Genomic DNA, 47,523 nt, shown 5'->3' with positions numbered 1-47,523 from the left:
TGGGGTGTGGGGTGTGGGGTGTGGGGAATCGAAAAGCATCATCGTCGATTCTGGTGAGTCAGAATTGGAGTATCCAATCGTTTACCTTCATCTTCAGGAGTTCGAATCCCTCTTTCCCATCCACCTCCAATAGTGGAATTTCAGCCCCACCGATCGTGACCGCGACTCTGCTTAACCCGCGCTTCACGTTAAAATTAAACAGAGACGAACTGACCTTGAAGCTCCGCTGGAGTCACGTTTGTGACCGCCCCCAAGAAGTCACCACCGCTGACAGAGATTAAAGTGACGCGAGCCAGACCATCTCCATCGGGATCGAGATCCGTCATAGAGATAATACCTTCGTCGATTAAACTTTGGACTTCTGGGGGAATCGTCACCGGTTGCGTTCCGAAGTCCGTGATAATGAGATCGGCTTCTGTAAGTCCGTCCGTTAGCCCGATTCGATCGACTCCCGGTTGGAAATCGAGCAGCAGATCTGCATCTCCACCCAGGGCAGCAATCTCTGCAAATGAGGAAGTATTATCCGCCCTGAGTACGAAGGTATCGCTGCCAGCGCCACCGAGTTGAGCGTCGAGGCCAAAATCTCCATACATCAGGTCGTTCCCATTACCGCCGATGAGTACGTCGCTGTCTTGTCCCCCTCGTAGGGTATCATCTCCATCACCACCCTTGACGATGTCGTTGCCGATATTCCCAGCGACGAAATCATTTCCAATGCCACCATCGATGCTATCGTTATCCCGTCCTCCGAGGATAACGTCATCGCCTTCCGCCCCCAATAGGGTATCCGCACCCCGATTACCAAAGATCGTTTCTCCATCAGAGGAACCAAGTACCGCATCATCTCCATCGAGGGCCCGCAGTCCCAATGGAAAGGGACCCATCAGTCCTGGAGTGAGTTGTACGTTATCTCCGGTGGCGGGGTCGTTTTCTAAATCTAAATAGAGTCCGGGAATTGATTGCGGTGTGGGACTCGATAGAACTTCCATAGTATTTAGGGTGTACGTTGTCTTGAGACGAGTTTAGCTTAGAAATCAGACGAGCGGCTTTCCCTCGAAAGTCCGAGAAAATACGGGTATTTTAAGGCTCGATCGAAGTCTTTCATCTTGCTTGCGTTACCAACAATCGTGCAAAAAAATGTCCGAACCCATCTCAATACCGCTATCACTGCGTACCCTTAGCTCTAAGTATCCAATTTTCCCGTTGGCGATCGACCTTTTGGGCCCTTTTCGACATACCAGCGATACCAGGCACTCGAACTGCGAATCGCCAACCACAGCAGCAACATGGCAATGAACCCCCCCTGTTCCGGTGCGTCAAGGGCGAGTAAAACCAAGATAATACACAGGAAATCCTGAGCAAAAATCGCCCAAATCGGAAAACCTCGCAACCGAAAAAACCAACCCACTTGCACCAACTGCAAAACTAACGCCAGCAAACCACCGATCATACCCAGTAACCCTGCCAGCCAATCGACAATACCGGTGGCGCGTGCCACCGCAACCCCGACGAGGGTTCCAGCAACGGGACTAAAAACGAGCTGCACCAGTTGCACGATGCGCTGTCCGAGTAATTTTTTGGAGGCAAACACTTCAAACAGAGACCAGCTCACGAGAACCCCCACCACCACCTGGGGCTGAATTTGAGACAGCAAAGGGACGTCGAACCAGAGATTACCTCGCAACAGACCAATTAATAACAAAGGCAAGCCAATTCTCAGTCCAGCCGCCGCGGATGCAGAGAGTACGGCTAGGATTTCAACCATAAGATTTTATTTGAACGGTCGGGTTCCACAGTTGGATTCGGATTGACATTCGATGGAGTTGGTAGCGCTCCCGTCAGAAACAATACAAAGAGTCGGGCGAGTGGAAACCGAACGGTTGGAACCTTACTCCTTAGTTTAAACGGTTTAAACCGTCGACTCCGATTCTCCTCCACGGATTTGCCGGCGACGGTGGGCCGATCGCAGCACTCTCACGCGATAGGGATCGGCATCCTTGCGCCAACAGACGCGATGACCGCGCAGTTCGGCACAGTTCTGGCTCAAACATTCCTGCCAGCCGCGATAATGGGCGATCGCGCCGGGACGATCGAGCAGGCCCCAGTTTTCTTCTTGTTGGGAGAGTTTGGCAAACTTGTCGTAGACAGGGTAGTCCGGGGTGACGAGCTTTTCCTTGCGGTGAAGAACCGGGGGATTCTCGCAAGTTTCCCCATCGAAGTAGCGGACTTGCAAATCCCGCAAATCGATTTCCATCGCTGTGTGGAGGGTGGGATGGGGATCGGTATCGAAATCCGGGTAGTACAGATAGGAAATTTTCGGCGTTTGGGTATGAATTTTAATCAGGTTTGCCCATTCCATGCGTCCGATGGTACGACTGGCGCAGCCTTCGTAAATCCGCAACAGGGGATCGAGGTGCGGCAGGGTCCAAACGTGGATCGTTAAAGATTTGGCAGACAGTAAACCGATCGCACTGTCCTGGCAGAGTCGGGCAATTTCGGTCAGATCGCCTACGCTAAAGAGCATTTCTTCAGCCAGGGCTAAAGCTTGTTTGAGACTGCCGAAGAGGGCTTTGATATCCTGCTGGACGGGGGGCGTAAATTGCTTAAGTTGGGGGCGGCGACCGAAGTGGGTGAGGGCGAGGTAGATGAGTAAATCCTGGCGGCGTTTTTCGGCGATCGCTTCCCAGGCTTCTGGTTCGGTAGCTTGCAGCACCAGGTTGAAGGCCCGGCGAAAGGAACCCAATTCGGTAAGAATTTCGGGATGTTGGCTCAGTTCCCCCTTCACCGGCAATCGTCCCCGTTCCCCCACAAACTCCATTAAGGGGGCGAGCAGTTCTCGGGAGTCTTCAAAGGTGCGGCTGGGTTGGCGGATTTGGGGGGCGCGGGTGCGCGATCGAAATCTGGCGGCACGGAAGGTTTCGGCCATCGACTCGTCGCGAAAGACGAAGTAAATCCCCAATGCCACAGGAATGGCATCGACTTCGAGAATGCCATCGATATAGGTTTTGAGTTCCTCTTGTTCGTAGTATTTCTGGAACGTGCGGCGACGGGTAATGACCCCATCTCCAAAGACGACCTGTCCGCGATGGCGATCGCCGATCGCCACTTGCGCCGAAACCACCAGGACTCGTCGGGTCAACTCCCACGCCGCTATCAAAGCGTCTCGCCGTTCCGCCGTATCTTCGATGACGTTAATCACGTAGCCGAGATTGACGATATCCGCGGCTTGTTTGGGAACGTCCGGGGCGTAGTAGGGGTCCCAACCGGCACTTTTATACCCTTGTTTGGCAATGCGGCGTGCGTCTCCCCCATAGCCGCACCCGTAATCGAAAAAGGTGGTTTGCGGTGCGAACAAATCCGCTTCCAGAGTCAAGCGCATGGGGCGGGAAAGTTCTTTACGATCGAGGGCCGCCCGGTGGCGTTCGATTTTGGGAATGGCAACGGTGCCCGACTCGTCGCGACGGCGCACCACTTGATGGTCTTGAATTTCCACCCCGGCATCGTACAAACATCGCTCCCAGTTCGATCGAGTGCCGATATTTTTGGGATTGTCTAGGAGTCCGAAGAGTTCCTCTTGGTGGGTAAGTTGGGCGAAGGTTTCGTAGTGGGGATAGTCGGGGGTGACGAAGGTTTCTTTGCGGTGGAGGATGGGGGGATTTTCGGAGGTTTGGTAGTCGCGATAGCTGACTTGTCCGGTGAGGAACTCCACTTGGATGCTGGCGTGGAGTTCGGGGTGGGGAGCGAGGTCGAATTCTGGGTAGAAGAGGTAGGAGACTTTGGAGAGTTCGTACCCGAATTTGACTAGGGTGGGGTTGTCGAGGTAACCGAGGCGATGGCGGCAGAGGGCTTCGTAGAGACGCAGGAGGGGCGGCAGGGCGGCGATGGCACTGTGGTGAACGTAAAGGGCCCCTGGGAGTTTTTTGCCGATCGCACTTCCCTCGCAATACTCGGCGATAGAGAGGGGGGCGAGAGCATTTCGCAGAGTAGCCCAAGTGATGCCATCGGGTGTGTCGGGATCGATGGCCAGTCCGGCATCTGTTGCTAAGGCGATCGCTTCATCGAGAGCGCGATCGGTGGTGGCTTCGATTGGACTGGAAATGGCGATCGTCATTAGATCTTAGACCCCTCAATACATCCTCCAAGATCGGTTTACCATAAAACTTCGATCGTCTTGGGGAACGTCTTTTTTTCTTAATGAAGGGTATGGGGAAGGGGGAATGGGGAATGGGGAATGGTTAAGCTTGTGTGCCGCTTGTCTTGGGTGTAGGGTGTGGGGTTCTTCTACCCATGACTCGAATCTACATCACCTCGCTGGACTTTCAAGCATCCTTGACCCGTATTGAGGTTAAAACCCTTAATGCGATCGAGTTTCAACTGAACTGAGGGCAAGATGGAATTGAAGTCACTATCGAGGTTACATCATGGGTGGAAATCCTTGGCATTACTTTACTCCTTATCGCGTCGATCTTAACTCTGCCCTACAAGCTCTGCGAGAGCAAGAATTTCGGGCAGGTCGTTATGGTTATAGCTACTGGGCAAATCGATGGATTCCCGATTTATTAACAGGAAATGTTGCCGAGACTTTTGCTCTCCTCGAAGACACGATCGAACAGCCTAAACCCGCCAATGAGCTGATTGAGGAATATGGCAGTATAGAAGCTGCGATCGAAGTGGTATTAGAGCAGTTTGGGGAAGGTGGTACGCATTCAATTTTGGATATTATGCGCCTGTCAGAGGAACCAGAAATGGATGCCATCTGCACGATTTCCGAGTCGGAGTTGCAACAGATATTTGGAACGACTCAACCCACGCGAGACAGGGTTGAAGCAATTCTCGTGAAGGAAGAAGAACCGGAATCTTGGCAGATGTTTTGGGATGATATCGGTCGAGGAGAAGGACGCTACATCATTATCTACCAAGGAGGACAACCCTCCGAACTCTTCTTTGCCGGATATTCGTTCGACTAAAGTCTCTTGTGCCCCTCATCTTCCCGAATGTCGCCCAGGCGAATTCCGCGCCTCAAAAATATGGGATATTGAGACAAACTCGATCGAAAATCTGAAACCATGCCAACCCATTCAACTTTGTCTCTACCTCCCATGGGATGCGGAACTTGGGCGTGGGGAAATCGCCTGCTGTGGGGATATGACGAAAGTATGGATGCCGAGTTGCAAGAGGTTTTCAAACTCTGCGTCAGTAACGGCGTGACGTTGTTCGATACCGGGGATTCTTACGGAACCGGGAAACTCAACGGACAAAGCGAGAAGCTGTTGGGACGATTTACCCAGGAATATGCGGGGTTGAATTGCGATCGCATTTGTTTGGCAACGAAACTGGCAGCCTATCCCTGGCGATTGACGCGGGGGGCGATGGTTTCGGCGTGTAAGGCATCGGCAAAACGGCTAGGGCGCGTCGATTTAGCGCAGATGCACTGGTCTACGGCGAACTATTTTCCCTGGCAAGAACGGGCGCTTTTGGATGGGTTAGCAGACCTCTACGAAGCGGGTATTGTTAAAGGAGTGGGATTGTCGAATTACGGAACGAAACGCTTGAAATGGGTTGCTCGAAGATTTCGCGATCGTGGCGTTCCGATTTCTACGTTACAGGTTCAATATTCTCTTCTTTCAACGTATCCGATCGCCGATTTAGGGATTAAAGAGATGTGCGATGAGTTGGGGATTCAACTAATTGCCTACAGTCCTCTAGGATTGGGATTATTGACTGGAAAATATTCCCCAGATAATTTACCTCAAGGTCTTCGCGGGGTTCTGTTTCGGCAACTGATACCGGGGATTCAACCCCTTTTAGAAGTTCTTCGAGAAATCGCTGCATCGCGTGAGAAAACCCCATCTCAAATTGCGATTAACTGGTGCATTTGTAAAGGAACAATTCCAATTCCGGGGGCAAAGACGGTGATGCAAGCAAAAGAAAATATTGGGGCGTTAGGTTGGCAGTTGGATGCTGGAGAAATTGAAGCGTTAGATCGGACGGCGGCGCGGTTAGATAAAGTAATGGTTCAAAATATTTTTCAAACGAAGTAGTTTTTTAAGGTAAGCATTCAGCTTTTAGCGATCGGCGATCGGCTTTCGATAAAAAAGCCGCAAGCATTCGTTGAATCTAGATTTTCTCGACGGAACAAATGAAATTCATCATATTAACCGGTGAGTCCGTTGCCATTTCAGCTTTTGGAGGCAGCATTTAGCTGACAGCTGACGGCTGAATGCAAACCATTTATTATTACTCTTGGGTAATAAACGCATTTTCGAGGAACCAATTCAATCCGGGAATTTCGATCGCAAACAGAAAAGCGACGATCGCCATCAAAAACATGGCATAGTAAGTAAACCCTTTCTCGCGATAAATTGCCTCGGGTTTTTGTGCGGGAGAATCGGGTTTAATGCCCAGATATAAATACCAGGAAAAGAGAATTGCAAATCCCGGCAAACTCAGCAGAAGTTCTATTCTATATTTTACCAGAAAAACCCCTAATAAAAAAGCCGAACAGTTGGCATAAAAAAACGAAAGAACTAGCAAGCTTGTTTCTGTATAAAATTTAAACGATCGCCGGTAGAGTCCTGCGGTATCTGGGTCGCCGATAAACCGATATTCGGCATAGCGCTTGAGACTCATTAAAAACGCTCCCCCCGCCCAATATCCGAGCAGTAAACTCGATGGGGGAATGAGAGTATGGGTGACGATAAACCAGCCTAAAACAAGACGAATGGGATTGTTTATCGATTCTGATATGACATCTAAATAAACTCGATCTTTAGTTCTAAAAGGTTTGACGTTATATAAAAAACCCATCACCGCAAAAAACATTTCCGTCACCAGAAACGGTAGGGAAACCCATCTTGCCAGAGTGAATCCAATTCCCAACAGCAGGAGATACTCCACATACACCCAGCGTCCGGTGACTTTGCCTAAAACCGAAGCGCGATTCTTTTTGATTGGGTGATATTTATCGAATTGTGCGTCAATCCATTCGTTAATCGCGTAATTCGCAGATGCGATCGCACAGGTACTCAAGATTCCCAGGATAAACTGCAGCCAAAACTCGGAAATCGACGTTTGCGTAAAAATAGCCGCCAGTGCCGTACCGGGCAGCAAAAAAACATTTTTAAACCAATGGTCGGGTCGGGCAATTTCGAGATAAGGATGGAGATTTTGGTGGAGATTGCGGTAAAGACTCACTCAGTTTTTCCTTTCAGCTGGTAGATACCTAATAAAGAATCTCCTAAATTCAGCGGAATGACAATTTTTTGCATCCAAGCTGGGGTTGAAATGGGCAACCGAACGGGTAGATACTTTGCCAGACGCTCTAACAAATACTCCGCTGGAAAGTACCAGGTAGGACGAGTCATTTTGACGCACTCGAATCCTGCATTTGCCATAATGCGATCGAGGGTTTTGCGGTTAAAATACCCGATGTGCGCCACCCGAAAATGCCACCACTTCCAACCCAACATCCGCGCCACCCAGGAACTGACATCCGGCGTTGCCACCGCTACGATACCATCGGTTGACAGGATTTTCGCCACCTCAGCGACGACTTCTGCGGGATTGGGAACGTGTTCGATGACATCGATGAGGGTGACAATGTCGTAAGTTTGACGCGGCGTGGCATCGGGAAAGCTACCGGCATAGACGGGAAGCTGATAGTTTTGCGCCTGTTGCTGCAACCAACTCGAAGGTTCGATGCCTTCCGCGTCGTATCCCATTTTCAACGCTGCTTCGACGAGGATGCCGCTACCGGCCCCAATATCGAGAAGTGTGCCATTCGATCGATATTGATGCAAGATTTCGACGAGTTTTTTCGCCTGTAGCATTCGTTCGGCGCGGGTTTCTTCATATCCCACATCTTCGAGTTGTTCGTAGAAACTCAAGACGTTATCGAGACTCGAACATTGAAGAAAGCCGCAATTTTGGCAGCGTTGAATTTCCCCGGTTTGTCCGTAGTGGCTGTCGGTGATGGCGAAAGCTTCGCTGGTGAGATTTTCGGTAATATTTGCCGCTTTCACAACCTGAAGATTGGGGGAGGCACAAACCCAACATGAAGATTCGCCAGAACGAAGAACGGAATTCATTAGATATCTCGAGGAAAAGGGTTAACTGGAGTTTAGACGAAACGGTGCGATCGTCATCGGCATCGACCTCATCTCGGAGCCGATGAGTACTCTTGGGAATGGCAGATGTAAATAAGGAGGATGGAGTGTCACCGGCTGGTTGACTGAGAAAAATTTTGTGGGCTGAAATTTGTGCCCGGAGGGAAGTCGGGTGGGAACTCAACTGAACCCTCACCACACCAATTCTCAAGTTGAGCGCTCGCTCAACTTGAGAAGAGCTACAGGGCAAGTGTTTTTGTCGAGTGTTCTGGCTCCCCGTCCTATGTTCTTTCTCAAAACAATCACTACTCTCCCCAATGGGTGAATGTATTGTATTGAGGCATCTTCGGGCTTTTGAGTTGGGTCAGTTAACCAGCCCAAACACCCAAAACAAAAAACGAGCGCAACTCCGAACAAGCGCGCTTGCAGTTTGGGCTGGCGGTTCTCATTATCCCGTGCGTTCTGCCTTACCCAATATTGAGTGAATTATAGCGGTTTGCGCCAAACATTGACCCCATACAGAATTGGCCGGAAAAATGTGAAAAGCTTGCCGGGATTGCAACCTGGGGTCTACCTTTGAGAAAACCACTGTAGTTAAACCTGGTACGTGGCGAATTGAAAATCGAATACGTGCTAATCCCATGAGTGCTATGGGAAGTTAGTCGAGAACTAACCAGCCGCGACGAATGGCGTGCAACATTCGATCGACTGCGGCTTTTTCTTCTTCTCCAAGTCGGTCTCGCAAAAAAGCAGACTTCAACTCAGAACGATGATCTTGGGTAATCCGACCGGAACACCAGATTTGGAAAAAGACATCGGACGTTGTTCGCTCGAAACGATTGTACAAGTTCATAAGATCGACAGCCTGTAACTTGAACGTCAGCTAGCAGACATCTGAAAATCCTTTGGGTCGATCCCCCATTAGATTTTCTCTATTCGAGGGGGGTCGATCTCAATTGGATAAAGATGCCCAACGATCTTAACTATGAATGATTTTGAGCCAGAGGGAAGTGATACAGTGCCACGATCGTGGGCGATCTTAATCTTCTCACGATGCGATCGCGATCGCATCGACACGATCGAGTGGACCGTTTTGCATGGGGGCATTTCACGTTAATACCTACTATCAAATGGTCCACCCATCCCCACTAGATTTTATATTTGACCGAATCGTTTTTGGCCAAAAATGCTAAAACTCTCGAAAGCGTTAGTCGCTATCGGGAAAAGTGCGTCGAAACTCCTCAATTAAATCGTCCATTTCTTCGAGAGCTTGGTTGACATCAATTCTCAGAGTGCCCAAATCCGATCGTTCTAGGAGGCGCACCAGAAATTCTCGCTTACTTTCGATCGCGGCAATTTGCGATCGAATTGCTGTTTTATCCATTGATTCTTATTTTGTGGCTACATTCTGCTGAAATTGTACCAGTTTCGTCGATCTGGCTTTGGGTATCCCTGGAGTCCCAAATCGGGGACAATCGGTAATGTATCGCTTTAAGTCTCCTGAGTACTCGTGGTGCTCGAAAAGCGCGCTCGTGCTTTTTTGGGTCCGATCGCGTGTTTGAGGAAGACCGCATGAGAAGGCTCGATCGTTTCGCGCCCCCAACCCGTTTTTAAATCGCCATTTTTTGAACTGTATGTTACGTCAAATCTCTCTGGGAAAGTTAGGCATCCGTCTTGGCATTGTGATTACCATCATTGGCTTTGGAGCCTATTTTGCGGACTACGCGACCCTTAATCTTGCCGGATTTTTTTACGGCATTCCCCTGATTCTCATCGGCTTAGCACTCAAATCTGGGGAACTCAAACCCGTCCCCTTCGTACAATCCACCCCAGCGGAGGTACTGACCCTGCGAGAGTCCCAAGCAACGGCCACCCAAAACCAAATTCGCGAGGATATCACTCGTTATCGCTACGGTCAGGACGCCCATTTAGAAGAAGCACTCTCCTATTTGGGACTCGGACAGACAGAGCAGGAAAGACCTGTGGTTGAGGGAATACGAGAGGAGTCCGTAGACGGAGCCTATGCTTTAATTCTGGAATTTGATTCCCCGCTCGTCACCTTCGAGACTTGGCAGGAAAAAACCAATAAGATGGAAAAGTTTTTCGGTCCTAACGTGCAGGTGAAAGTGCGCCAACCTGATGAAGGGATCGTGGAAGTGGCGATTTTGTCGTCAAGTGACTCCCCGGAAAAGACTCAGGCGTGAGATCGAATTTGTTTAAATAACCTGAGTTCGGGATCGAACCCGATCGGGTGAGGGTGGGGTGCCGGGTGTGGGGTTTTGGAAAACGAGGTTTTGCGATCGCCTCACGCCGAGGCTGATGCTCCTCGAGCTTGTATCATCCCTTTCTACCCCATTGTGGGAAGCCACATCGCCTCACAAACCCTTACAAACCGCCGCTGACGGGGGGAATTAACACCACCTCATCTCCATCCTGGAGTACCGCATCCGGTGCGACAAATTGCAGGTTAACCCCAAATCGAGTCACGTCTCGCCATTGTTCGAGTTGCGGGTGTTCTTGCAAACATCGATCGAGAATGGCACTTGCCGTCGTCCCTGCCGGACATTCCCAAACCACCTCCGCCTCGCCGTAAGCTTCCTGATACGCAGCGAATAGTTTAACGGTAATTTGCATAGTGTTGCTCATCGGGTCATGGGGTGTGGGTGTGGGGTGTGGGTGTGGGGTATGGGGTGTGAGGTTTGGGGTTTTGGGAAAATCTATCTTCCTTGTTTCCCCTTGACCGCGTGCTCCCTCTCCCCTTACCCCTAAAGCCTCCAAAGCCTCCAGGAGGCAACCGTGCCAATCCTGTTACTAACCCCTCGCTCGTTCGTCTCGATCGAATGGGAAAATTATCTCATAGGGAAATATCGATCGACCACCGCTCTCGACTGTCACAACCACTAGTGGACAGTTGAACAACTAGAACGGTGTACCCTCCTGAGTGCAACTGTTACCAACCATAATGAAGATATCGAGAACACCGACATCGACTCCGCAAACTGACATCATGAAATCTTCTCTCAAACTCAAACTCACTGCCCTCGCCACCACTCTGGTTGCTTCCTTCGGCGCAATGGCTCCCGCCGCAGCTAGCCTGTTCGACCAGACAGAAGTTCGCCAAGACGACTTTATCGCGATCGCCTCGCCGGTGGGCCAAACGGGCAACCACCAACTGCTGATTGTAGAACAAGTCTCCGACAGCCGCGACTGCTGGAGCGAAAGTGGCTCTAGCCCGACCCTCGTCGAACCTCTGCTGCTGAACTTCAACTTTTCGGGGATTTGCGGACGCAGCACCGATAGTAACGGCTATTCCATTCGTGCCGGCGGTGAAGATTTAGGCTTGCAGTATCGCCTCAAAATCGTCAAAGAAGATGGTGATATGCTGCTGATGGGTGTTCCCGATCGCCGCAGCAATCCGTCTATCGAAATCGGCAGAGCTTACGGACAAAGCTCGAGCTTCACCAAAATCGTCCTCAATTCCGGATGGCGGTTTGCCAAGCGGAGCTACCAAGGTCGCACCCTCGGTCACGTTTACCTCACCAACGACTTGACCTTGGCCCAAATCGCCGGCATCGATCCCATTGCCGATCCCGTCGATCCCGTCGATCCCGATCCCACCTTCACCTTCCCCGATATTCGCGGTGATATCTATGCCAGCGACATCGAAGAAGCAGTCCGAACTGGATTTATCGCCGGATTCTCTGAAGATAATACCTTCCGTCCCCGCACGGCTCTGACTCGGGAACAACTGGTCTCGATGGTGCTAGAAGGTCTTAAAACCGTTCCTGGCGCAAGTCTCAACATCCCGACCAGCACCTCGGCTCGTCCCTATTCCGACGTAAATGCCTCTCGTTGGAGTGCGGCGAAGATTCAGTGGGCGCGGGATAATAATATCGTCAGCGGTTATCCCGACGGTACCTTCCGTCCCGCTCAAACGGTGACTCGCGCCGAAATGATGGCGGTGTTGCGTCGCGCTTCGGAATACGGCAAGTCGATTCAAGGGTTGACCCCGGAACTCGACCAAAAGCAAGTTCCGCAAAACTTCGCCGATACCACCGGTCACTGGGCAGATGCGCTCGTCGGTCAAATGTCGGCTTACTGCGGCGTTGCCTCTTCTCTCAACGAAACGGGCGATCGGTTCGCACCGGATACCCCCGCACTGCGCAACTACGCGGCGGCGGCGACTCTGCGGGCGCTCAACTGCGTGAAAGCTGAGTAATCGACGGTCATTCGAGCATCTTTGATGTTTCGATCGAACTTTGGGGTAGGAATGTCTTGCATTCCTACCTCTTTGAATGTCTTTTCGAGTTAACGGAGATCTTCTGGCGGGACATCCAATGCTGGGTTCCGATCGAAGAATCCTCGGGGAATCAACTTAAATCCCGAAGTCATCACTGGCATCACCGGCCAATCTTCGGGACGGACAATATGGGTATTCCCCAGGGTGTACCACAAGACGAGATCCTCATTGGCGATCGCATCGTTGTCGGACACATATTCAGGCAAACCTTGACCCGGCTCGCTTTGGTTGGGATAGTCACCCGCCGCATAAATTTCCTCTGGGTCGTACTGAGTCACCCAAACATGGTGATTGAGAAAACCAGCTCGTTGGCGAATTGGGGATTCGCTAGAAGCGTAAGGAACGGTATTTCCCTGTGGAACTAGAACGTAACCGATGGAACCCCCGAGGTCGTTTTGCTTATCGGAACTGACGAAATTCCACTTTCGGCTTTGGCTCAAATCGATATTCCGCATGGCTTGTGCTTCTGTTGTCAATGGGGTGGCTTCCATCACAAAGGCATTGCCATCGGGATTGTCCGACCCGACTGGTAGAGCGTTTACATTCATTTCTACAGCCGAATTAGCGCTACCATCGACATCGAGATCTAATCGAAAATTAAAGAAATGCTGGTGATTCGGTCCGAGAATATTCGGGGCAACCAGTTTGCTGAACCGATCGCTCTGGCTAAGGGCACCGGCATCGGTTGTCGTCGTACCCTTCGGTAGCACAATGCCGGTTTGGAGTAGTTCCACCTCGATGCTGCCATCTTGATGGAAAATCCAATCCATCCCATAATCGTAGTTTCCGATGGTCATGGTCATACCCATCACCAGTTCCCGACTCCTTCTGAGTTCGATCTCGTCCGCAATGTAATCGTAGTGCTGCCAAAGCACTCCCCCATCTCGCTCGTAAATCGCTGCTGCTCCTGGCGCCACAAAAGACTCTCCGAAATCATCTGCAAACACGGCATCGAGCAACACCGCATTTTCCGGTACGTCCTGACCGAGTTCCATCCAATTGGCCAGTCGTCCTAAACCGTATTCCCCAACATCAAAGGCATTGCGGAACACCCATTGGGTATCGGTGTCGGCATAGGGAACCACCATTTCCGATAATCCCCCGCGATACAAAATCGGTCGAAGTTCTTCTCCATCTTGATAGTTGACCTGATGCAGCACCAAACCTTCTCGGGGATGAATGGTATAGCGGAAATTCCAGTTTTGCCAGGTAATCTCATTGCCGGCAATATCAAAGCTGGTTCCTTCCGGTTGCAGAATTCTCAGAGGTTTCGGTGTTTCTCGCGTTTGTTCGACCGCATCGGCAGTGAAGTCAAAATTTTCCTGGGAAAATGGGACGATTCCAGTATCGATAAATGTATCGACGGTCTCGGAATTCAGATTGACGGTTACCAGAAGTCCTTCAATCGGTCGATACCAATTTTGGTCTCCCCCTTGATAGTAGGTAAGAGCGCGAAGCAACCGAGCATCGCTTTCACTTTCTTCTGAGGTGAGGTTTCCAGGGGCCCAGCCATCTACAACAACGCTGTCAAAGTCGGTAATGCCGCGATCGAGCATCGCTTGCTGCCATCGTTCATCTGCTCGAACCACCTCATCGAGAATATCAAATTCTGGTTCGGTAATCAGAGGTTGAGCGCCGGGAATTTCTTCCCAAGAGGTAACCATCCGTGTATTTAAGTCAACGATCGCCTCATAGGTTTGATTCTGCGCTCGGTCTAAAACAACGACAAAGGCTTCCCGTTGAAAATCGCTACCCTCCGTGAATGCAAGTACCTCGCTTTTTGGCGGTTCGAGTAAGTAAACATTGGGGAATAATGCCAAGTCAGTTAGGTTTTGTTGTTCGACGATCGCCGCAACTGCGGTCTCAATTTCTGTGGCCGTTAGGGGGTCTAGGGGATGCAAGATTGTTTCGTCTGAAGTTGACTCTTCGTTACTAACGGCACTGCGACCTTCAGTTTGTCCGAACTCGAGGTAATGTTGGTAGGCGGTAATGAAGTCCGGCACGACTGCCGCAACATCGGAGTGATTCGCAAGATAAAAGTTGGTATCGAACTCGGGGAGCGGGTCGCGATTTTCAACTTGACCGAATGCCAAAAAATGATCGATGGGCGTAGTTACCCCTTCGAGAAAAGCGACTTCTATATCGACATTAGATTGCAAGTAAAACTCTGTATCGAACCGCTCGCTAGGGTCGCGACCTTCTGTTCGACCAAACTGTTGAAAATGTTCGAATCCGTTCGTAAAAGTTCCAGCATTGACAGCTTGAGACACGTCAACATTAAGATCGAGATAATAGCTTTCGTCGAATAAATCAGTCAGTTCTAACAAATTTTCATTCTCCTAGACTGGAAAATTAATGCAAATTAGATATGTCAAGGAAGAATATTTAATAACCTTTTAGAGGTATTAACGATCGAGATGGAAGTTGTAAGCGTAACCTTACAAAGTTTTATGCTCTAATCAACTATTATCACAAAACGATACAAAATGTATCCATTTATATTTTTTTGTGAAATTCTCTTGTTCATTAGGTTCGCAGTCCGGGAGCGGCGCATTTTATTCCAATTTTGAAATTTGTCAAGTTTCAATACAGATGTCAGACTTCAAACCCACCGATCGAAGTGCGATCGTATCCAGTTCGGTTGAATACTTATAATTCACCGTGAAGCGAGCAAGGGAAGCAGGGGAAGCAGGCAATCGCTGAGGGAGAGAATTTGAGAAGAGATTAAGCGTTTGCGCTCAGTTCTAACGAATTATTCGAACTTGATATCGCTCGATCGGCAGCTAGTACAGCGCGGCAGAAATAACTGACCAGCTTTCAAGCGGTGAAAGCTATGTACAGTCAGCATTTTTAATTTTTAGTTTTGCGTGCATCGCGAGCGGTATCGGTTTGAGTCCCGTTCAACTTTTCAAGACGCATTTTTAATGACCCGTAGCGGCACTAGTGCAACACATGAATTCCGAGGGGTTGTAAATTGCTCAAATTCTTGCTCGTCAAGATTTTCAGAATTAAGCGATCTATTAAAACTAGTGGGGTGGAGTACTCGAGAGTATTAGCCAATTCTGCTTTCTGTTCGTAAACTTTTATTAAAAAAATAGTTCGTTTTCCAAAAATATCGTTTATCGAAGAGAAGTCTATCTTGGACAAAATCGATCGCTACTTATTTGGCTTAAATGCGATCGCGGTATTGATGGTCTGCCAGTGTTAAGACAGAAGTACGACCCACTTATCACAGACTCTCTCGACAAAGTTAAAGATGATAAAACGACTCAAGAGACTGAACCTAGGCATTTTTCAAAATAAATGGTTAAATGCCTCTTATTTTCTAATATTTGGGCTGTGGAATATTATTTTTCTGAGCCTCGTTTATATCGGGATTTTACCCTATATTGCCACCGATTTAATTGAAGCGGTGATGGCTGGGGATATCGAACCGGAATTCCTTGTGACAATGGTGGTATTAGTTCTGGTTCCCACCCTCTGTACCATCGGTGGGTTAATCCGCCTGCGCAAGCAACCGATCGAGCTTATGCGCCTTTTTTACGGCGTTGAAGCCCCATTAGTTTGCTTGTTATTGTTGCGGTTGTTTGTTTTTCGAGAACTGACGCTCTGCAGTACGTTAGTATTAGGAACCGCCATTACTTGCGCCCTCGCATTTTGTATCGAACTCTTCGGCGGATATGCCTCTCGCCACCGGCTTCTAGCTTGGATGCAAATGGGAGTTCACACCCTGATGTTTGGTGCGGGAATTTGGGTAGGAGCAACTCTGTTATTCTACGCCGTTCCCGTTGCTGGATATCTGATTGAAGAGTTCTTTACATTTAACTGGATTCGTAACTTCTTCTGGAACTATGGCAATGTAGGCGATTACATTCGCAATGTGCTGGGTTTTCTCCTATTTGTCGTAAGTGCTAGCCTCTTTGTCGCCATGCCATCAGCACTGGCGAGCTTTTACATTTACTCCGGGCAAAAAATTACCAGAGCGTTTGCTTCCCAGTATGGAAAAAATCGAGCATTTCAAGTGGCTATCGGAGTTTTAGTTACCTGGAGCGTTCTCTTTTTCGCCTGGATGCAGCAGCCGCAAATTGAGGTTTTTAAAAAGCTGGCATTTCCTCCTCAAACTGATGCCGAACGGCAAGAACTTTTAGCAGATTCAGATGCGATTCGCGCCGGACTCGTCAATGCTTATTTAGGACCCTATCGCTACCTTTCGACCTACGAACGGCACGATATCATCCACTATCTGTATCAAGACGCTTTCAATTTACCGGACTCGATTACCTGGTCTCTGCAAAATGCCTACAATCTATTGATGTCAGCATTTTTGTATGACGATCGACCTATCTCCGTTCCCATGCCACCATCGACTCATCTTTCCGGAGATATAGAAATTCGTCCGACGACAGAAAAAGCCAAAGAACTATACGCCAAATTCTTTGATATCCCCCTGCAAAAAGCCGAACGGAAATCGATTCAGCACGCTTTGCAATCGACGTTTAACGTAGACCAAGCCAAAGCCGGGGTTCTCAATATCGATGCGGAAAAAGTTTGGGTCAAATCCCAAGAAATTTCCGTCAAACCCGAAGGGGATTGGGCCGAAGTCGAACTCTACGAAGTCTACGAAAATAAAACTGACGAAGTTGAAGAGATTTTCTACTATTTCTCGTTACCCGAAAGTGCGGTGATTACGGGAGTTTGGTTGGGAGATACGGGCATCCGCGACAATCGCTACGTCTTCCAAATTTCCCCTCGGGGCGCGGCGCAGAAAGTGTATAATTCCCAAGTGCAGCGAGCGCGACCCATCGATCCGGCGCTCCTCGAGCAAGTTGGTCCCCGGAACTATCGCCTGCGTGCCTTCCCAATTCCCATTCCCCGGCAACGTTGGGAAAACGAACCCCTCGATCGCCCCACGCAGATGCATCTGTGGCTGACTTATAAAGTGATGCGCCAGGAAGAGGGTTGGGCGATGCCGCAACTCGCCGAAAAGCGCAACGCTTTCTGGACGAAAGAGACCCAGCGCATTCAAAACGGCAAAGCGATCGCATCGAATTCCGAAGATTGGCTTCCCGCTTTCATCCCTGCAGAAGGGAAACCATCGCCAACTCCCCACCAAGTTGAGCTATCTTCCGGGTACGAGGTGTCCGCCAAACCCGTTGCCGATGCAGACTATACCTTCCCTTCTGGCAAGCGGTTTGCCGTGGTTCTCGACGGTTCCCGCAGCATGACGAGTCATCGCCAACAGGTGAAAGAAACCCTCAACTGGCTAAAGCAAAACGGCTTTGCCGACAATCGCATCGATAACAACGATGCGGATTTGTACGTCACTGCAGCCACGGGGGCCGAACCCCAACGCATCGATGACATTCGCCAGTTCGATGCCAAGAAGATGACCTTCTACGGGACGTTGCAACCCCAGCAAATGTTAAAACAGTTTGCCAAATTATCTGGAGATGTGGCTTACGATGGCATTTTGATGGTGACGGATGAGGGGAGTTACGAGTTGGTGGAGGAAAACAAGGATAGCGAGGATGTCGCGGAAATTTCTGCACCCATTTCCGTTCCTTTGTGGATGGTGCATCTGGGTCGATTCTCCGCCGCTTACGACGATCGCACCTTAGCTGAAATTCAAAAAAATGGTGGCGGTGTTGCGGCAAATATTCCCGAAGCATTACAGCGACAGGCGACTCTAGAAGCGATGGATGAGTCGGTGGTGAGTGTGGCCGATGGGTATATTTGGTCGATCGAAAAACAGACCCCGAAACCCTCTACTGAAGCGAAAACCGAACAGGCCACTCCAGAAACTCCAACAGACGATCCCTTCGCACCCTTTGCGGCCCGACAGCTTATTCTGGGATTGAGCCGGCAAATGGACGAAACCACGAACGAAACCGATTTGGCGCAGTTGGATGCCGTCCACGCGATCGCCAAAACCTATAAAATCGTCAGTCCTTATTCTTCGGCGATCGTTTTGGTGAATGACGAACAGCGAGAAGCCCTCAAACAAGCCGAAGGCGAAGGCGATCGATTCGATCGAGCTGTGGAAGATGGCGATGAGAACTTAACCAGTCCCCTGGCGATTCCCGAACCCGGTGTGGGCATTCTAGGTGCATTGGGGACGATCGCTTTTATTGTCATTGCCCGCCGCCGCGTCCGCAAATTCCAATAAGTCGTGAGATAGAGGGTCGGGAAAGGAGAATTGGTAATGAGGAGAAGAAAAATTTGTCAATCGTCATACCTTCTCCCCCCTGCCGCCCTTGCCTCCTCTGCCTCCCCTGCCCCATTTCACCGGAATATAAAAAACCTTACCCGTTAACCAATGCCCCACTCCAATCCGGCCGCAGGTGCTCTGCATTGCGGAGATAGGGATGGCGAACCGGGAGATGGGACTCGGGGAGGTTGGCGTGGAGAAGGAGGCGGATGCAGCGTTGGAGATCGCTGGGAACATACATATGTTGCACGTCCAGAAGCGGTACGGTATCCCAACCCGGTCGTCTGCGGGCGATCGCCGCTGGAAAAATCGCATCTAAATCCCGAGTCACTGAGAACGTCACGCTGATAATTTGTGCCGGATCGAGGGGGTTGTATTTTTCCAACTCATCGAGGAGTTCTGTCACCACCTCTTCGATCGCTTCTTTTGAGTTTGCTGGGGCCGTCGTTGCCCCCCGAATCGCCCGAACTCGCCATTCCACGCCATCATTCTCCTTTTTCGTTACTTCGTCCTTTGTCCCCTGTCTTTTGTGGTTTGTCAACGATCGCGTCCCCCGGTTGATTTTTTCCGGGCAACCCAACGACTCAATTAAGGACGATACATCCACAACGGCAAACCGTTAGCCGCCACTTCAAACTCCAGCCACTGCGCCGTTTCCGAGACCCCAGAGACCGCACGATTGCGACCGAGGATGCGAGAAATCGGGGATTTGGGTTCCTCAATGGTGAAACATTCGGTTTGTTCCGGGTCGAGTTGCGCCAGTTCAGCCGCCCAGCGACGGGCATCTTCCTCGGTTCCCAGGCGATCGACCACTCCTAATTCTAGAGCTTGTTCCCCGGTAAAAATACGACCGTCTGCAAAGCTGCGAACGGTTTCCTCATCGAGGTTTCGCCCTTCGGCGACGGTGGCGACAAATTGGCCGTAGCTGGTATCGATTAAGGTTTGTAAAATTTCTTGTTCCGCTTCAGTGAGTTCGCGATCGAATGACAAAATATCTTTGTACGGGCCCGATTTAATGACTTTAAACGAGATGCCAATGCGATCGAGCAATCGTTCGATATTATTCCCCCGCAAAATCACCCCGATACTTCCCGTAATCGTACCGGGGTTGGCGACGATGTGAGGTGCACCCACACCGATGTAGACCCCACCGGACGCAGAAATATTACCGAAGCTGGCGACAATTTTCGTTTTCTTCTGTAACTGTTTCAGGGCACTGTAGATTTCTTGGGAGTCGCCGACGGTTCCGCCTGGGGAGTCGATGCGCAGCAGCAGGGCTGGAAATTTTCGTTCCTCAACAGTTTTGAGGGCTTTGAGGACTCGCTTGCGCGTAGGAGCAGCGATCGCCCCGGTGATTTCGATCCGCGCGATTTTTTTGCGAAACTTAGAAAACGGCCAAACCATGAACTCTGCGCTACCTAAAAACAAATAATTTCCCAGAATTCCTAGCATAGCGCACTGGGAACATACGCATTCAATACCTACAACCCATTGCCAATCAAAATAAACGGTGCCCAATAGTAGGGGTGAGAGAGGTGTTCGCGGAACGTCTCTTTCGGAGAATCGCTCGCTTCGGAAGGCACACTGTCGAGAATCGGCACGATTTCGATCGCCCCTCGCTGCTCCTGCGTTGGGGTAGAATCTCCGGAAATGAGAGCAATTTGGGCAGCGCGCAAGGCTCTAGCTTTGGTCGTGCCCTCTTGCAGTACCCCGTAAAACTCATTCATCAACGCTTGAGTCCCGCCATCATCGACCGACCACAGAGAAGCGATCGCCCCTCGCGCACCGGTTCGTTGCACCTGATAGCCAAACCCTAAAATTTCCTCGCCGTTGCCCAACTCTCCACCCACCGCCGTCTCGCAAGCACTTAAAACCACCAAATCCACATTGGGAAGCGACCAGGTTGAAAGGTCTCGCAAGGTGACCCGATCGCCATTACCAAACAGGATAAAAGACTCTTCAGGGAAATCCGAGACAAACTCCGCATGGGTAGCCAGGTGAACCACACTATAGTCATCCATGTAGGGAATGGTGGCTTGGGGGCTGAATTCTCGATCGAGCAGTATGGTTGTGCTGGGAATTTCCGCCGCAATATTGTTGACCTCAACTCCGGCAAAGGGGAGTCCATGGAAGCTGAACTGACGAGTTCCGACTTGAAAACTTATATAACCTTTGCTGAAAGCACCAGCTAACACTTCGATCGCTTCATGGGGTGGGGTTTCAAAATCCGTGAGTGACGCAGCTGTGATGTGGTTGATGCGGAAGCGTTGAATCAACCATTCTTGTCGATCGTGCAGCGCGGCAAGTGGAATGTAGCGCAACTGTGCATCTGGGGCGTAGAGAATTGTTTCAGCGCTGGCTTGTCTCAAGTCGTTCTCGATGGGTTGAATCAACCATTGGTAGAGTTGTTGGGCTTGTGCGATCGGATCGCTGTTCGGATTGGTTAATTTGCTGCGAAATTGAGCGATCGCCCGATTCAATTCTTCTCGCGTCACGTTCGCAGTGCGACGAATCGGTGGTGAGTAGGGTGTGACCAGAACCAGTTCGAGACGATCGTCCAGGATTAAGGGGTAGAGGAGAACCGCATTTTCTAGATTCCGCAGATTGTCTTGCAAGGCATTCAGTTGTTCTAAATCCAGATTTTGCCGTCGGGCGGTGCGGCTGAGTCGATCGATGGCTTCAGTCACTTCTGGTCGATCGAGAAATTCATCAAAACTCTGCACCAAATTTTGCTGGTTTGCGACTAATTCCGCAAGGCGTTGCTGTTGAGCCGGAGTGCGATCGCCCGGTGGAATCTCGCGCAGTTGAATCAGTTCTTGTCCCTCAACAATTGCCTGGTTGTAGAGGTCAAGAATGCGTTGTTCGGGTTGCCAGTAGTCTAGGGGTTGAGTGGGGCGATCGCTTCCTCGTACATTTTGTAAGTAATCATCGAGTTCTTGTACTTTGAGCAAATCCAAAACTTGTTGTGCTTCCAAAACTCGATCTTGTTGCAAGAGCAGATCGGCAAGACGACGGTAAAGGTCAGAAACTTTCCGTGCGTAAGATTGCTGTAGTTCTTGAGGTAGCCCTTGGATATCTTTTCGGATTGCTTCAGTAATGTTTACAGCTTGCTTGAAAAATAGAGTTGCTAATTCTAGATGCTCCTGTTTGATGAGTAATTCTCCCATGCTACTGAGAGTAATACCCTCTACTCCACGATCGCCAATCTCTCGAGCAATGAGCCGAGACCGTTGATAGAATTCCATGGCTTTTGTATATTCTTCTAAGCCATGAAAAACACCGGCTCAACCTAATAGAGTGACAGCCTCTGATCGGCGATCTCCAACTTCATTTAGGATGGCAATAGATTTTTGATAGAAAATAATCGCTTGTGAGTATTCTTCTGAAGCATTATAGGCATAAGCTAAGCCAATGAGAGAATAGGCTTCTCCGTGGAGATTATTCTCTTGTTTCGCAATGGTTAGTGACTGCTCGAATAATTCGATAGCTTGGGAATATTTCCCAAATGCACGATAAGCATTTGCTAAAGCCACCAAACAGAAAATTTCCCTTTGGCGATCTCCAATCTCTCGTGTAATTGTGAGAGCTTGTTGATACAACTGGATTCCCTGTTGAAAATCCCCAAGGCTGATATAGGCAACACCCAGTGAAAGTAGCGCTTGAGCCTTGTTGTTTCGATCGCTAGTCTCTCGAGCAATAACTAGGGCTTGGTTATATAACTCAAACGCATCTTGAATTTCTCCCCGATTATGATAGACCCGACCCAGACTCATTAAAATATTTGTTTCTCTTTGAGAGTCTCTCAAGTGTTGTGCTATTGCTAGAGCCTGTTGATAAGCTTCGATCGCTTTTTGAATTTGCCCTAAATTCTCGTAAATCGTCCCTATTTTAAATAAAGAATCTGCTTCCCCTTGGCTGGAGTTGACATCCTCGTCGATCGAGCTTTCATTACTCCAAATAGTGATTGGATTCGAGTCTTGGGAGACTGCTTGTCGTGTCATCTTCCGATAAATCTCTGCTGCTTGTTGAAATTGCTCTAATGCTGCTTCATATTGAGCGTTATGGAGCAATTGTTCCCCTTCTTGATACAAGCGATCGGCTTCGGTTTTGAGATCCTCGATTGTTTCTCCCTGTGCCAGAGCTGTTGAGATACCCATAGGAATCTTGGGAAAACTTGAAGAAATCGAGCAAAGAAGTACAGCGGCGATCGTCAAACTGAAGGGATAACATCGAAACAGCATCGTAATTCTCCGGAGGCGATTGAGAAATTCTCTTCAAATTCTATTTCTCAATCGCGTTGTTGCACAAAAAGGCAGACGGGATGATGTGGTAGGGTTGAATCGCCCGATCCAATACCCTCGAAGAAGCATCAATATCGCGTCCGCAACTGGTCTATGAAAGAATTCCAAGGAAAGCACGCCATTATTACTGGAGGTTCGAGTGGTATCGGACTGGCAACGGCCAAGCTACTCGCAAGCCAAGGCGCACACATTTCCATTGTTGCCCGATCGCCCTCTAAACTAGAAGCCGCCAAAGCAGACATCGAGACAGCCAGGGTAAATCCCCAACAGCGAGTCAATATTATCGAAGCCGATATTTCCGATCGCGATCGCGCCGAAGCTGCCATGGAAAAGGCGATCGAACTTGGGGGAGTCCCAAATTTATTGGTAACATCGGCAGGCATTGCCCATCCCGGCTACTTTCTCGAACTTTCCCCCCAAATTTTCGAGGACACCATGGCGGTGAACTACTTCGGTTCCCTCTATTGCGTTCGGGCAGTATTACCGGCGATGCTGCAACAGAAAACGGGACAGATCGTACTCGTCTCCTCCGGTGCGGGTTTAATCGGCGTGTACGGATACACCGCCTACTGTGCTAGTAAGTTTGCCCTGCGGGGATTTGCCGAGTCCCTGCGCGGGGAACTCAACGGAACGGGGGTTCAGATTTCGATCGTCTATCCCCCCGATACCGATACCCCCCAACTCGCCGCCGAAAACAAAATCAAACCCGCCGAAACTAAAGCCATTACCCAAAGTGCCGAAACCTGGCAACCGGAAGATGTCGCGCGAGAAATCCTTACAGGCGTTCTCAAAAAATCCTTTGCCATTTCCCCAGGATGGGAGATGTCATTACTTCAAAAATTGCACAGTGCGATCGCCCCTGGATTGTATTGGTATTTCGATCGACTCGCAGCCAAAGTCCGATCGAATTGAGATCGAAGTGTTTTTTCATCCTCGATACCGTCAGGCGCGGGATAAGACAGTTTCCGGTGACGGTGGGGAACGGGGAACATTTAATTGAATAATTCTCCTCTCCCTTGTCCCCTTGTCCCCTTGTCCCCTTGTCCCCCTTGTCTCCCTTGTCCCCCTTGTCTCCCTTGTCTCCCTTGTCTCCCTTGTCTCCCTTGTCCCCTTGTCCCCCTTGTCTCCCTTGTCCCCTTGTCTCCCTTGTCCCCTTGTCTCCTTGTCCCCTTGTCCCCTCTACCCCCCATCCATGGGAAGATAGAAGCCGATCGTCTACCAGCAAACATTGCTCTCAAAATAGTTATGCCAAAATACGTGATGTGGGGAACCTACTGCGAAGATGTATTGGAGAAGCGCAAACCCTACCGGCAAGCGCACCTCGATGGCATCGCCGCCCAAAAAGAAGCAGGGTTGGTGATTACCCTCGGGCCTACACAAGATGCAACCATGGTCTTTGGCATCTACGACGCAGAAGATGAAGCCGCCGTCCGCAAACTGGTAGAATCCGATCCCTATTGGGAAAATGGCATTTGGACGGAATACGACGTGAAGGAATGGATTCAAGCGTTTTAGGAGAAATCTTGAGTAAATAAGCTAATGCGCATTTAAATTGTATATTCCCAAAACAAGATAAAAATGTGCAATTTTTTGACCTGTCTCCGCGTCTCCGCGTCTCCGTGTCTCCGTGTCAGTCAAACTAGTAAATTAGATGCGTAGCAGCTTATTGAGAGGGCATTTCCAGGTATGAAGTCAGATTCTGTGAAACCGGGATTCGATCGCGAGGCGCTATCTGCCTGGATTTTCCTCGCTCCCGCCCTGATTTTACTGGGAATTTTCGTCTTGTGGCCGATCGCCTATTTGCTCTATCTGAGTTTCACCTCCGGCAGCTTCACCCAAGCGGGGGTACGGTGGGTGGGATTCGAGAACTACTGGCGGTTGCTAGTAACGCCCGATTTCTGGCAAGTCGTCGGTAATACCGTCTATTTCACTATCGCCACGGTGATTCCCAGCCTAATCCTACCGTTGTTGCTGGCGGTACTTCTCGATCGAGCGATCGCTCTCCGGGGTGTCTTGCGAACCGCCTATTTCATCCCCTCGATTACCTCGATGGTGGCAGTGGGGTTGGGGTGGCGGTGGCTGTTCCAAACCAACGGACCGGTGAATGGTATCCTGGGGGCGATCGGCATCGAACCGATTCCCTGGCTGGGTAGTACGGTGTGGGCGATGCCGGTACTCATCCTACTCAGTATCTGGAAGCAGTTGGGTTTCAATCTGGTGGTATTCCTGGCTGGGTTGCAAACCATCCCCGACTCTCGCTACGAAGCCGCCGAACTCGATGGGGCGCGGGGTTGGCAGAAGTTCTGGCACGTTACCTTACCGGGATTGCGCCCAACCCTGGTATTTGCCACCGTCACCACGGCGATTTTCACCTTCCGCAGTTTCGAGCAAGTTTACGTCATCACTGGAGGCGGCCCGCTCAATTCAACCAATTTGCTCGTTTACTACATCTACGAAGAAGCTTTCGGAATGTTTGACTTCGGCTATGCAGCCGCCGGAACGACGATATTACTGATGTTAACCCTAGGATTGGTTTGGTTGCAGTTACGGGTTTGGGGAGAAGAGTAACGTGATGTGGCAATTCTCATCGAATTGTTATGCTAAATGTACTTAACCTCAAAATAATAATGATGATCGATCAAGCCAAATTGTTGACAGTATTAGGATGTTCGAGTTCGGTGGCGTTGATGCTGATGGCGACCGATCCTGCTTCTGCAATGCCAACCGATCGCATTGACAGCCAGATTACTCAGTCAGAAACGATCGCGATCCCCTCAACTCACGCTCAAGGGGACGAACTGCTCGACGCCCTCGGCTGTGGCTGTGCGGTTTGTACGATGAGTCAGCCGGAAACGATGTAATCGAGGAAATTATAGCGGTTCTCATCCTCATGAGGCACAAAGTTTCTGGTTTGAGGGAACGGGGAACGGGGAACGGGGAACGGGGAATAGGGAATGGGAAATCGAATTCAGGTGTACCTCACAGGTCTGAGAATTGCTATATCTTGCTTGAATGGGGCGATTGCGATCGTCCCAATCCTACTGCAGCGCGGCAGAAATAACTACCCAGCTTTAAACCGCCCAAAGCTATATATAGTAAGCATTTTTAATTTTTAATTTTGCGTGCATCGCGAGCGGTGTCGGTTTGAGTCCCGTTCAACTTTTCAAGACGCATTTTTAATTCTGCGTAGCAGCACTACCTTCAACTTTTTTCAATCCACTACATATCTAAAAATCCGTCGTAACGCATCAAAATACGATCGCCAGTCCTTATCTTTTCTTCGGTAGGATAAAAGCTTGAATCCCTTCAGCTCTCAAGTTTTCGACAAGCCATTTCATTTCGACGTGCGTTCCTATTATTACTTCGCCGGGAATCTTTTTTTTGAGATTGGTAATCTCGGATAGTGATAAATTCATCAGCTTGCGTAAGATTTTTGCGGCAACAATTGCCCGATACTCAATTTCTGTAATCTGCAGACACCACGAACCCTCTTGTTCTAAAATCAGCTGTCTCAATTCATCGGGGATATTGCCAATACCATCTTCCTCCATCGCCATGCCGCAATGATGACATCGAGAAGATTGATGCCAAACGAGTTTTCGATCGTCAATAGATTGACCGACATACACGTCGATGTTTTTTTGACAATCTATACAAGGGATTCGAGCAGTTGCCATACTCAAGGAAATTCTCGATCGAATTCAACGAACTATAAATCTTATAGCGGTTTTCATAATGGTAGATCCCAGGCACTTGAAACGGTGTCGGCACGGGGGCACGACCCCTACATCACCGATGTCTTGTCACATTTTTTGCGTGAACTCGCGTTCGGGGTCAATATTTTTGAAAACGGCTGTAAAAAACAGTGGTTTGTTGCCTAGAATCCACTTATTACTTATTACTTATCACTTATTACTTAACTTAAACGATTGTCGGAAATGCCGCCTCCTGTTGGCGAAAACACCGATCTAGACCCAGACGCGAAACTTCCTAAAATAGTGATACGGGAACGAAGCCGATGCGATCGCCCCAAAATTAACAGAATATCGACTTATTTAAAACCGGATGCAACCCACTAACCCCAATCAGTTTACGGAAAAAGCCTGGGAAGCCATTTCCCGCACCCCCGATATTGCAAAAGCCGCCGGGCACCAGAAACTCGAAAGCGAACACCTCTTTAAATCTCTTCTCGAACAAGAGGGTTTAGCCAGCAGTATTTTAAATCGGGCAGGGGCATCGGTGCCGAAAATTCGCGATCGCATTGAAGCCTTTATCGCCAAACAACCGAAAATATCCGGTAGTGGGAGTTCCATCTATTTAGGGCAAAGTTTGGATACCCTACTCGATCGCGCCGATGTCTATCGTAAAGAATATGACGATGAATATATTTCGATCGAACATTTAATTCTCGGGTATCTCAAAGACGATCGCTTCGGAAAAAACCTGTTGAGAGAACTTAAAATAAGTGAATCCCAACTCAAAGAAACGATCGCCCAAATACGAGGTACTCAGAACGTGACCGATCGAGATCCAGAAGGCAAATACGACTCTCTCGAGAAATACGGCCGCGACTTGACGGAAGCCGCACGGCAGGGGAAACTCGATCCGGTGATCGGTCGCGACGACGAGATTCGCCGCACGGTGCAAATCCTTTCTCGCCGCACCAAAAACAATCCCGTCCTCATCGGCGAACCGGGGGTGGGGAAAACGGCGATCGCCGAAGGACTCGCCCAGCGAATCGTCAAAGGAGACGTTCCCGAGTCTCTCAAAGATCGTACCCTCATTGCCTTGGATATGGGTTCCTTGATTGCTGGGGCGAAGTACAGGGGCGAGTTTGAAGAACGCCTCAAAGCCGTCCTCAAAGAAGTCACCGACTCGGAAGGGCAAATCGTTCTCTTCATCGACGAAATCCACACCGTCGTTGGTGCGGGGGCAACCCAAGGGGCAATGGATGCGGGGAACCTGCTCAAACCGATGTTGGCGCGGGGAGAACTCCGGTGCATCGGTGCAACCACTCTCGACGAGTACCGTAAGTATATCGAGAAAGATGCCGCATTAGAACGGCGATTCCAGCAAGTCTTCGTCGATCAACCCAGCGTGGAAGATACGGTATCGATTCTGCGGGGTCTCAAAGATCGCTACGAAACCCACCACAACGTCAAAATTGCCGATAGCGCCTTGGTGGCGGCCGCCACCCTATCGACTCGATATATCAGCGATCGCTTCCTACCCGATAAGGCGATCGATTTGGTGGACGAAGCGGCAGCCAAACTGAAGATGGAGAGTACCTCCAAACCCGAGGAACTCGATGAAATCGATCGCAAAATCCTCCAACTGGAAATGGAGAGACTCTCCCTGCAACGGGAAAGCGATGCGGCTTCCCAGGAACGGTTGCAGCGATTGGATAAGGAACTGGCCAACTTCAAAGAACGGCAATCGGCATTTAACGCCCAATGGCAAGCGGAGAAAGAGGTTCTCGATCGCCGCAAAAACCTGAAAGAGCAAATCGAACGGGTACAGGTGGAAATCGAACAAGCCGAACGCAACTACGATCTCAATCGCGCTGCCGAATTGAAGTTTGGCAAGCTATCCCAGTTGCAGCAGACACTCGACAAAACCGAGGAACAACTGGTGCAAACCCAAAATACCGGTCAATCCCTGTTGCGCGAAGAAGTCACCGAAGCCGACATTGCCGAGATTATCTCTAAGTGGACGGGGATTCCCATCAGCAAGTTGGTGGAGTCGGAAATGCAGAAGCTACTCCACCTCGAAGACGAACTGCACGAACGGGTGATCGGTCAAAACGAGGCGGTGACGGCCGTTGCCGATTCCATTCAGCGATCGCGCGCCGGATTGGCAGACCCGAATCGTCCGGTGGCGAGTTTCATCTTCCTCGGCCCCACGGGGGTGGGGAAAACGGAGTTGGCAAAAGCCCTGGCGGCGTACCTGTTCGACACGGAAGATGCCATGGTGCGCATCGATATGTCGGAATATATGGAGAAGCACACTGTTTCTCGCTTGGTGGGTGCGCCTCCGGGATACGTGGGATACGACGAAGGGGGGCAACTCACGGAAGCGATTCGCCGCCGTCCCTATGCGGTGATTCTGTTCGACGAAATCGAGAAGGCTCACCCGGATGTATTCAATATTATGTTGCAAATCCTCGATGACGGACGGGTGACGGACGCGCAGGGTCATACGGTGGATTTCAAAAACACCGTGATTATTATGACCAGCAACATCGGTTCCCAGTTCATTTTGGATGTGGCGGGGGATGATGCCAACTACGAGGAAATGCAGAATCGGGTAATGGAGGCAATGCGCGCCGAATTCCGACCGGAGTTTCTCAACCGCATCGACGAAACGATTATCTTCCATGCCTTGCGTAAGGAAGAGTTGCGATCGATCGTCAAGTTGCAAATCCTGAATTTGGAACGCCGTCTGGAAGATCGGAAAATGGCACTGAAGTTATCGGATGCGGCACTCGATTTCCTAGTGGAGGTGGGGTACGATCCGGTGTACGGCGCCCGACCGATTAAACGGGCGATTCAGCGGGAGTTGGAAACTCAGATTGCCAAGGCGATTCTGCGGAGTACGTTTACCGAAGGGGATACGATTTTTGTGGATGTGGAGAACGAACGGTTGTCGTTTAAGCGGTTGCCGGCCCAGTTGCTGACGACGAATAATTAATTGTTTGCGATCCCCCCTAACCCCCCTCGATCGGGGGGGAATTGAAATAGTTCCCGAACTAACAAACAGCGCACGCATCCGATGGCCTCCGGATAAATAAACCAGCGCAGTATCCTAGCTTCCCCCTTAAAAAGGGGGAAGGGAGGGGGATCTATTCCAGGAAGACGGGAGGGGAGTCTCCTCTCTCAAGTCGCTGAATCCTGACCAAAAATGAGGTTTTAAAATTATGAGTTCGTCGAAGAAAAAGAATTCTAAGAATAAAATTTACTATCAGGCATTTGGGGTTTTTGTGGGAGTTACCCTGTTGGTGTGGATTCTGCGCGGTATCGGTGCGCTGGGATTTATGCCGGGAATGGTGATTTGGATTCTGATTTTTTTGTCGTTCGGTTCTGGGGCGATCGCCACTTATCAAAGTTCGCGGCGGTGGTAGGGCGATCGGCTTCTAACTGAAATGTATCTGCTATCGGGATATGATATCGGAAACGATCCGAATTCCGATACCTAAAAAATATTTTATATAGTGAAATCATGGCTGGCACAGAACTCATTAATCTTTGAGTATTATTTAACGCTAAATTTCCCTAAAAAAAACCAAATATTATAAAGCAATTTTTGTTTCCCCTACTATTTTCAAATGAGGTCCATTTCGTGAGGGGAACGTCTTTTCTAAAGCTTGCCGAGTGCGTTCTAAATAAATCATCGAAGCCCGATCGCCCGGATTGTGTTGGCAGCATCGATCGAATAAGTCTCGTGCCTCTTCAAATTCACCCATATGATAAAGTACCAATCCTTGCTCGAATATCGTTTTTGTTGCTAATTTCCCATCTCGCAGGTGAGGCGGATCGGCATCAAACACTTCAAACACCGATACCATTTCCGACTTTCCTTTCACTTGCACCCGATCGAGCAGTCGAAAATGATAATCGCTTTGATTTTTCATCGCCAAAAACGTGCGATCGCTAATCAGTAATGATGCACCGTAATTCTTCGTCAACCCCTCCAATCGCGAGGCAAGATTCACCGCATCGCTAATCACCGTGCCATCCATGCGAGTTTGTCCCCCCACGGTTCCCAGCATCAAATCGCCAGTATTAATGCCAATCCCAATTTTTACGGGGGGACGTTCTGGTAGCTGGCGAGTTTGATTGTAACGATTGAGGGTATCGAGCATCGCAATTCCCGCTTTCACGGCATCATCTGCATTCCTGCCAAAGAGCGCCATAATCGCATCGCCGAGGTATTTATCGATAAATCCGCCATTGTCTAAAATCGCCGGTTCCATGCGGGATAGGTAGCCATTAATAAACCGAAAGTTATCCTCTGGGGTCATACTTTCGCTCAAGTTCGTGAACGAACGAATATCGCAAAACAGAATCGACATTTCCTGTTTGACCCCATCCCCGAGTTTGACATCGAGAATGCTATCTTTGTGCAAAAGTTGGAGAAACTGCTGGGGGACGAAACGTTCGTAGGCTTGATTGAGCTTGGACAGTCGCTGTTGGTGTTGGTTCAGGGCATCGATGAGTACGTCTTGTTCTCGCACCCGTTTTTGCAGTTCTGCATTGAGGTGGCGTACTTGGGCTTCGGCTTCGATGCGCTGGGCGACTTCCTCTTGCATGCGATCGTTCGCATCCCGCAGGGCTTTCGTCTTTTCGTCGATGGTTTGTTGCAACAATTCGACGGTACTGTTGAGATCGACGGGATTGAGGGCTTCGAGGAGGGTCGTTTGGGTGATGATGCCCGCGAGATATCCAGCTTCGTCTACCACCACCAAACGCCGAATCCGGTGGAGTTGCATGATTTGATGGGCTTCCCACAGAGAGGTCTTGTGTTGCACCGGTAGCAGGGGACAACTCATCACCTCTCGGACCGGAATCCTTTGGAAATCGAGACCGAGGGTTTTGAACTGGACGATATCCCGTTCGGTGACGATACCGATGGGTTTTTGACGATCGCGACGTTGGGAACCTTCCCCACCTTCGTTGGTTTTCACGTCGCAAATCACGACGCAACTTTTTCGCCGTTGCGCCATTAGTCGGGCCACCTCACCCATACTGCAATGGGAAGGGGCCGTCAGTACTTTGGGCACCATAATGCTCGACACCTGCCGAATTTGCAGCATATCGGCGGGGTTGAGGGCTTGGCGCAAACTGTGAGGAGTGATGACCCCTAAGATTCGACCGGTTTTGTCTACAGCCGGGAGGTGGCGAATTTGCGCCGCCTGCAGTTGGGATAAGATCGCAAACAGATCGGTCTTATCGTCAAGTTCAATCGTCTTCACCTCCGGAGTCATCAATCGCTCGATCGTTACCCCGGTCAAATCTATCTCGTCGCAGGTGACACGCACGACATCTCGTTCCGTGAAAATTCCCAGGAGTCGATCGTCTTCCATTACGAGGACGTAACTTGCCCGAGTCTGACTCATCATGGAAATCGTATCCAGGACTGAGGTCTTTGGAGAAATGACGGTGGGATTCATGTCCAGTGCTTGGGTTATCAGAGTTGGAGAGTCGGAGTTACTCAGTAACATGGATAGAAAAATCGAATTTTGCAAAATACCCCCACCCAACGATCGAGTTAGACTGAGAAACTCAGCTCGACTGAGTACCAAAAAATTCACCCTCGAAGGGTATATATGGGGAATAGCAGTAGATAATGTCGCAAATTCGTCAGCTCGATCTCACTGTAGAAATGACGAGCTGTGACCCTTGGCACACCTGAGGCGGAAGGAAAAAAGAAAGAAAAGGGATCGGGAACTGCAATAAAGCTCTATCTTTTTTCTAACGCAATATCAAAACGTCGAGATCGAATGACAGTAAGTAAAAGAACATCGTTCAGTATTTACTCGGATTCGTCAACGACGATCGACTAAGCCGTAGGGATCGACAGAAGTAGAGATCGAGGACAACTCGGTTTGTATCCTATCTTAAAATTGTAAAATATTGTTATTCAATTGTGGCTGAGGTGTTGGACACCGATGAGGAAATTACCATTGAAAACAATGAATTTTTTATTGGTGTTAACTAGTTAAGCTAAAACTTTATCATTAACAAGTCGATTTCGTCAATCCAAGCATTCATCTCACTCCTTTAAGTCTTCGCCAAAACCGATCTTCCAATGAACGCGATCGCAACTTTATACTGCCTCCGATGGCGATCGAGAGGAAAAATTTCCCTTTTACTCCGCTCGATCGGGTGTTGGAGAATTAAGTTATACGTTGCGAGATTGCATCATGGAAATATCCCTCGATTCCGTCCGTTTTAAGAACATTTGGGTCGCCGTATCTTCGGGATTAGACGCTAAACATTGCGCGAATAAACCTCGGGCGTCTTCTACGTTCCCCAGTTTATAAGAAACGACCCCTTGCTCGAATGTTGTTTTCGTGGCAATTTTTCCGGCTTTAAGTTTAGGTGGATCGGCATTAAAAATTTCAAAAACTGACACCATTTTCGATTTTCCCTTCACTTGCACCCGATCGATAATTCTAAAATTATATCGCTCGTGATTTTTTAAGGAGAAAAACGTGCGATCGCTAATCAGTAAAGATGCACCGTAATGTTTCGTCAATCCTTCAATGCGAGAGGCCAAATTCACCACATCGCCGATCGCCGTCCCATCCATCCGATTCTTTCCCCCCACGGTTCCAAGCATCACATCTCCCGTATTGATGCCGATGCCATTTTGAATGGGAACGTAGCCGGATTCAATTCGCTGTTGGTTATAGTCTTGCAAGCGGTGTAGCATCGAAATTCCGGCGGCAACCGCATCATCTGCACTACCCCGAAACAAAGCCATAATCGCATCGCCGATATATTTATCGATGAATCCGCCATTTTCGAGAATCGCTGGTTCCATTCGAGATAAGTAAGCATTGATAAATTTAAAGTTATCCTCGGGGGTCATACTTTCGCTCAAGCTGGTAAAAGAGCGAATATCGGAAAAGAGAACGCTCATCGTTTGCTTGACTTGGTCCCCCAAAGAAATATCGAGAATGCTATCTTTTTTCAAACATTTGAGAAACTCGTGGGGGACAAAATAGCTGTAAGCCGCGGTCAGATTGGACAAACTTAAATGGGTTTTCAAACGGGCGAGGAGTTCCTGTTTGTTCACCGGTTTGGTAAGGTAATCGTTAGCCCCAGAAGATAAACCTTCGACGATATCGGTGACTTGATTTTTCGCCGTCAACAGTAAAATAGGCAGTTCGTTCGCCGGGAACTTCTCTCGCAATCTTTGACAGACTTCGTAACCGGTCATTTTCGGCATCATCACGTCGAGCAACATTAAATCTGGGTCGAATCCATTCTCGATAACCTCCAACGCTTCAACCCCGTTCGTGGCTTGGGCGATGTCGTAGTTTTCCGGGGAAAGGTGATTCATCAACACCTGCAAGTTCACCGGTTCGTCATCCACGAGTAAAATTTTGAAACCGTCAGCATGTCCCCGATCGGGTGACGGATGGGCGATCGCGTCGGGGAGAGAAATATTCTCCGTCGCACTCAGTCTCGAGTCTTGCAGAGCCAGGGGTGGGGGGTCTGTGGCAATCTCTCGGGAGATGCCCAGGGTAAAGGTAAAGCACGATCCCTCTCCCTCCTGGGAGTCGACCCAAATCTGCCCCCCGTGCAACTGCACCAAATTGCGAGTGACTGCCAAACCTAGCCCCGTTCCCCCGTATTCCCGCGCCGTAGACCCATCTCCCTGCTCGAATTCACCAAAAATGCGATCGAACTTGTCTGGGGAAATGCCGATACCCGTATCGCGCACGCAGATGGCAATCCGATCGGATTCGGGGGTGCCGTAGGCTGAGGCGGATACCTCCACCGTCCCGGACTCGGTAAACTTAATGGCATTACCCACCAAGTTATATAAAATCTGTTGCAGGCGATTTTCATCGGCACTCACCGGGGGCAAATCCGTAGGAACAGCGTTCGCGAGTTGCAAGTTTTTTTTTCCCACGAGAGTGGCTGTTAGGGTCAGCACCATCCCCACGATCGCCCGCAGGGGAATCGGTTTGAGTTGAACTTCGATATTTTGGTGTCTCAGTTTGGAAAAATCGAGGATATCGTTAACCAGATTCGACAATCGACGACCGCTTTGGGCGATGGTAATCAGGTTTTGGCGGTCTTGGAGATTGAGTTGTTCTCCATCGAGCATCGATTCCGTCAAGCCGATAATCCCGTTGAGGGGGGTGCGCAGTTCGTGGGAGGTATTGGCGAGAAACTGGTCTTTAAGGCGATCGAGGCGTTTGAGTTCTTGGTTGGCTTGGGCGAGTTCGGCGGTGCGATCGCTCACCTGTTGCTCCAAATTGGCATTGAGATCGGCCATTTGGGTGGCGTAGTCCTCTAGGGATTCCATCACCTGATTGTAGCGACGGGCAATTTTCCCCACCTCCGTAAAGGGGTCTTCGGGAACGCGCAGGCTGAAATCCTGAGTGCGCGCCTGTTCGTCCATGACTTGAAACAGTTGGTAGACTTCCGTTTTCGCCCGGTGTTCGGAAACGTTTAACCCGATTTCTTCTTCTTCGAGGGAGACGCGCAGGGGACTGATGCGATCGATAATCCGCAACAGCAAGTAGGTGACTCCAAACGCCCAGACGAATCCCACGCCAATCCCAAACAGTTGCACCGCAATTTGAGCGTGACGACTCAACCCCGTTCCCAAAATCTCCAAATCCCCAAACAAACCCACAGCCAGGGTTCCCCATGCCCCAGCCACACCGTGGAGGGCGATCGCATCCACCCCATCGTCGATCCGAAAGCGTTCGATCCAGTAGGTAGCCAGCAGCATGATCGCCCCACCCATTCCCCCAATCAGAGCGGCATGGGGGGTACTGACGGCGTTGCATCCAGCGGTAATGGATACCAAACCGGCGATCGAACCGTTGATGAGGACTTCCACTTCTGGCAGTTTGCGCTGATACCAACCCAATGCGCCGGCAGCGAGCATTCCCATCGCCCCGGCTAAAAAGGTCTGCACTAAAATTCTCGGGACTTGGTCGTTGAGGGCGAAGGTACTGCCGCCATTAAAGCCCAGCCATCCCAACCAAAGCAGCATCGCACCCAGAACGGAAAAGGATAAATTCGAACCGTGGATTTTCTGCGATCGCCCGTCTGCGCTAAATCGACCGGTGCGCGGCCCGATAATTAGCAGGGCCGCCAAAGACACCCAGCCGCCGACGCTATGGACGACGGTAGACCCGGCAAAGTCAGCAAAGCCCAATTTCCCCAGCCAGCCCGATAGAGTGCCAGTGGCAACGCCGTTCCACGCCCAATGCCCGAACATCGGGTAGATTAACCCGGAAATGAGCAGGGCTAAAATCAGGTATCCTTTGAAACGCAACCGTTCGGCAACCGCCCCGGAAACGATGGTGGTGCAGGTGCCGCAAAACATCGCCTGGAAGAAGAAAAACGCACTGAGTCGAGGATCGTGGGCGAGTTCGAGAAAAAAGTCTTTTGCCCCCACCCACCCCCCAACCGATGCACCGAACATCAAAGCATAGCCGAAACTCCAAAAGAGGACGATGGAGATGCCCACATCGGCGAGGTTTTTGACGGCAACGTTAATGTTATTTTTCGATCGGGTCAGTCCCGATTCGAGGCACATGAAACCGGGCTGCATCATGAAAACTAATCCGGCGCAACCGAGAAGCCAAGCTACATTTAAATCGAGCATTGTTATTGGGTGGGTGGAGTTGAGATTCGAGAGAGAACAGTCAGTGGAGAAACGTTAGCATTCAGATTCGAGTTCGAGGAGTTTCTGGGTTCGAGTGGGTCGGCGATCGTTGAATTCAGGATCTTTGTTTGCTCTTATCAGAAAAATACCGATTCTCGATCGAGTTGTCCGGACGACGGATAAATACCGCAATATAGCCGTCGCCACAACCGTTAGGAAATAAGTTAGGACATCAGCGATCGCGATCGGGGAAGGCAGCGAGGGAAAGACTACGGGTTCATGACATCAGTTTCTGGCATTGTTCTAACCGCACCAGCGCGGTTGCCATACATCGAAAAAGTATTTTCTTGATGTCAATTGAGACTCTAAAGTTGCAATTTTATCCCTCGAGAACGCCGAAGTTATTTTGCGAATAAGGTCAACATCTGGAAAGACGTATCGTAACTGCCAGGTTGATTCGGAAAATTAGTGCCTGCTATGCGCGTGCAGAGCGGACACACATCTTGCTCGTGTTGTAAATTCTCGCAATCACCCCATGTCCGCCCCTACAGTGGCGACTGCGATAACGTCGAGACTTTACTCTAGAACTTTAGATTTTGCTAGACCCGAGCGAATGGTTTCAATGAGTTCTTCACCCGTCCAGGGCTTATACAAACAGGCATGGAGGTTGGCCTGATTTTTAGCCCGCTCGATCGCATCTTCATCTGCTTGCCCAGTTAATAAAACTTTGACAATTTTGGGAAATTTTTGGTGAACGCCAATCAGGAATTCATCTCCTTTTATTCCCGGCATCAACCAATCGGAAACAATGACGAGAATATCAATCTCTTCTTCATCGAGTTCTTCAATGATTTCGAGGGCTTCATCTGCACCTTCAGCAAATTCATAAAAATATTGATTCTCAAATGCTTTTCTGAGCTGTCGTTTCAAACTATCGAGGACGATGGCTTCATCATCAACACAGATAATTGCGGCTTTAGACATAGCGATATAACTCCCAATCGGATTTTATCTAGATGTTTGATGGCTTTGAATACTGTTGAAATATCGAATTTAAATATGCAACTGTTTGTATCATAAATCCGGATACATTCATTCGCCAATCCCCACCGATCGCCGTCGCCATATCGGTTCAGTCACAATTGACTGTGCGCAGCGGAGGCTTCGGGGGCTTCGGGGGAAGCAACGATCCGGTGTTGTCCTAACCGCACTGGCAGTTGCGATACAACCCTCGCAGTTTGCCCCCTCCTTGGACGGGATGGGAGAAAGGGAGGAGAATTTTGGCGATCGATCGTCGATGAGTGGCAGCTCAAATGCCGTTGGGATGAGTTCCCAGTATTCGAGTCCAGTGTCAAGGCAACGGCGTTCCCGATAGGGGTAAGGAGACTTTAAACGTGGTGTGACCGGGGATGCTTTCCACCTCGATCGATCCGTTGTGGCGATCGAGAATTTCGCGGGCAATCCCTAACCCCAACCCCGTACCTTTTCCAGCGGTTTTGGTTGTAAAAAAAGAATCGAAAATTTTCGGGAGAATTTCCGAGGGAATCCCTTTACCGCTATCGGTGACTTTGACGAAGATGTGAGTCTCATTTTGAGTCACGTCGATGGTGAGAGTGCCCATTTCGTCGCCCATGGCTTGCAAGGCGTTGTGAATTAGATTCGTCCACACTTGGTCGAGTTCGTCCGGACAGCAGAGGATCTCGGGCAAGTCGGGGTCGTAGTTGCGAATGACTTCGATTCCCCGTTTGATGTGGTTTTGATACAACATCAACACCGTTTCCACCCCTTCGGTAATCCTCGATGGAATCGGTTTGCGGCTGGTATTGGAATGGGAGTAGGTTTTGAGGGCGAACAAGAGCTTGGTGGCGCGATCGGCTGCCAAATCGATGAGATTGGTGCTGCGATATAAGGTTGCAAGTTTGTGGGTTAGCTCGAGAATTGGGCGGGCTTGAGGATGTTCGAGCAGGGGCAGGCAAAACTCTAAGCCTTCGTAAATCCCCATATCTGCAAGCATTTCGGCAGTCCGAGGGGCATTTTCAATTTGGTAAGATTGAAGGCTGCTGGCTAAATCTCGCTTCAGTTGACGTTTTTCGCGAGTCGATCGGGGGATTTGCTTGATGCGGGTTCGATCGAGCATTTCCCAAAAAATCGATTGAGACTCGGAATCGAGCTGACTTAACAGTTGGGGAATTTGCGCGAGGGTATCGTCTAACTGTTCGGAAATACTACCCACCGAAGACCGAATCGCAGACAGGGGTGTTTTCACTTCATGGGCGATGCCAGCCACCAGCTGTCCCAGGGTCGCCATTTTTGCCGAGTGAATGAGTTCGGCTTGGGTGGCTTCGAGTTTTTTTAAGGTCTCTTCTAGTTCGCGAGATTTGCGTTCGAGCAGCCAAGTTTGTTGGATGCCTTGAGAGACCTCCCCCAGCAATTCGATCGCGACATCTGAAGACACAAACTCGACTTCTTCGATGCCTAACCACGGCAGAGGTTTAATTTCTGCGTCGCTGCGGTGAACGATATCGAACTGTCCGTCCGATCTGACTTGCCCGATGTAACAATGTTTCCAAACGTGGTGGTTGGGTTCGACGATTATCGTGCCGCCCGGAGCCTCAAAGCGTTGACCGAAGGCGGCTTCGCGCACGACATCGACTTCAAACGATCCAGCTGCCTCTACCGCTTGTTTCCACAGATAGACCTGGGCATAGGCGGCTTCGATGGGATCGGAGGTGACGCGATCTTCGCCGTAGCGGGCCTTAAAATTGCGGACGAATTGGCGATTTTCGGGGGTATCGAGGCTTTGGAAGTAACTCCAACTTGAATAGTGACCGACGGCGACTTTTCCTAAATGTTCTAATTCCGCTTCCGCAACGCTGACGGCAACAATTGGAATGTCCTCGGCTCGAATTCCGGCTTGATAGTATTGGGTGTAAAAAGCTTGGTTGCTATCTCCGTTTAGGGTGCTAAACACCACATCGGGTTTTGTAGTGAGGATCTCCTCGATCGTCCCCTCGAAGTTGCGTTCTCCGAGTTCGATATATTGTTCCCCAACGACTAAACCGCCGTAACGTTTGAGTTGCGAGCGAACGGGTTTGTTCACCGTACGGGGAAAAACATAGTCTGAACCCAGTAAGAAAAACCGTTGTTTACCATTCGCTAGCAGCCAGTTAATGGCGGGTTCCACTTGCTGGTTGGGACAAGAACCGGTGTAGAAAATATTCGGACTTTTTTCAAGTCCTTCGTATTGAAGGGGATACCATAGTAGGGCATTGAGTCCTTCAAAAATCGGTTTAACGGCTTTGCGAGTAGCCGAAGTCCAACAGCCGAAAATATTAGTAATCTCATCCTCTTCGATCAGTTTTCTCGCTTTTTGAAAAAACTGGCTCGGGTCGGATGCACCATCTTCAACGATCGCTTCGAGGGATTCCCCTAAAACTCCCCCATGGGCGTTAATTTCGTCGACCGCCATCAGCGCTGAATCGATCAAAGGTCGTTCGCTGACAGCCATCGTACCGCTTTTAGAGTGTAAGATACCAACTCGCACCATAGAAATTATCGCATATAAAAAGGGCCATTAAATATCTAGAACGAATTGAGATAAATTTAAAGCTCTCCACAATTCGTTCACATTTCGTCTCGGTTTTTGTGAATTATCGTTGCCAACAAACTTTTATTTTCTCGGATCGGTTAAATTTTACGCATGTTGCTCTATCTTCAAGATTCACTACATTTCACTACATCTATAGTGCAAGAGCATCGCTCCAAACGATCTAAAAAATTGATAGACAGCCGAGTCTTCCCGAAATCTACATTTCGACAACCGTTGATTCTTCGCTTTTCACCCAATCAAGTCACATATGACTCGGCAATTGAAAAATACAAGCTGCATCGTGGCTTGAGTTTTCCTAAATCGATTGCCGAGTTTCAAAAACTCACAACGTTGTTGAAGAAAACACCCTTCTTCGCAAATTTACGTGCTTAGTATACACTCTTGCGTGTTTCCAGATTCCCGATCGGTCAATTCTCAATTTTCATGAGTCCAGAGCCGCTCTAAGTTATCTCGATCGATTTTGAAAAAGACCCTCGAGAGTTGTTTAGCTTGGGGTGGCGGTGGCAATTTCTGTGAAGAGTATAAGCGATTTCGATCGTTTTGGCTAGAACGATCTCATTTTTATCTGAAGATTCGGTAAAACGACCGAATCGAGATCGAGAGACAAACGTTTCCGAATACTTGAGGAGTTCCTCATCTCTATCTCGATTTTAAGAAGACGGCTTCGGTACCATCTACAATTTAAGGATCGATGGTAGAACGAAGATCGGTGGTTTTAATTGATACTTGCACGGCATTTTCCTCATGCAGTGGTGTCAACTTAAGGTTAAATTGACTGTTTCAATGTCGCGTCAATGCCTAAGCCTTCGCGGTACTTCAACGTTGTTCGATCGCTTTTGATTCTCAAAACCTGACAGAAACGGGGATCTCGCTCTGTTCTATGAGTGGTTTGCCGTTGCGGCAAAGTGCTTATCCACCAGTTCGGCAACTTCAGCCGGACAAATGCGGCTGTGGCGGGTTTTACTGGGCATGAAGACGAGGTTCGGACCGGCTTTGCAATGTTTGAGACAGCCGGTTTTTTTGATATCGACGCGATCGCCCAAACCTCTCTCGTCTAAAGCTTTTTCCAAGGCTTGATAGACGGCTTTACCCCCTCGCTTGCAACAGTCGGACTTTTGGCATACGAGAATCTTCCCTTGCTTGTTCTGGGATTTCTTCACCGGAGGCAATGCACCGTCGTGTGAGGTTAACCCGCCTTTTTGCGAAAGAGGGGTCAGTTCTTCGGCTTTAAACTCGTAGCGACCTTTTTTAATCTTTCTCGTGCCGGCCATCGACACCCAATCGCCCGGTGCGAGAAACGGAACGCTGGCACGCAGGGGTTTGGCGAGCTTAATAAAAAATGGACCGTACTCGGTGGCAAGCTTGACTCGTTTGGGGGTGAAATTGTCTTTGCGGACGATGTTGACAATTTGCCCTTGGAGGCTGAAGTCGGATTCGAGTTGATACTTGGCTTTACCCATAGCAGTTTCTGGTTGGCAAAAACGTAAGAGGACGAGAACGAGGTGCCACAAGGGCTATTTAGATAAAAAACTTTACTATCAAGCCCTCGATTTCCAGGAGCAAGCTTGAAATCGAGAAGGCTTTTAACCTATACATCACAATAGTTTTCGTAAATTTTGCCCTTCGAGCCGCTCGCAAGGTTCGAGAAATTATTGAAAATAATATTCAAGAATATAGCACATCCCTCCAGCGATCGAGTTTTCTGACGGTGGGTTGACAGCACTGTAAATTTTTGTTACAAATAGTTACATAAGGTAAAAAAATAAAACAAAACACGGAGATTCCAATGCAATCAGCTAAAGGAAGCATTATTGACGACCAGGGCAAAATGAATAACTTTGCCATCGAACCCACCATGTACGTTGATGAAGTTTCTCGCGCCGGTTTCACCCCCTATGCCGAAAGCCTCAACGGTCGCTTAGCGATGATCGGATTTGTTTCCTTGCTCGCGTTCGAAGCGTTGACCGGACAAGGACTCATCGAATGGTTCACCAACCTGTAAATCGCGATCGCCATCACGCCTTAGATACAAGCGCAATCATTTATATATCCTTACAATCGAAGAGCCGGGTTTTTCTGTAATGAGGGAGACCTGGCTTTTTCCATTAGACATCTGGTGAAAATTAAAATCGCAATCAATTTTCATCTTGAAACCATCAGTTCTCAAACCCGTTCCCTGTTCCCCGTTCCCCCCGACCCTCTTTTCTGGAGATGTCTATGGGCGATCGAATGGACAATGGACAATTGACAATGGGTCAGTTGCGTCATTCTTCCCCCACGCCCCACGCCCCACACCCCATCCCCTAACTATTCAAGACGATCGCCAGAAAATATTACAATAAGTAAACAAACTGAGCGGAAAAATGTGAAATGCGAGTTGCAATAGTAGGCGCGGGACTAGCGGGAATGGCAGCGGCTGTGAAATTAGCCGATGCCGGACACCAGGTGGAAATCTTCGAGTCCCGTCCTTTCGTGGGTGGCAAAGTCGGCAGTTGGGTAGATGCAGATGGCAACCATATCGAAATGGGGTTGCATGTCTTCTTCGGATGCTACTACAACCTATTCGCCTTGATGGAAAAAATCGGGGCGGTGCAACACCTGCGCTTAAAAGAACATACCCATACCTTTATTAATAAGGAAGGACGAATTGGGGAACTGGATTTTCGCTTCCCCATCGGCGCGCCATTTCACGGGTTGAAAGCATTTTTCACCTCTTCTCAACTCACCGCCCAGGATAAACTGCAAAATTCGATCGCTCTGGGAACTAGCCCGATCGTACGGGGTTTGATAGACTTCGACGGGGCGATGAAAACCATTCGCGACCTCGATCGCATCAGCTTTGCCGACTGGTTCCGCTCCCACGGAGGTAATAACGGCAGCCTCAAGCGCATGTGGAATCCGATCGCCTACGCCCTGGGATTTATCGATACGGAAAATATCTCGGCGCGGTGTATGCTCACCATTTTCCAATTCTTCGCCGCCAAAACGGAAGCCTCAGTGCTGCGAATGCTCGAAGGTTCTCCCCACACCTACCTCCACGAACCCCTGGTTAAATATCTCGAAGAACGGGGAACGAAAATCCACACCCGGCGCAGAGTTCGGCAAATCTTATTTAACGAAACCGCAGACGAAACCCGCGTTAACGGTATCGTTGTCGCCCAAGGGGAAACTGAAGAAACCATCGAGGCGGATGCCTATGTCTTCGCCTGCGACGTGCCGGGAATCCAAAAGGTGTTACCGCAAGAGTGGCGCAAGTGGCCCGAGTTTGACAACATCTATAAGTTAGAAGCGGTTCCCGTCGCCACGGTGCAACTGCGCTTCGATGGCTGGGTGACGGAACTCCAAGACGAAGAAAAACGCAAGCAATTGCAGCAGGCTGTGGGTATCGATAACCTGCTGTATACGGCGGATGCGGACTTCTCCTGCTTTGCCGATTTAGCCCTCGCCAGTCCGGGAGACTATTACAAAGAAGGGGAAGGTTCGCTGATGCAACTGGTGCTCACCCCCGGCGATCCGTTTATCAAACAAAGTAACCAAGCGATCGCGAACCACGTTCTCGAACAAGTGCGGGCACTCTTCCCCTCCGCGCGGGATCTAAATATGACTTGGTACAGCGTGGTGAAGTTGGCGCAGTCGCTGTATCGAGAAGCACCGGGAATGGATCTCTACCGTCCTTCCCAGCAAACCCCCGTGCCGAACTTCTTCCTCGCGGGAAGTTACACCCAGCAGGACTATATCGATAGTATGGAAGGGGCGACGATTTCCGGGAACCAGGCAGCGGAGGCGGTGCTGGCGAATCTTGGTAAACTCGGTTCGACTGGAGAACTCGTCGGCACGACATCGGAATCTTAGTCAGCTTGAAGCCGTCAGCTAATCCACTCGAAACATGCCAACTATGTTGCAATGTCGATCTGGCGAGTTGGTAATCCTCCCTCGTTGGATGAGTCTAACTCAATACTGAGGGCTGATTGCGGAGTGCTTACTGCCACCATATGGATTTTTTCTTAACTGTTCTCGGTTGGGCGGTGTTATTCGGGAGTACGATCGGCTTAGCCCTGGGAATTCCGGCAGCACTTCGCCTCCGAAAAGCGATCGTGATTGGGCGATCTATTGCTGCTGCGGTTGTCGGAACGTTTGTGGGGATTTTACTGGCTTTCGCGACGTTCCAAAAACTGGGTGCCTCACTGGGTAGCGGTTTATTTTTGATGTGGTTCGTCCTACCCAGTATTGTGTCTGTAATGGCGATCGTTTTGGGAGAATTGGTAATTTTTCTCTTCGAGCGATCGCAGCGGCGAAATTAACGTCTTCTAGAACGCAGCTGCAAACCTCGATCGGGCAAGCAAGAGTTTACAATGCGATCGAGATCTTGGTGCCAAGGAACAGGCAATCTATACAAACTTTGCAGTGCCACTCGAATCTAAAATCTAAAATCTAAAATCCGAAAATGACAGACTGGCTCGAACATAGCTTTCAAATTGAAGTCAATATTCCCATCCATCGCGTGTGGAATATCTGGGCGGATATCGAAAAAATGCCTCAATGGATGGATTGGATTGCCTCGGTGAAAGTGAGCGAAGACGATCCCAATCTCTCTCGATGGACGTTGGCAGCATTAGGATTAGAAGTAAACTGGCAATCTCGACTGACGCGGGTACTTCCCTATCAAATTATTCAGTGGGAATCGGTGGATGGTTTGAGCAATCGAGGAGCCGTTCGATTTTACGATCGCAAAGAGAGTACGATCGTAAAACTGACCATCGGTTACGGAATTCCGGGAGTTGTGGGAAAAGTGATGGATAATCTATTTTTAGGTCGCTTCGTGGAATCGACGCTCAAAGCAGATTTAGAAAAGTTTCGGGAGTATGCGATCGAACTTGGGGAAGAGGTTGAAGATTAGATTTTGCCGATAAAGCGTACATTTATAAATCCTGACGCTCTCCAATGTCTGGATTATATTTCTTAAAAATCACGTTGGATTTTTCAAAATCTTCTTCTAATATAGGTTTTGCGATATACGCGGCTTCTTCTTCCGAAAGTTCTTCAGGTGCGATCGCTTGTTCTAACGCACGACACCAAACTCTGCTTAAGAGAGGTTGAAAAGAACCCTCTTCCCAAAACTGACGCAGTTGAGAAATATGATATTCAGAATATATCATCAACTCACCAAAGTCCTCACCAAAATATTCTATATCGTGTTCTGCGGTCCAGATAAAATAGGCTCCCGTTTCGTAACATTCTGCCATCATTTGAATCAAACTGGTTAGGCTGGAGTAAGCAGGAATTGGCTCTTCTCCTTTCGGACGAAACCAAACGGGAGAACTGTCAATTTCTTCCTCTTCGCAAATAACATAATACTCACCTGCTAGCCAGAAAAGAGGCAGTTGATGGCGAGGTTCGCAATCTTCGCAATACACTTCAACCCAGACATAATAATTTTTGATGGCTTCTTCTAACGAGTAGAATCCCCAAAATGGAAAAAGTTCGACACCTCCATCAAAAAATTCATACAATTCGCGGACTTCTCGTGTAAGTTTAAAGGGAGAATCCTTGAGTAAAGTATAAATTTGAGCAGAAGTCAGACCGGGATTAAAATCATCGTAGAAAGGTGTATTAATTTCAATCCATGTTTTAATTCGTTTGAGTGCCTCGGTTAATTCTGACATTAGCCATATCAATATAAAGGTTATCGATCGATTAATCCGCCTCTAAAACCTCGATCGATAAATCCAGTTGCTTCTGTTTCTCGCTTAAAAACTTTTCGCATCGATCTAAGCCTTCCTTAGCTACGGCAAACTCCTCAAATACTTTTGCCAACTCCAACTCTCCCGATTCAATTCGATCGATAATCTCCTCAACCTTCACTACCGTTTCCTCGTAATTCCAATTCTTACTCGTTTTTGCTTTAGCCATTATTCTTTCCTCGAAAATTCCAACTTTGTGTCCTTCGTGCCTTTGTGGTTCACTTCAAAACTTATTTCTCCCCCAAAAGATCGAGAACCTTCACTCGAATTCGACCCGTTCCCAACTGCACCTCCAACACGTCATCCTCCTCCAACCCAACCGTCGATCGCACGATATCTCCCCGATCCGATCGCACCACCGCATAGCCCCGATTTAGCACCCCTTGCGGATCGAGGGCAGCCAGTTTTTCCGATAGCAATTGATGGTGTTGGATTGCCCGTTGCAAGCGCGATCGAGCCGCGCGAATTAGCCCCTGACGCAGACGTTGCAGCTCTTTTCGTTCCCGATCGAGTTGTCGGTCGATCGAGAGCTTCTGCAAGCGATTTTGGAGCTGTCGTACCCGATTGCGTTCCGCTTCCAGACGGGCATTTGCCGCCCCTGCAAGTGCCTCCACCCGCGCTTGATGTTCTTCGCGCAACCCCTCTAAAGAAGGAACCACCAATTCTGCGGCGGCTGTTGGAGTGTGAACGCAGGCATCGGCAGCCAAATCCGCCAAAGACTCATCTCGCTGATGCCCAATTCCCGCAATAATCGGTATCGAGCAAGTTGCGATCGCCCTTACCACTCGTTCGTCGTTAAAACAGGCTAAATCTTCTACCGACCCCCCACCCCGCGACAGAATCAGCACTTCAGCGCGCCCATCTTTTTCCACCCGCGCGATCGCCTCAGCAATCGAAGCCGGCGCGCGATCGCCCTGTACGATCGCCCCAGACAGCAACACCTGCAACCCCGGATATCGCTGTTTGAGGGTGCGCTGGATATCCCCCCAAGCCGCTGCCTGGGGAGAGGTAACCACCGCAATGGTTTGGGGATGTGGAGGGAGCGATCGCTTCCGGGCCGGATCGAACAATCCTTCGGCTTCCAAGCGGTTGCGCAGTTGGCGGTATCGCAGCGCCTGCAATCCTTCCCCAGCGGGTAAAATTTGCCAGACACTCAGTTGATACTCTCCCCGCGCTGGATATACCCGGATGCTACCGAGTACCAGAAACTGTTCCCCCACCACCGGTTCTGCCGCCAGTTTGGCTAGTTGCGATCGCCACACCACACAGCGAATCGTGGCATTTCCCTCAGTATCGCGCAGGGTAAAGAACGTGCCGCTACGGTGGGCGTTGGCGCTCGATACTTCCCCCGTCACCCACAACTGGCGCAGTTGGCGATCGTCTTGTAGCAGAGATTGGATGTAGTCTGTCAGTCCCGCTACAGACAGGGCGGTATCGGTCATCTGAGAATTTGCGATCTGAGTATCGGGAGTCATCATACTGACAGTGGCAAGGGGGCGATTGAGTTTCTGTATTTTGACTACGATATCGCGGATACTCCCGAATTGGTGAAACTTGTTCTAAAATCAATACAGTTTCCAAAAAAGTCGCGTTCTCCCATCCCTAAAACAAGAATAGTGCAGGAGTCAGTTAGCCCCGGTCGCCTACCGCCAGAATTGAATGACGACTCGGGAGGTTTGAAGCAGACAGTATCTCTTCTGCCTCCCCGTTGACCTTCGATGTATCGTTTAACCGTTTCCGTTGACAACATGCCACGAAATAGAGGTCGAAATCGTGAATTACCACACGCAGCAAGTGAGATTGAGCGTTGACGACGCAACTCGCGCTTTGATTGAGTTTGAGTGCGAAGCGGCCAACAGTTTGTACAACGCCGTTCTGTACACAATCCGACGTGCGTAC

The 47,523-nt window shown here is 49.5% G+C and carries 37 protein-coding genes; 15 read left to right on the top strand and 22 right to left on the bottom strand.

What is annotated here, in order from left to right; translation table 11 throughout:
* Window positions 1-194 precede the first annotated feature (194 nt).
* From AC2215_RS06700 to AC2215_RS06690, 3 genes are all read right to left on the bottom strand, one after another.
* Entirely contained in the window at window positions 195-989 is a 795-nt protein-coding gene (locus AC2215_RS06700) for a calcium-binding protein (RefSeq protein WP_486809194.1), read from the bottom strand.
* 194 nt (window positions 990-1,183) lie between these two features.
* On the bottom strand, window positions 1,184-1,765 hold the full coding sequence (locus AC2215_RS06695) for a DUF4126 domain-containing protein (protein WP_486809193.1): 582 nt from the start codon (window positions 1,763-1,765) through the stop codon (window positions 1,184-1,186).
* Between the two features lie 144 nt (window positions 1,766-1,909).
* Window positions 1,910-4,111: a DNA phosphorothioation-associated putative methyltransferase gene (locus tag AC2215_RS06690; protein WP_486809192.1), complete on the bottom strand. Its 2,202-nt coding sequence runs from the start codon at window positions 4,109-4,111 to the stop codon at window positions 1,910-1,912.
* A 310-nt stretch (window positions 4,112-4,421) separates the two neighbouring features.
* Here AC2215_RS06690 and AC2215_RS06685 point away from each other — a divergent pair, with 310 nt between their 5' ends.
* Entirely contained in the window at window positions 4,422-4,967 is a 546-nt protein-coding gene (locus tag AC2215_RS06685) for a hypothetical protein (RefSeq protein ID WP_486809191.1), read from the top strand.
* A 99-nt stretch (window positions 4,968-5,066) separates the two neighbouring features.
* Entirely contained in the window at window positions 5,067-6,041 is a 975-nt protein-coding gene (locus AC2215_RS06680) for an aldo/keto reductase (RefSeq protein ID WP_486809190.1), read from the top strand.
* 196 nt (window positions 6,042-6,237) lie between these two features.
* On the opposite strand, the gene AC2215_RS06675 is transcribed toward AC2215_RS06680, so the two are convergent.
* The 4 genes from AC2215_RS06675 to AC2215_RS06660 all read right to left on the bottom strand — a co-directional run bounded on the left by AC2215_RS06675 (window position 6,238) and on the right by AC2215_RS06660 (window position 9,489).
* Window positions 6,238-7,194, bottom strand: coding sequence for a UbiA prenyltransferase family protein (locus tag AC2215_RS06675; RefSeq protein WP_486809189.1), 957 nt, complete (start codon window positions 7,192-7,194; stop codon window positions 6,238-6,240).
* The gene (locus AC2215_RS06670; protein ID WP_486809188.1) at window positions 7,191-8,087 is read right to left on the bottom strand and encodes a class I SAM-dependent methyltransferase; all 897 of its coding nucleotides are present in this window, start codon (window positions 8,085-8,087) and stop codon (window positions 7,191-7,193) included. The genes AC2215_RS06675 and AC2215_RS06670 overlap by 4 nt, the downstream gene beginning before the upstream one ends.
* A gap of 676 nt (window positions 8,088-8,763) precedes the next feature.
* Window positions 8,764-8,958 carry a hypothetical protein gene (locus tag AC2215_RS06665; RefSeq protein ID WP_486809187.1) on the bottom strand — a complete coding sequence of 65 codons (195 nt, stop codon included), beginning with the start codon at window positions 8,956-8,958 and terminating at the stop codon, window positions 8,764-8,766.
* A 354-nt stretch (window positions 8,959-9,312) separates the two neighbouring features.
* Entirely contained in the window at window positions 9,313-9,489 is a 177-nt protein-coding gene (locus AC2215_RS06660) for a hypothetical protein (protein ID WP_486809186.1), read from the bottom strand.
* Between the two features lie 250 nt (window positions 9,490-9,739).
* On the opposite strand from AC2215_RS06660, the gene AC2215_RS06655 reads away from it, so the two are divergent.
* Window positions 9,740-10,309, top strand: coding sequence for a DUF2854 domain-containing protein (locus AC2215_RS06655; RefSeq protein ID WP_486809185.1), 570 nt, complete (start codon window positions 9,740-9,742; stop codon window positions 10,307-10,309).
* Between the two features lie 181 nt (window positions 10,310-10,490).
* On the opposite strand, the gene AC2215_RS06650 is transcribed toward AC2215_RS06655, so the two are convergent.
* Window positions 10,491-10,751 carry a MoaD/ThiS family protein gene (locus tag AC2215_RS06650; protein WP_486809184.1) on the bottom strand — a complete coding sequence of 87 codons (261 nt, stop codon included), beginning with the start codon at window positions 10,749-10,751 and terminating at the stop codon, window positions 10,491-10,493.
* Window positions 10,752-11,112: 361 nt separating this feature from the next.
* Here AC2215_RS06650 and AC2215_RS06645 point away from each other — a divergent pair, with 361 nt between their 5' ends.
* Window positions 11,113-12,324, top strand: a complete 1,212-nt coding sequence (locus AC2215_RS06645; protein WP_486809183.1) for a DUF3747 domain-containing protein — start codon at window positions 11,113-11,115, stop codon at window positions 12,322-12,324.
* Between the two features lie 89 nt (window positions 12,325-12,413).
* On the opposite strand, the gene AC2215_RS06640 is transcribed toward AC2215_RS06645, so the two are convergent.
* Complete coding sequence (locus tag AC2215_RS06640; RefSeq protein ID WP_486809182.1) at window positions 12,414-14,732, bottom strand: primary-amine oxidase; 2,319 nt, start codon at window positions 14,730-14,732, stop codon at window positions 12,414-12,416.
* Between the two features lie 929 nt (window positions 14,733-15,661).
* Here AC2215_RS06640 and AC2215_RS06635 point away from each other — a divergent pair.
* Window positions 15,662-18,571 carry a TIGR02921 family PEP-CTERM protein gene (locus tag AC2215_RS06635; RefSeq protein ID WP_486809181.1) on the top strand — a complete coding sequence of 970 codons (2,910 nt, stop codon included), beginning with the start codon at window positions 15,662-15,664 and terminating at the stop codon, window positions 18,569-18,571.
* A gap of 136 nt (window positions 18,572-18,707) precedes the next feature.
* On the opposite strand, the gene aroH is transcribed toward AC2215_RS06635, so the two are convergent.
* From aroH to AC2215_RS06615, 4 genes are all read right to left on the bottom strand, one after another.
* A complete protein-coding gene (gene aroH / locus AC2215_RS06630) occupies window positions 18,708-19,094 on the bottom strand; it encodes a chorismate mutase (protein ID WP_486809180.1) in 387 nt (128 codons plus the stop codon).
* A gap of 107 nt (window positions 19,095-19,201) precedes the next feature.
* Window positions 19,202-20,017, bottom strand: coding sequence for a signal peptide peptidase SppA (gene sppA / locus AC2215_RS06625; protein WP_486809179.1), 816 nt, complete (start codon window positions 20,015-20,017; stop codon window positions 19,202-19,204).
* A 77-nt stretch (window positions 20,018-20,094) separates the two neighbouring features.
* A complete protein-coding gene (locus tag AC2215_RS06620) occupies window positions 20,095-21,858 on the bottom strand; it encodes a CHAT domain-containing protein (RefSeq protein ID WP_486809178.1) in 1,764 nt (587 codons plus the stop codon).
* A gap of 39 nt (window positions 21,859-21,897) precedes the next feature.
* On the bottom strand, window positions 21,898-22,704 hold the full coding sequence (locus tag AC2215_RS06615; RefSeq protein WP_486809177.1) for a tetratricopeptide repeat protein: 807 nt from the start codon (window positions 22,702-22,704) through the stop codon (window positions 21,898-21,900).
* Window positions 22,705-23,007: 303 nt separating this feature from the next.
* Here AC2215_RS06615 and AC2215_RS06610 point away from each other — a divergent pair, with 303 nt between their 5' ends.
* From AC2215_RS06610 to AC2215_RS06595, 4 genes are all read left to right on the top strand, one after another.
* A complete protein-coding gene (locus tag AC2215_RS06610; protein ID WP_486809176.1) occupies window positions 23,008-23,826 on the top strand; it encodes an SDR family oxidoreductase in 819 nt (272 codons plus the stop codon).
* A 333-nt stretch (window positions 23,827-24,159) separates the two neighbouring features.
* Entirely contained in the window at window positions 24,160-24,429 is a 270-nt protein-coding gene (locus AC2215_RS06605; RefSeq protein ID WP_486809175.1) for a YciI family protein, read from the top strand.
* A gap of 171 nt (window positions 24,430-24,600) precedes the next feature.
* Complete coding sequence (locus AC2215_RS06600) at window positions 24,601-25,482, top strand: carbohydrate ABC transporter permease (protein WP_486809174.1); 882 nt, start codon at window positions 24,601-24,603, stop codon at window positions 25,480-25,482.
* A gap of 59 nt (window positions 25,483-25,541) precedes the next feature.
* Window positions 25,542-25,775, top strand: coding sequence for a hypothetical protein (locus tag AC2215_RS06595; RefSeq protein WP_486809173.1), 234 nt, complete (start codon window positions 25,542-25,544; stop codon window positions 25,773-25,775).
* A gap of 408 nt (window positions 25,776-26,183) precedes the next feature.
* On the opposite strand, the gene AC2215_RS06590 is transcribed toward AC2215_RS06595, so the two are convergent.
* Window positions 26,184-26,591: a hypothetical protein gene (locus tag AC2215_RS06590; RefSeq protein ID WP_486809172.1), complete on the bottom strand. Its 408-nt coding sequence runs from the start codon at window positions 26,589-26,591 to the stop codon at window positions 26,184-26,186.
* A 388-nt stretch (window positions 26,592-26,979) separates the two neighbouring features.
* Between AC2215_RS06590 and clpB the strand changes: the two genes are divergently transcribed.
* Together clpB and AC2215_RS06580 are read left to right on the top strand one after the other, a co-directional pair.
* On the top strand, window positions 26,980-29,604 hold the full coding sequence (clpB, locus tag AC2215_RS06585; RefSeq protein WP_486809171.1) for an ATP-dependent chaperone ClpB: 2,625 nt from the start codon (window positions 26,980-26,982) through the stop codon (window positions 29,602-29,604).
* Between the two features lie 226 nt (window positions 29,605-29,830).
* Window positions 29,831-30,034, top strand: coding sequence for a hypothetical protein (locus AC2215_RS06580; protein ID WP_486809170.1), 204 nt, complete (start codon window positions 29,831-29,833; stop codon window positions 30,032-30,034).
* 168 nt (window positions 30,035-30,202) lie between these two features.
* On the opposite strand, the gene AC2215_RS06575 is transcribed toward AC2215_RS06580, so the two are convergent.
* The 5 genes from AC2215_RS06575 to AC2215_RS06555 form a co-directional block, all read right to left on the bottom strand.
* Window positions 30,203-32,134: a CBS domain-containing protein gene (locus AC2215_RS06575; protein ID WP_486809169.1), complete on the bottom strand. Its 1,932-nt coding sequence runs from the start codon at window positions 32,132-32,134 to the stop codon at window positions 30,203-30,205.
* A gap of 680 nt (window positions 32,135-32,814) precedes the next feature.
* Window positions 32,815-36,273 (bottom strand): ammonium transporter, encoded by a 3,459-nt coding sequence (gene amt / locus AC2215_RS06570; RefSeq protein WP_486809168.1) that lies wholly within the window; start codon window positions 36,271-36,273, stop codon window positions 32,815-32,817.
* 576 nt (window positions 36,274-36,849) lie between these two features.
* Window positions 36,850-37,257, bottom strand: a complete 408-nt coding sequence (locus AC2215_RS06565; protein WP_486809167.1) for a response regulator — start codon at window positions 37,255-37,257, stop codon at window positions 36,850-36,852.
* A 367-nt stretch (window positions 37,258-37,624) separates the two neighbouring features.
* Window positions 37,625-39,820 (bottom strand): transporter substrate-binding protein, encoded by a 2,196-nt coding sequence (locus AC2215_RS06560; protein WP_486809166.1) that lies wholly within the window; start codon window positions 39,818-39,820, stop codon window positions 37,625-37,627.
* Between the two features lie 941 nt (window positions 39,821-40,761).
* Entirely contained in the window at window positions 40,762-41,343 is a 582-nt protein-coding gene (locus tag AC2215_RS06555) for a (2Fe-2S) ferredoxin domain-containing protein (protein ID WP_486809165.1), read from the bottom strand.
* Between the two features lie 326 nt (window positions 41,344-41,669).
* Here AC2215_RS06555 and AC2215_RS06550 point away from each other — a divergent pair, with 326 nt between their 5' ends.
* The 4 genes from AC2215_RS06550 to AC2215_RS06535 all read left to right on the top strand — a co-directional run bounded on the left by AC2215_RS06550 (window position 41,670) and on the right by AC2215_RS06535 (window position 44,780).
* On the top strand, window positions 41,670-41,885 hold the full coding sequence (locus tag AC2215_RS06550) for a high light inducible protein (protein ID WP_486809164.1): 216 nt from the start codon (window positions 41,670-41,672) through the stop codon (window positions 41,883-41,885).
* A 368-nt stretch (window positions 41,886-42,253) separates the two neighbouring features.
* Window positions 42,254-43,735, top strand: coding sequence for a 9,9'-di-cis-zeta-carotene desaturase (gene zds / locus AC2215_RS06545; protein WP_486809163.1), 1,482 nt, complete (start codon window positions 42,254-42,256; stop codon window positions 43,733-43,735).
* A gap of 140 nt (window positions 43,736-43,875) precedes the next feature.
* Window positions 43,876-44,184 (top strand): hypothetical protein, encoded by a 309-nt coding sequence (locus AC2215_RS06540; protein WP_486809162.1) that lies wholly within the window; start codon window positions 43,876-43,878, stop codon window positions 44,182-44,184.
* A gap of 143 nt (window positions 44,185-44,327) precedes the next feature.
* Entirely contained in the window at window positions 44,328-44,780 is a 453-nt protein-coding gene (locus AC2215_RS06535) for an SRPBCC family protein (protein WP_486809161.1), read from the top strand.
* Window positions 44,781-44,802: 22 nt separating this feature from the next.
* Here AC2215_RS06535 and AC2215_RS06530 read toward each other — a convergent pair whose 3' ends face one another.
* From AC2215_RS06530 to xseA, 3 genes are all read right to left on the bottom strand, one after another.
* Window positions 44,803-45,546, bottom strand: coding sequence for an SMI1/KNR4 family protein (locus tag AC2215_RS06530; RefSeq protein ID WP_486809160.1), 744 nt, complete (start codon window positions 45,544-45,546; stop codon window positions 44,803-44,805).
* A gap of 31 nt (window positions 45,547-45,577) precedes the next feature.
* Window positions 45,578-45,793 carry an exodeoxyribonuclease VII small subunit gene (locus AC2215_RS06525; RefSeq protein ID WP_486809159.1) on the bottom strand — a complete coding sequence of 72 codons (216 nt, stop codon included), beginning with the start codon at window positions 45,791-45,793 and terminating at the stop codon, window positions 45,578-45,580.
* A 61-nt stretch (window positions 45,794-45,854) separates the two neighbouring features.
* Entirely contained in the window at window positions 45,855-47,102 is a 1,248-nt protein-coding gene (gene xseA / locus AC2215_RS06520; RefSeq protein ID WP_486809158.1) for an exodeoxyribonuclease VII large subunit, read from the bottom strand.
* Between the last annotated feature and the right edge of the window lie 421 nt (window positions 47,103-47,523).

The sequence above is a fragment of the Zarconia sp. genome, from assembly GCF_057467645.1.
This window is presented reverse-complemented; position numbering and strand designations above follow the sequence as displayed.

What these genes read in the sequence shown, in the direction of transcription:
- AC2215_RS06540 (WP_486809162.1), top strand. Translation starts at nt 43,876, where the DNA reads ATGGATTTTTTCTTAACTGTTCTCGGTTGGGCGGTGTTATTCGGGAGT.
- AC2215_RS06565 (WP_486809167.1), bottom strand. Translation starts at nt 37,257, where the DNA reads ATGTCTAAAGCCGCAATTATCTGTGTTGATGATGAAGCCATCGTCCTC.
- AC2215_RS06650 (WP_486809184.1), bottom strand. Translation starts at nt 10,751, where the DNA reads ATGAGCAACACTATGCAAATTACCGTTAAACTATTCGCTGCGTATCAG.
- xseA (WP_486809158.1), bottom strand. Translation starts at nt 47,102, where the DNA reads ATGATGACTCCCGATACTCAGATCGCAAATTCTCAGATGACCGATACC.
- AC2215_RS06655 (WP_486809185.1), top strand. Translation starts at nt 9,740, where the DNA reads ATGTTACGTCAAATCTCTCTGGGAAAGTTAGGCATCCGTCTTGGCATT.
- AC2215_RS06680 (WP_486809190.1), top strand. Translation starts at nt 5,067, where the DNA reads ATGCCAACCCATTCAACTTTGTCTCTACCTCCCATGGGATGCGGAACT.
- AC2215_RS06690 (WP_486809192.1), bottom strand. Translation starts at nt 4,111, where the DNA reads ATGACGATCGCCATTTCCAGTCCAATCGAAGCCACCACCGATCGCGCT.
- sppA (WP_486809179.1), bottom strand. Translation starts at nt 20,017, where the DNA reads ATGGTTTGGCCGTTTTCTAAGTTTCGCAAAAAAATCGCGCGGATCGAA.
- AC2215_RS06575 (WP_486809169.1), bottom strand. Translation starts at nt 32,134, where the DNA reads ATGTTACTGAGTAACTCCGACTCTCCAACTCTGATAACCCAAGCACTG.
- AC2215_RS06635 (WP_486809181.1), top strand. Translation starts at nt 15,662, where the DNA reads ATGATAAAACGACTCAAGAGACTGAACCTAGGCATTTTTCAAAATAAA.
- AC2215_RS06525 (WP_486809159.1), bottom strand. Translation starts at nt 45,793, where the DNA reads ATGGCTAAAGCAAAAACGAGTAAGAATTGGAATTACGAGGAAACGGTA.
- AC2215_RS06590 (WP_486809172.1), bottom strand. Translation starts at nt 26,591, where the DNA reads ATGGCAACTGCTCGAATCCCTTGTATAGATTGTCAAAAAAACATCGAC.
- AC2215_RS06605 (WP_486809175.1), top strand. Translation starts at nt 24,160, where the DNA reads ATGCCAAAATACGTGATGTGGGGAACCTACTGCGAAGATGTATTGGAG.
- amt (WP_486809168.1), bottom strand. Translation starts at nt 36,273, where the DNA reads ATGCTCGATTTAAATGTAGCTTGGCTTCTCGGTTGCGCCGGATTAGTT.
- AC2215_RS06550 (WP_486809164.1), top strand. Translation starts at nt 41,670, where the DNA reads ATGCAATCAGCTAAAGGAAGCATTATTGACGACCAGGGCAAAATGAAT.
- AC2215_RS06645 (WP_486809183.1), top strand. Translation starts at nt 11,113, where the DNA reads ATGAAATCTTCTCTCAAACTCAAACTCACTGCCCTCGCCACCACTCTG.
- AC2215_RS06670 (WP_486809188.1), bottom strand. Translation starts at nt 8,087, where the DNA reads ATGAATTCCGTTCTTCGTTCTGGCGAATCTTCATGTTGGGTTTGTGCC.
- AC2215_RS06595 (WP_486809173.1), top strand. Translation starts at nt 25,542, where the DNA reads ATGATGATCGATCAAGCCAAATTGTTGACAGTATTAGGATGTTCGAGT.
- clpB (WP_486809171.1), top strand. Translation starts at nt 26,980, where the DNA reads ATGCAACCCACTAACCCCAATCAGTTTACGGAAAAAGCCTGGGAAGCC.
- AC2215_RS06580 (WP_486809170.1), top strand. Translation starts at nt 29,831, where the DNA reads ATGAGTTCGTCGAAGAAAAAGAATTCTAAGAATAAAATTTACTATCAG.
- AC2215_RS06535 (WP_486809161.1), top strand. Translation starts at nt 44,328, where the DNA reads ATGACAGACTGGCTCGAACATAGCTTTCAAATTGAAGTCAATATTCCC.
- AC2215_RS06530 (WP_486809160.1), bottom strand. Translation starts at nt 45,546, where the DNA reads ATGTCAGAATTAACCGAGGCACTCAAACGAATTAAAACATGGATTGAA.
- AC2215_RS06665 (WP_486809187.1), bottom strand. Translation starts at nt 8,958, where the DNA reads ATGAACTTGTACAATCGTTTCGAGCGAACAACGTCCGATGTCTTTTTC.
- AC2215_RS06695 (WP_486809193.1), bottom strand. Translation starts at nt 1,765, where the DNA reads ATGGTTGAAATCCTAGCCGTACTCTCTGCATCCGCGGCGGCTGGACTG.
- zds (WP_486809163.1), top strand. Translation starts at nt 42,254, where the DNA reads ATGCGAGTTGCAATAGTAGGCGCGGGACTAGCGGGAATGGCAGCGGCT.
- AC2215_RS06560 (WP_486809166.1), bottom strand. Translation starts at nt 39,820, where the DNA reads ATGGTGCGAGTTGGTATCTTACACTCTAAAAGCGGTACGATGGCTGTC.
- AC2215_RS06700 (WP_486809194.1), bottom strand. Translation starts at nt 989, where the DNA reads ATGGAAGTTCTATCGAGTCCCACACCGCAATCAATTCCCGGACTCTAT.
- AC2215_RS06685 (WP_486809191.1), top strand. Translation starts at nt 4,422, where the DNA reads ATGGGTGGAAATCCTTGGCATTACTTTACTCCTTATCGCGTCGATCTT.
- AC2215_RS06660 (WP_486809186.1), bottom strand. Translation starts at nt 9,489, where the DNA reads ATGGATAAAACAGCAATTCGATCGCAAATTGCCGCGATCGAAAGTAAG.
- AC2215_RS06600 (WP_486809174.1), top strand. Translation starts at nt 24,601, where the DNA reads ATGAAGTCAGATTCTGTGAAACCGGGATTCGATCGCGAGGCGCTATCT.
- AC2215_RS06620 (WP_486809178.1), bottom strand. Translation starts at nt 21,858, where the DNA reads ATGGAATTCTATCAACGGTCTCGGCTCATTGCTCGAGAGATTGGCGAT.
- AC2215_RS06610 (WP_486809176.1), top strand. Translation starts at nt 23,008, where the DNA reads ATGAAAGAATTCCAAGGAAAGCACGCCATTATTACTGGAGGTTCGAGT.
- AC2215_RS06555 (WP_486809165.1), bottom strand. Translation starts at nt 41,343, where the DNA reads ATGGGTAAAGCCAAGTATCAACTCGAATCCGACTTCAGCCTCCAAGGG.